Annotated in this window: 40 protein-coding genes, 1 tRNA gene and 1 pseudogene; 34 read left to right on the top strand and 8 right to left on the bottom strand. The window is 41.1% G+C overall.

From position 1 onward, the window contains the following. The first annotated feature begins 34 nt into the window (after nucleotides 1–34). The 24 genes and pseudogenes from K4Z77_RS08270 to pepC all read left to right on the top strand — a co-directional run bounded on the left by K4Z77_RS08270 (nucleotide 35) and on the right by pepC (nucleotide 22,382). Nucleotides 35–108 (top strand) — tRNA-Pro (locus K4Z77_RS08270). A gap of 202 nt (nucleotides 109–310) precedes the next feature. After that, a pseudogene (locus tag K4Z77_RS08265) lies at nucleotides 311–496 on the top strand (ISL3 family transposase); the annotation flags it as partial. 382 nt (nucleotides 497–878) lie between these two features. Then, nucleotides 879–1,085, top strand: a complete 207-nt coding sequence (locus tag K4Z77_RS08260; RefSeq protein WP_224219016.1) for a hypothetical protein — start codon at nucleotides 879–881, stop codon at nucleotides 1,083–1,085. Further along, entirely contained in the window at nucleotides 1,082–1,276 is a 195-nt protein-coding gene (locus K4Z77_RS08255) for a hypothetical protein (protein ID WP_042900261.1), read from the top strand. Before K4Z77_RS08260 ends, K4Z77_RS08255 begins: the two co-directional genes overlap by 4 nt. Next, the gene (locus tag K4Z77_RS08250) at nucleotides 1,263–2,147 is read left to right on the top strand and encodes an ABC transporter ATP-binding protein (protein ID WP_224219015.1); all 885 of its coding nucleotides are present in this window, start codon (nucleotides 1,263–1,265) and stop codon (nucleotides 2,145–2,147) included. The genes K4Z77_RS08255 and K4Z77_RS08250 overlap by 14 nt, the downstream gene beginning before the upstream one ends. A 1-nt stretch (nucleotide 2,148) precedes the next feature. Further along, nucleotides 2,149–2,886, top strand: a complete 738-nt coding sequence (locus K4Z77_RS08245) for an ABC transporter permease (protein WP_224219014.1) — start codon at nucleotides 2,149–2,151, stop codon at nucleotides 2,884–2,886. Further along, nucleotides 2,886–3,983 (top strand): sensor histidine kinase, encoded by a 1,098-nt coding sequence (locus tag K4Z77_RS08240; protein ID WP_224219013.1) that lies wholly within the window; start codon nucleotides 2,886–2,888, stop codon nucleotides 3,981–3,983. Before K4Z77_RS08245 ends, K4Z77_RS08240 begins: the two co-directional genes overlap by 1 nt. Then, complete coding sequence (locus K4Z77_RS08235; protein WP_224219012.1) at nucleotides 3,984–4,583, top strand: response regulator transcription factor; 600 nt, start codon at nucleotides 3,984–3,986, stop codon at nucleotides 4,581–4,583. A 321-nt stretch (nucleotides 4,584–4,904) separates the two neighbouring features. Continuing rightward, nucleotides 4,905–5,318 (top strand): 30S ribosomal protein S12, encoded by a 414-nt coding sequence (gene rpsL / locus K4Z77_RS08230; RefSeq protein WP_001142332.1) that lies wholly within the window; start codon nucleotides 4,905–4,907, stop codon nucleotides 5,316–5,318. Between the two features lie 19 nt (nucleotides 5,319–5,337). Continuing rightward, entirely contained in the window at nucleotides 5,338–5,808 is a 471-nt protein-coding gene (gene rpsG, locus K4Z77_RS08225) for a 30S ribosomal protein S7 (protein WP_000087873.1), read from the top strand. 393 nt (nucleotides 5,809–6,201) lie between these two features. Beyond that, nucleotides 6,202–8,283 (top strand): elongation factor G, encoded by a 2,082-nt coding sequence (gene fusA / locus K4Z77_RS08220; protein WP_000090357.1) that lies wholly within the window; start codon nucleotides 6,202–6,204, stop codon nucleotides 8,281–8,283. Between the two features lie 103 nt (nucleotides 8,284–8,386). Continuing rightward, entirely contained in the window at nucleotides 8,387–12,778 is a 4,392-nt protein-coding gene (locus tag K4Z77_RS08215) for a PolC-type DNA polymerase III (RefSeq protein WP_224219011.1), read from the top strand. Nucleotides 12,779–12,865: 87 nt separating this feature from the next. Beyond that, complete coding sequence (locus K4Z77_RS08210) at nucleotides 12,866–13,390, top strand: DnaA ATPase domain-containing protein (RefSeq protein ID WP_140833282.1); 525 nt, start codon at nucleotides 12,866–12,868, stop codon at nucleotides 13,388–13,390. Nucleotides 13,391–13,497: 107 nt separating this feature from the next. Continuing rightward, complete coding sequence (locus K4Z77_RS08205) at nucleotides 13,498–14,451, top strand: helix-turn-helix transcriptional regulator (RefSeq protein ID WP_224219010.1); 954 nt, start codon at nucleotides 13,498–13,500, stop codon at nucleotides 14,449–14,451. 7 nt (nucleotides 14,452–14,458) lie between these two features. Next, nucleotides 14,459–15,769 carry a DUF262 domain-containing protein gene (locus tag K4Z77_RS08200; protein ID WP_224219009.1) on the top strand — a complete coding sequence of 437 codons (1,311 nt, stop codon included), beginning with the start codon at nucleotides 14,459–14,461 and terminating at the stop codon, nucleotides 15,767–15,769. Further along, nucleotides 15,763–17,646 (top strand): DUF262 domain-containing protein, encoded by a 1,884-nt coding sequence (locus tag K4Z77_RS08195; protein WP_000230427.1) that lies wholly within the window; start codon nucleotides 15,763–15,765, stop codon nucleotides 17,644–17,646. Before K4Z77_RS08200 ends, K4Z77_RS08195 begins: the two co-directional genes overlap by 7 nt. A gap of 89 nt (nucleotides 17,647–17,735) precedes the next feature. Further along, complete coding sequence (locus K4Z77_RS08190) at nucleotides 17,736–17,999, top strand: type II toxin-antitoxin system RelB/DinJ family antitoxin (protein ID WP_000047863.1); 264 nt, start codon at nucleotides 17,736–17,738, stop codon at nucleotides 17,997–17,999. Beyond that, nucleotides 17,992–18,270, top strand: coding sequence for a type II toxin-antitoxin system RelE/ParE family toxin (locus K4Z77_RS08185; RefSeq protein ID WP_000913063.1), 279 nt, complete (start codon nucleotides 17,992–17,994; stop codon nucleotides 18,268–18,270). Before K4Z77_RS08190 ends, K4Z77_RS08185 begins: the two co-directional genes overlap by 8 nt. Nucleotides 18,271–18,290: 20 nt before the next feature. Then, the gene (locus K4Z77_RS08180; protein ID WP_000776626.1) at nucleotides 18,291–18,443 is read left to right on the top strand and encodes a hypothetical protein; all 153 of its coding nucleotides are present in this window, start codon (nucleotides 18,291–18,293) and stop codon (nucleotides 18,441–18,443) included. 21 nt (nucleotides 18,444–18,464) lie between these two features. Continuing rightward, entirely contained in the window at nucleotides 18,465–19,706 is a 1,242-nt protein-coding gene (locus tag K4Z77_RS08175; RefSeq protein ID WP_000243908.1) for an aminopeptidase, read from the top strand. A gap of 9 nt (nucleotides 19,707–19,715) precedes the next feature. Beyond that, nucleotides 19,716–19,946 (top strand): GlsB/YeaQ/YmgE family stress response membrane protein, encoded by a 231-nt coding sequence (locus K4Z77_RS08170; RefSeq protein ID WP_000901573.1) that lies wholly within the window; start codon nucleotides 19,716–19,718, stop codon nucleotides 19,944–19,946. Nucleotides 19,947–19,966: 20 nt separating this feature from the next. Further along, the gene (locus K4Z77_RS08165; RefSeq protein WP_000704655.1) at nucleotides 19,967–20,197 is read left to right on the top strand and encodes a hypothetical protein; all 231 of its coding nucleotides are present in this window, start codon (nucleotides 19,967–19,969) and stop codon (nucleotides 20,195–20,197) included. Nucleotides 20,198–20,214: 17 nt separating this feature from the next. After that, entirely contained in the window at nucleotides 20,215–20,937 is a 723-nt protein-coding gene (locus K4Z77_RS08160; RefSeq protein WP_001234918.1) for a pseudouridine synthase, read from the top strand. Nucleotides 20,938–21,047: 110 nt separating this feature from the next. Continuing rightward, complete coding sequence (gene pepC / locus K4Z77_RS08155) at nucleotides 21,048–22,382, top strand: aminopeptidase C (protein WP_224219008.1); 1,335 nt, start codon at nucleotides 21,048–21,050, stop codon at nucleotides 22,380–22,382. A gap of 55 nt (nucleotides 22,383–22,437) precedes the next feature. On the opposite strand, the gene K4Z77_RS08150 is transcribed toward pepC, so the two are convergent. From K4Z77_RS08150 to K4Z77_RS08130, 5 genes are all read right to left on the bottom strand, one after another. After that, complete coding sequence (locus K4Z77_RS08150) at nucleotides 22,438–23,349, bottom strand: PTS system mannose/fructose/sorbose family transporter subunit IID (protein ID WP_033676082.1); 912 nt, start codon at nucleotides 23,347–23,349, stop codon at nucleotides 22,438–22,440. A 23-nt stretch (nucleotides 23,350–23,372) separates the two neighbouring features. Continuing rightward, nucleotides 23,373–24,176 carry a PTS mannose/fructose/sorbose transporter subunit IIC gene (locus K4Z77_RS08145; protein WP_049512103.1) on the bottom strand — a complete coding sequence of 268 codons (804 nt, stop codon included), beginning with the start codon at nucleotides 24,174–24,176 and terminating at the stop codon, nucleotides 23,373–23,375. Nucleotides 24,177–24,201: 25 nt separating this feature from the next. Beyond that, nucleotides 24,202–25,191 (bottom strand): PTS sugar transporter subunit IIB, encoded by a 990-nt coding sequence (locus K4Z77_RS08140; protein ID WP_224219007.1) that lies wholly within the window; start codon nucleotides 25,189–25,191, stop codon nucleotides 24,202–24,204. 234 nt (nucleotides 25,192–25,425) lie between these two features. Beyond that, nucleotides 25,426–26,445, bottom strand: a complete 1,020-nt coding sequence (gene adhP, locus K4Z77_RS08135) for an alcohol dehydrogenase AdhP (RefSeq protein WP_000649185.1) — start codon at nucleotides 26,443–26,445, stop codon at nucleotides 25,426–25,428. A 224-nt stretch (nucleotides 26,446–26,669) separates the two neighbouring features. Further along, the gene (locus K4Z77_RS08130) at nucleotides 26,670–27,482 is read right to left on the bottom strand and encodes a Cof-type HAD-IIB family hydrolase (RefSeq protein ID WP_224219006.1); all 813 of its coding nucleotides are present in this window, start codon (nucleotides 27,480–27,482) and stop codon (nucleotides 26,670–26,672) included. 189 nt (nucleotides 27,483–27,671) lie between these two features. On the opposite strand from K4Z77_RS08130, the gene K4Z77_RS08125 reads away from it, so the two are divergent. The 6 genes from K4Z77_RS08125 to folK all read left to right on the top strand — a co-directional run bounded on the left by K4Z77_RS08125 (nucleotide 27,672) and on the right by folK (nucleotide 33,750). Continuing rightward, a complete protein-coding gene (locus K4Z77_RS08125) occupies nucleotides 27,672–29,090 on the top strand; it encodes an NCS2 family permease (RefSeq protein WP_224219005.1) in 1,419 nt (472 codons plus the stop codon). A 52-nt stretch (nucleotides 29,091–29,142) separates the two neighbouring features. Then, entirely contained in the window at nucleotides 29,143–29,850 is a 708-nt protein-coding gene (locus K4Z77_RS08120) for a CPBP family glutamic-type intramembrane protease (RefSeq protein ID WP_049541076.1), read from the top strand. Between the two features lie 95 nt (nucleotides 29,851–29,945). Next, entirely contained in the window at nucleotides 29,946–30,920 is a 975-nt protein-coding gene (folP, locus tag K4Z77_RS08115) for a dihydropteroate synthase (RefSeq protein ID WP_049541074.1), read from the top strand. Between the two features lies 1 nt (nucleotide 30,921). Next, entirely contained in the window at nucleotides 30,922–32,244 is a 1,323-nt protein-coding gene (locus tag K4Z77_RS08110; RefSeq protein WP_224219004.1) for a bifunctional folylpolyglutamate synthase/dihydrofolate synthase, read from the top strand. Beyond that, nucleotides 32,225–32,779 (top strand): GTP cyclohydrolase I FolE, encoded by a 555-nt coding sequence (gene folE, locus K4Z77_RS08105; RefSeq protein ID WP_000380916.1) that lies wholly within the window; start codon nucleotides 32,225–32,227, stop codon nucleotides 32,777–32,779. Before K4Z77_RS08110 ends, folE begins: the two co-directional genes overlap by 20 nt. 158 nt (nucleotides 32,780–32,937) lie before the next feature. Beyond that, entirely contained in the window at nucleotides 32,938–33,750 is an 813-nt protein-coding gene (gene folK / locus K4Z77_RS08100; protein ID WP_224219003.1) for a 2-amino-4-hydroxy-6-hydroxymethyldihydropteridine diphosphokinase, read from the top strand. 44 nt (nucleotides 33,751–33,794) lie between these two features. On the opposite strand, the gene K4Z77_RS08095 is transcribed toward folK, so the two are convergent. Then, a complete protein-coding gene (locus tag K4Z77_RS08095) occupies nucleotides 33,795–34,112 on the bottom strand; it encodes a DUF960 domain-containing protein (RefSeq protein WP_070480154.1) in 318 nt (105 codons plus the stop codon). Between the two features lie 237 nt (nucleotides 34,113–34,349). Here K4Z77_RS08095 and ccpA point away from each other — a divergent pair, with 237 nt between their 5' ends. After that, on the top strand, nucleotides 34,350–35,360 hold the full coding sequence (ccpA, locus tag K4Z77_RS08090; protein WP_001090627.1) for a catabolite control protein A: 1,011 nt from the start codon (nucleotides 34,350–34,352) through the stop codon (nucleotides 35,358–35,360). A 53-nt stretch (nucleotides 35,361–35,413) separates the two neighbouring features. On the opposite strand, the gene K4Z77_RS08085 is transcribed toward ccpA, so the two are convergent. After that, a complete protein-coding gene (locus K4Z77_RS08085) occupies nucleotides 35,414–36,376 on the bottom strand; it encodes an asparaginase (RefSeq protein WP_224219002.1) in 963 nt (320 codons plus the stop codon). Nucleotides 36,377–36,441: 65 nt separating this feature from the next. Between K4Z77_RS08085 and K4Z77_RS08080 the strand changes: the two genes are divergently transcribed. Further along, nucleotides 36,442–37,833 carry a Cof-type HAD-IIB family hydrolase gene (locus tag K4Z77_RS08080; protein ID WP_224219001.1) on the top strand — a complete coding sequence of 464 codons (1,392 nt, stop codon included), beginning with the start codon at nucleotides 36,442–36,444 and terminating at the stop codon, nucleotides 37,831–37,833. Between the two features lie 173 nt (nucleotides 37,834–38,006). Here the strand turns inward: K4Z77_RS08080 and K4Z77_RS08075 are convergent, their stop codons facing one another. Beyond that, complete coding sequence (locus K4Z77_RS08075) at nucleotides 38,007–38,459, bottom strand: universal stress protein (RefSeq protein WP_000079148.1); 453 nt, start codon at nucleotides 38,457–38,459, stop codon at nucleotides 38,007–38,009. Nucleotides 38,460–38,620: 161 nt separating this feature from the next. Here K4Z77_RS08075 and K4Z77_RS08070 point away from each other — a divergent pair, with 161 nt between their 5' ends. Beyond that, the gene (locus K4Z77_RS08070) at nucleotides 38,621–38,914 is read left to right on the top strand and encodes a hypothetical protein (RefSeq protein ID WP_224219000.1); all 294 of its coding nucleotides are present in this window, start codon (nucleotides 38,621–38,623) and stop codon (nucleotides 38,912–38,914) included. Between the two features lie 157 nt (nucleotides 38,915–39,071). Then, nucleotides 39,072–40,286 (top strand): pyridoxal phosphate-dependent aminotransferase, encoded by a 1,215-nt coding sequence (locus tag K4Z77_RS08065; protein WP_000666457.1) that lies wholly within the window; start codon nucleotides 39,072–39,074, stop codon nucleotides 40,284–40,286. Nucleotides 40,287–40,554 lie beyond the last annotated feature (268 nt).

Genomic DNA, 40,554 nt, shown 5'->3' with positions numbered 1-40,554 from the left:
TCGACTCCTCTAGGGTGCATTTTTCTATTTAACTCGGGAAGTAGCTCAGCTTGGTAGAGTACTTGGTTTGGGACCAAGGTGTCGCAGGTTCGAATCCTGTCTTCCCGATTTATTACAGAGATACGTAAACGTATCTTTTTTTATTTTAACTAGATATTATATACATTAAGAGAGAATCAGTTTGCTTCTCTCTTTTTTTGGCTCTATAATATTTGTAGTGGGGATATTATGGAGCCTATTTTTGTGTAGAAAAAAAGTCCCATATGACCTATAATGAAAAGTGACAAAACAACTCATTAGAAAGATTCATATGGAACAATTACGTTTTATCACAAAACAACTCGATATCAAAGACTCAAACATCAAAATTCTAGACATCATCAATAAGGATACACACAAGGAAATCATTGCCAAACTGGATTATGAGCCTCCATTGTGTCCTAACTGTGGAAGTCAAATGAAGAAATATGACTTTCAAGAATCGTCTAAAATTCCTTTAAAATCAGCGTATACTTTTTGTTTCCTACCTTGTTTAATAATACGGTAGTTAATTATACACATTGAAATTTTATAGATTTTATAACTCTTATTAATTCTTAATAAAGCAATAGAAGAGTTTTTGTTGAACCTATAATATATGTTTCAATGTTATAAAAATTGCTTCTATTACGAGTTTAGGTAAGTATTAGTTTACATTATAGTGTGAATTGGGTTTGATATTTCTTTTGAGGAAGCTGCTTTAGATTCTTCTACTTGTGTTTTATTGTATAGTGTATCTTGCTTGTTTTGAACAGAATCTTTTATGACATTTGTCATATTTCCTAGTGACAGAAGCATCTAGCTCCGCTAACTTCAAAGGGCTATAATTGAAGTATGAAATGGAGGAAGAAGAGATGAGAAATAAAATGATTATCGCAGTGAGTTTAGTAGCAGCAGGAGTTATGACCTATCTCATGTTTTCGGGATTGGATGAGGATTTCTACCATTTTCCTTGGGAGCTTTTTGCTGGCTTTGGAATGATGTCTTGGCTTATCATAGAAGGTTTGAAATTAGTCTCAGATGTGAAAAAGGAGTTTGAAAAATGAAAAAAGCGTTTCTCTATCTTTTTATTGGACTATCACTAGTGGTATGGTTGGTAGAAATGTTTACAGGTTGGTTTGATCAAGCCTTCCTTCACCAATTCATCCGTGGTGTCTGGGGACTAGGATTTATGATTTTTATCGCCTTTCCTATGGGAGAGGAGTGGCTAAAAGGAGAATATCATGAACATGATTAAGGTAGAAAGCCTAAATAAAAACATCAAGGGCAAGGCTATTTTGAAGGATATTTCCTTTGAGGTAGCTGAAGGTGAATGCGTCGCCTTGATTGGGCCCAATGGTGCTGGGAAGACCACACTCTTGGACTGTCTGCTTGGAGATAAACTGGTCACAAGCGGTCAAGTATCCATCCAAGGCTTGCCAGTGACGAGCTCTAAGTTAGACTACACTAGATCCTATCTCCCTCAAGAGAATGTAATCGTTCAGAAACTAAAGGTAAAAGAGTTGATTGCTTTCTTTCAAAGTATTTATCCAAACCCTTTGAGCAGACAAGAAATTGATCAACTATTGCAGTTTGACCAGCAACAGAAAGAGCAATTTGCAGAAAAATTGTCAGGCGGACAAAAGCGTCTCTTCTCTTTTGTCTTGACCTTGATTGGGCGACCAAAGCTTGTCTTTTTAGATGAACCAACTGCTGCCATGGATACTTCAACTCGGCAACGCTTTTGGGAAATTGTTCAGGAGTTAAAAGCTCAGGGAGTAACCATCCTCTATTCGTCCCATTATATCGAAGAGGTAGAGCATACAGCGGATCGAATCTTGGTCTTGAATAAGGGAGAGTTGATTCGCGATACAACACCTCTAGCCATGCGCAGTGAGGAGATTGAAAAGCACTTTATCCTTCCTCTAGCATATAAGGAAGTTGTCGAACAATCAGACTTGGTTGAAAACTGGTCACAAAAACAGGATGCTCTACAAGTAGTCACACGCGAAGCAGATGCTTTTTGGGAACTGTTAGTGCAAGCAGGATGTAGGATTCAAGAAATTGAAGTCAATAATCGTAGCTTACTGGATACAATCTTTGAAGAAACACAAAAGGGAGATGACTAAGATGAAACGATGGACCGCACTAAACAAGATAGAATTTCTATTGACCAAACGACAATTAGTCTATTATCTATTATCCGTAGGGATGCCGACAGCATTCTATTTATTCTTTTCAGGCATGTACCAGGACACACCTGGTGGACCAGCTAATTTTATGCGTGATTACCTCATCTCCATGACAGCCTTTTCCATGATGTCGACAGCTATGTTTTCATTCCCAGCTGTTTTACATACCGATAAAATCAACAACTGGCAGAAAACATTACGCCATACTCCAGTAAATATGGTAGAATATTATCTATCAAAGATAACTAGTATGATGGTTGATTATTTGGTCTCAATCCTGGTTGTTTTCTCAGTTGGGCACTTGGTCAGAGGTGTGGATATGCCTCTAGGAAGCTGGATTGGGGCTGCGTTCTTTCTGATAGTAGGAAGTGTAGCTTTTGTAGCGCTTGGCTTGACCTTGACACTCTTGCCTTCTAGTCAGCTGATGTCTGTCGTGGGTAATCTTCTCTATCTAGGCTTGGCTGTTTTAGGTGGACTCTGGATGCCCATCTCTTTATTTCCAGACTGGATGCAAGTAGTAGGTAAGTGTCTTCCAACATATCAGTTGATGGAGTTGCTCAAGACCTTCTTAAACGAGGGTAGCATCAATCTATCAGCCACAGTTTATCTACTTGTTTTTTCAGCAGTTTTGTTTGGTTTGACCATTTACCTTCAAGGTCATAAGGAGAATGCTTAATGCTTGAAAGACTGAAAAGCATACATTATATGTTTTGGGCCAGTTTGATTTTTATGCTTTTCCCCATCCTACCTGTAGTGATTGGGGAGCTTGCTGTCTGGCATTTATTGGTTGATATTCTATTTGTAGTGACGTATTTGGGTGTTTTAATAACTAAGAACCAGCGCCTATCTTGGCTTTTCTGGGGGATCATGCTGGTCTATGTAGCTGGGAATACCGCCTTTGTTGCTGTGAATTATATCTGGTTTTTCTTTTTTCTTTCCAATCTCTTAATTTATCATTTTGGCGTACGTAGTTTAAAGTCTTTACATGTCTGGACATTTCTCCTTGCTCAAGTCCTTGTTGTGGGGAGACTTTTGATTTTTCAGAGAATCGAAGTTGAGTTTCTAGTCTATCTGCTTGGAATTCTTGCTTTTGTCGATTTAATGACTTTTGGCTTGGTTCGGATTCGGATTGTGGAGGATTTGAAAGAAGCTCAGGCTAAGCAAAATGCCCAGATAAATCTATTGCTTGCTGAAAATGAACGCAGTCGTATCGGTCAAGATTTGCATGATAGTCTGGGGCATACCTTTGCTATGATTAGTGTTAAAACTGATCTAGCCTTGCAGTTATTTCAAATACAGGCTTATCCACAGGTGGAAAAGGAATTAAGAGAAATACAGCAAATTAGCAAAGAATCAATGCGTGAAGTGCGAACCATTGTGGAAAATCTTAAGTCTAGAACTTTGACATCCGAACTAGAGACTGTGAAAAAGATGTTAGAAATTGCTGGAATTGAGGTGGAAATAGCTAATCAACTAGATACAGCTAGCTTAACTCAGGAATTGGAGTCAACGGCTTCCATGATTTTGCTTGAGTTAGTAACCAATATCATCAAACATGCTAAAGCGTCTAAAGTCTACTTGAAATTAGAACGGACAGAGAAAGAACTCATTCTAACAGTGAGAGATGATGGCTGTGGCTTTACTTCTATAAAGGGGGACGACCTACATACAGTTCGAGATCGTGTTCTTCCATTTTCGGGAGAAGTAAAGGTAATTAGTCAGAAACAACCGACAGAAGTGCAGGTTCGACTACCTTATAAGGAGAGAAAGTAGATGAAAGTGTTAGTCGCAGAAGATCAAAGTATGTTGCGAGATGCTATGTGTCAATTGCTCATGCTTCAACCGGATGTGGAGTCTGTCCTTCAAGCCAAGAATGGGCAAGAAGCAATCCAACTATTAGAAAAGGAGTCTGTAGATATAGCCATCCTTGACGTAGAAATGCCTGTTAAGACAGGTCTTGAAGTTTTGGAGTGGATACGAGCAGAAAAGCTTGAAACAAAGGTGGTTGTGGTGACGACCTTCAAACGTCCTGGGTATTTTGAACGTGCGGTTAAGGCTGGAGTGGATGCTTATGTATTAAAAGAACGAAGCATTGCAGACCTCATGCAAACCTTGCACACCGTCCTTGAGGGACGCAAGGAGTATTCGCCTGAATTGATGGAAGTGGTGATGACGCATCCCAATCCATTAACAGAACAAGAAATCGCAGTTTTAAAGGGAATTGCTCAGGGCTTCTCTAACCAAGAAATTGCAGACAAACTTTATCTATCCAACGGAACAGTCCGAAACTATGTCACCAATATTCTTTCAAAACTAGATGCAGGTAATCGAACAGAGGCAGCTAATATCGCGAAAGAATCTGGTTGGTTGTGATACTATCATATCTAGAAAACCATTATGTGCTAAAATTGAAATTATTCAATCAAACCAAATAATTTTGTAACTAGAGGAGGGCTTGGTTTCCTCCTTTTTCTTTTTTAGGAGGCACTACAAAAGAGCTAAAATTAACAATAAAAAAGAAAAATATCTTGACAACCAATAGAAAATTTTGTTACAATAATAGACGGTACTTTTTACTTTTGGTCTCTCAAGAGTGTACAGGGACGTGCTGACAAATGTTGCAAAAGTACACACAGATGATAGCTGTCACCAAGTGTATCATCACCAAAAATAAAAAAACACAGGAGAATGTAGATGCCTACAATTAACCAATTGGTTCGCAAACCGCGTAAATCAAAAGTAGAAAAATCTAAATCACCAGCTTTGAACGTTGGTTACAACAGTCATAAAAAAGTTCAAACAAACGTTTCTTCACCACAAAAACGTGGTGTTGCAACTCGTGTTGGAACAATGACACCTAAAAAACCTAACTCAGCCCTTCGTAAATTCGCTCGTGTACGTTTGAGCAACCTTATCGAAGTTACTGCCTACATCCCAGGTATCGGACACAACTTGCAAGAGCACAGCGTGGTGCTTCTTCGTGGTGGACGTGTAAAAGACCTTCCAGGGGTACGTTACCATATCGTCCGTGGTGCACTTGATACTGCAGGTGTTAACGATCGTAAACAAGGTCGTTCTAAATACGGTACTAAACGTCCAAAAGCATAAGGAAAGGGGATAAAGAGAAATGAGTCGTAAAAATAGAGCTCCAAAACGTGACGTATTGCCAGATCCGCTTTACAATTCACAACTAGTTACTCGTCTTATCAACCGCGTTATGCTTGATGGTAAACGTGGTACAGCTGCTTCAATCGTTTACGGTGCCTTTGAGCAAATCAAAGAAGCTACTGGTAACGATGCACTTGAAGTATTTGAAACAGCTATGGAAAACATCATGCCTGTACTTGAAGTACGTGCACGTCGTGTTGGTGGTTCTAACTACCAAGTCCCAGTTGAAGTTCGTCCAGAACGTCGTACAACACTTGGACTTCGTTGGTTGGTAACAATTGCTCGTCTTCGTGGTGAACACACAATGCAAGACCGTCTTGCAAAAGAAATCTTGGATGCTGCTAACAACACTGGTGCAGCTGTTAAGAAACGTGAAGACACTCACCGTATGGCTGAAGCTAACCGTGCATTCGCACACTTCCGTTGGTAAGATAGGATGCGAAAGCGTTAAGAAAGTCCCAGAGAAAATAGGGAATCGAAGCAGGTTGCGATTGCAACCAATGAGATTCATCTTTTTCTCCAGACTTTTAGCTTGAGCTCAACTAAATCATGATGCTAGGAACGGTAAGGTTGCAAGGTGAAAATAGGAAACTGACGCAGTATTCGACGAATACAAGGAAGTTTATCTTTTTCACACAGCATCCCGTTCCGGCTCAAATCGGCTAGCTAACTCTGGCCCGAGTTCAATTCAACTTGTAAATCTACAAGTTGAAACCAACAATAGCATGAAAACATTGAGAACGGGTAGGTCCTGCCTATCCGTTTTTATTAAAATCGTGTTATAATAGAATAGAAATCAAAATAAATAGGAGAAACAAACCTCATGGCACGCGAATTTTCACTTGAAAAAACTCGTAATATCGGTATCATGGCTCACGTCGATGCTGGTAAAACAACAACTACTGAGCGTATTCTTTACTACACTGGTAAAATCCACAAAATCGGTGAAACTCACGAAGGTGCGTCACAAATGGACTGGATGGAGCAAGAGCAAGAACGTGGTATCACTATCACATCTGCTGCGACAACAGCTCAATGGAACAACCACCGCGTAAACATCATCGACACACCAGGACACGTGGACTTCACAATCGAAGTACAACGTTCTCTTCGTGTATTGGATGGTGCGGTTACCGTTCTTGACTCACAATCAGGTGTTGAACCTCAAACTGAAACAGTTTGGCGTCAAGCAACTGAGTACGGAGTTCCACGTATCGTATTTGCCAACAAAATGGACAAAATCGGTGCTGACTTCCTTTACTCTGTAAGCACACTTCACGATCGTCTTCAAGCAAATGCACACCCAATCCAATTGCCGATCGGTTCTGAAGATGACTTCCGTGGTATCATTGACTTGATCAAGATGAAAGCTGAAATCTATACTAACGACCTTGGTACAGATATCCTTGAAGAAGATATTCCAGCTGAATACCTTGACCAAGCACAAGAATACCGTGAAAAATTGGTTGAAGCAGTTGCTGAAACTGACGAAGAATTGATGATGAAATACCTCGAAGGTGAAGAAATCACTAATGAAGAATTGAAAGCTGGTATCCGTAAAGCGACTATCAACGTTGAATTCTTCCCAGTATTGTGTGGTTCTGCCTTCAAAAACAAAGGTGTTCAATTGATGCTTGATGCGGTTATCGACTACCTTCCAAGCCCACTTGACATCCCAGCGATCAAAGGTATCAACCCAGATACAGATGAAGAAGAAACTCGTCCTGCATCTGACGAAGAGCCATTTGCAGCTCTTGCCTTCAAGATTATGACAGACCCATTCGTAGGTCGTTTGACATTCTTCCGTGTTTACTCAGGTGTGCTTCAATCAGGTTCATACGTATTGAACACTTCTAAAGGTAAACGTGAACGTATCGGACGTATCCTTCAAATGCACGCTAACAGCCGTCAAGAAATCGACACTGTTTACTCAGGTGATATCGCTGCTGCCGTTGGTTTGAAAGATACTACTACTGGTGACTCATTGACAGATGAAAAAGCTAAAATCATCCTTGAGTCAATCAACGTTCCAGAACCAGTTATCCAATTGATGGTTGAGCCTAAATCTAAAGCAGACCAAGATAAGATGGGTATCGCCCTTCAAAAATTGGCTGAAGAAGATCCAACATTCCGTGTTGAAACAAACGTTGAAACTGGTGAAACAGTTATCTCTGGTATGGGTGAGCTTCACCTTGACGTCCTTGTTGACCGTATGCGTCGTGAGTTCAAAGTTGAAGCGAACGTAGGTGCCCCTCAAGTATCTTACCGTGAAACATTCCGCGCTTCTACTCAAGCACGTGGATTCTTCAAACGTCAGTCTGGTGGTAAAGGTCAATTCGGTGATGTATGGATTGAATTTACTCCAAACGAAGAAGGTAAAGGATTTGAATTCGAAAACGCAATCGTCGGTGGTGTGGTTCCTCGTGAATTTATCCCAGCGGTTGAAAAAGGTTTGGTAGAATCTATGGCTAACGGTGTTCTTGCAGGTTACCCAATGGTTGACGTTAAAGCTAAGCTTTACGATGGTTCATACCACGATGTCGACTCATCTGAAACTGCCTTCAAGATTGCGGCTTCACTTGCCCTTAAAGAAGCTGCTAAATCAGCACAACCAGCTATCCTTGAACCAATGATGCTTGTAACAATCACTGTTCCAGAAGAAAACCTTGGTGATGTTATGGGTCACGTAACTGCTCGTCGTGGACGTGTAGATGGTATGGAAGCACATGGTAACAGCCAAATCGTTCGTGCTTACGTTCCACTTGCTGAAATGTTCGGTTACGCAACAGTTCTTCGTTCTGCATCTCAAGGACGTGGTACATTCATGATGGTATTTGACCACTACGAAGATGTACCTAAGTCAGTACAAGAAGAAATCATTAAGAAAAACAAAGGTGAAGACTAATCAGTCCTCACTCTAGAAGGAAGTCACTTAGTGGCTTCCTTTTGTCTTTAGAAAACACCTCTAAGTATGGTAAAATAGTAAGAGAATAATGTGAGGAAAATGAATGTCAAATAGTTTTGAAATTTTGATGAATCAATTGGGGATACCTGCTGAAATGAGACAGGCTCCTGCTTTAGCACAGGCCGATATTGAGCGAGTTGTGGTTCATAAAATTAGTAAGGTATGGGAGTTTCATTTCGTATTTTCTAATATTTTACCGATTGAAATTTTTTTAGAAATAAAGAAAGGTTTGAGGGAAGAATTTTCTAAGACAGGGAATAAAGCTATTTTCGAAATCAAGGTTCTGTCTCAAGAATTTTCAAACCAGCTCTTGCAGTCCTACTATAGGGAGGCTTTCTCTGAGGGGCCATGTGCTAGTCAAGGTTTTAAGTCCCTTTATCAGAATTTGCGAGTTCGTGCGGAGGGCAATCAACTCTTTATTGAAGGCTCTGAGGCGATTGATAAGGAACATTTTAAGAAGAATCATCTTCCTAATTTAGCGAAACAACTTGAAAAATTTGGTTTTCCTACTTTTAACTGTCAAGTAGAGAAAAATGATGTACTGACCCAAGAGCAGGAAGAAGCCTTTCATGCTGAAAATGAGCAGATTGTTCAAGCGGCTAATGAGGAAGCGCTCCGTGCTATGGAGCAACTGGAACAGATGGCACCACCTCCAGCTGAAGAGAAACCAGCCTTTGATTTTCAAGCGAAAAAAGCTGTAGCTAAACCGAAGCTGGATAAGGCAGAGATTACTCCTATGATTGAAGTGACGACGGAGGAAAATCGTTTGGTCTTTGAAGGGGTTGTTTTTGATGTGGAGCAAAAAGTGACCAGAACAGGGCGTGTTTTGATCAACTTTAAAATGACGGACTACACTTCAAGTTTTTCTATGCAAAAGTGGGTTAAGAATGAAGAAGAGGCTCAGAAATTTGATCTAATTAAGAAAAATTCTTGGCTCCGAGTTCGTGGGAATGTGGAGATGAACAACTTCACACGCGATTTGACGATGAACGTGCAAGACGTGCAGGAAGTTGTTCACTATGAGCGGAAGGATTTAATGCCAGAAGGAGAACGCCGGGTTGAGTTTCATGCTCATACTAACATGTCGACCATGGATGCTCTACCAGAGGTTGAAGAAATCGTTGCGACAGCTGCTAAGTGGGGACACAAGGCAGTTGCTATCACCGACCACGGGAATGTTCAATCCTTCCCACACGGCTATAAGGCAGCTAAGAAAGCGGGAATCCAGCTGATCTATGGAATGGAAGCCAATATCGTGGAGGACCGTGTCCCTATCGTCTATAACGAAGTGGAGATGGACTTATCGGAAGCGACCTATGTGGTCTTTGACGTGGAAACGACAGGGCTATCAGCCATCTATAATGACTTGATTCAGGTTGCAGCCTCTAAGATGTACAAGGGGAATGTCATTGCTGAATTTGATGAATTTATTAATCCCGGGCATCCCTTGTCAGCCTTTACTACTGAGTTGACTGGAATTACAGATGATCATGTCAAAAATGCCAAACCACTAGAACAAGTTTTACAAGAATTCCAAGAATTTTGTAAGGATACGGTTCTAGTTGCTCACAATGCGACCTTTGACGTTGGATTTATGAATGCCAACTATGAGCGTCATGGTCTGCCAAAGATTAGTCAGCCAGTTATTGATACGCTGGAGTTTGCTAGAAATCTCTATCCTGAGTATAAACGTCATGGTTTGGGGCCTTTGACCAAGCGTTTTGGTGTGGCCTTAGAACATCACCACATGGCCAATTACGATGCGGAAGCTACTGGTCGTCTGCTCTTTATTTTTATCAAAGAAGTAGCAGAAAAACATGGTGTGACCGATCTAGCTAGACTTAATATTGATTTGATTAGTCCAGATTCTTATAAAAAAGCTCGGATCAAGCATGCGACCATTTATGTCAAGAATCAAGTAGGGCTAAAAAATATCTTTAAACTGGTTTCTTTATCCAATACCAAGTACTTTGAAGGGGTGCCACGGATTCCAAGAACGGTTCTAGATGCCCATCGGGAGGGCTTGATTTTAGGTTCAGCTTGCTCTGAAGGTGAAGTTTTTGATACAGTCGTTTCCCAAGGTGTGGATGCGGCGGTTGAGGTGGCCAAGTATTATGACTTTATCGAGGTCATGCCACCAGCTATCTATGCTCCCTTGATTGCCAAGGAGCAGGTCAAGGATATGGAAGAACTCCAGACCATTATCAAAAGTTTGATAGAAGTGGGAGACCGTCTTGGTAAGCCTGTTCTGGCTACCGGAAATGTTCACTATATCGAACCGGAGGAAGAGATTTACCGTGAAATTATCGTCCGTAGTTTGGGACAGGGGGCTATGATTAACCGAACCATAGGTCACGGCGAACATGCTCAACCTGCTCCTCTTCCAAAAGTTCATTTTAGAACGACTAATGAAATGTTGGATGAATTTGCCTTCTTGGGAGAGGCACTGGCACGCAAATTAGTCATTGAAAATCCAAATGCCTTGGCAGATATCTTTGAACCTGTTGAGGTTGTTAAGGGTGACTTGTATACGCCTTTCATCGACAAGGCTGAAGAAACAGTTGCCGAGCTGACCTATAAGAAAGCTTTTGAGATTTATGGAAATCCGCTGCCAGATATCGTTGATTTGCGGATTGAAAAAGAACTAACCTCTATTCTGGGGAATGGATTTGCTGTGATTTATCTGGCATCGCAGATGCTGGTTCAACGTTCCAATGAACGGGGTTACTTGGTTGGTTCTCGTGGGTCTGTAGGATCTAGTTTCGTTGCGACCATGATTGGGATTACAGAGGTCAATCCTCTCTCTCCTCACTATGTCTGTGGTCAGTGTCAGTACAGTGAGTTTATCACAGATGGTTCTTATGGTTCAGGTTTTGATATGCCCAATAAGGACTGTCCTAAATGTGGTCACAAACTCAGCAAAAACGGACAGGATATTCCTTTCGAGACTTTCCTTGGTTTTGATGGGGATAAGGTACCCGATATTGACTTGAACTTTTCGGGTGAAGATCAGCCTAGTGCCCACTTGGATGTGCGTGATATCTTTGGTGAGGAATATGCCTTCCGTGCAGGAACGGTAGGTGCGGTGAAAGCTAAGATAGCCTATGGCTTTGTCAAGGGTTACGAGAGAGATTATGGGAAATTTTATCGTGCTGCAGAGGTGGAGCGTTTAGCCCAGGGAGCTACTGGGGTTAAACGAACAACTGGACAACACCCAGGGGGAATCGTTGTTATTCCGAACTACATGGATGTCTACGATTTTACGCCTGTCCAGTATCCAGCGGATGATGTGACGGCTGAATGGCAGACCACTCACTTTAACTTCCACGATATCGATGAAAATGTCCTTAAACTAGATGTACTGGGACATGATGATCCGACCATGATTCGGAAACTTCAGGATTTGTCTGGGATTGATCCTAATGAAATCCCTATGGATGACGAAGGTGTGATGGCTCTCTTTTCTGGTACTGATGTACTTGGGGTAACACCTGAGCAAATCGGAACGCCTACGGGTATGTTGGGGATTCCAGAGTTTGGAACCAACTTTGTGCGTGGGATGGTCGATGAAACCCATCCGACGACCTTTGCTGAGTTGCTACAGTTGTCTGGATTGTCCCACGGTACCGACGTTTGGCTGGGCAATGCCCAAGATTTGATTAAACAGGGAATTGCGGACCTATCAACCGTTATCGGTTGTCGGGACGACATCATGGTTTACCTCATGCATGCTGGTCTCGAACCTAAGATGGCCTTTACCATCATGGAACGGGTACGTAAGGGATTGTGGCTCAAGATTTCCGAAGAGGAGCGAAATGGCTATATCGAAGCAATGAAGGCCAATAAGGTGCCAGAGTGGTATATCGAGTCCTGTGGGAAAATTAAGTACATGTTCCCTAAAGCCCACGCGGCAGCCTACGTTATGATGGCCTTGCGTGTGGCCTACTTCAAGGTTCACCATCCTATTTATTACTACTGTGCTTACTTCTCAATCCGTGCTAAGGCTTTTGATATCAAGACCATGGGTGCGGGCTTGGAGGCCATCAAACGCAGAATGGAAGAAATCGCTGAAAAACGGAAGAACAATGAGGCCTCTAATGTGGAAATTGACCTCTATACAACTCTTGAAATCGTCAATGAAATGTGGGAACGTGGTTTCAAGTTTGGCAAATTAGACCTCTACCGTAGTCAGGCGACAGAGTTCCTCATCGATGGGGATACCCTCATTCCGCCATTTGTTGCTATGGATGGTCTGGGAGAGAACGTTGCCAAGCAGTTGGTACGAGCACGTGAAGAAGGAGAATTTCTTTCTAAAACAGAATTGCGTAAGCGTGGAGGGCTTTCATCAACCTTGGTTGAAAAGATGGACGAAATGGGCATCCTCGGCAATATGCCAGAGGATAACCAGTTGAGTTTGTTTGATGAATTGTTTTAAAAAATTGCTTATTTTGATCAAGTGGACAAAATATGTCCACTTGATTTGTTATAATTCTCTTAAAAATAATAGAAAAGAGAGTATAATATGGTGAATCAAGAAATTTTAAATTCTAATGTGTCAATTGAAGAGGAAATTTATAATTTTGAAAAAGGCTTGAAAGATGATGGGAATGATTGGACCGGATTCCCACAAATAGACTTAAAAGAAGATTCTCAATGTATTTACATTTGCGGTATTTCAGAGACTGATAGATGGCATTTGTTTTATTATACGTTAACTAAAATAAAACCTGCTACTCCAATAGCATCACTTGCATATTATCGAGTGAGAGATAATTTGATTTCTTCTAAAGATAGTCAATGGATAAAACTGCAAATGGAGTATACAGAGTATGATTGGCTTTTTCTGAATGGAGTTCAATTTTTGGGAGAGGCTGATCAAAGGGTACAGGAATACTGGATGCAGCGATTCAAAGAGAGTAAGAAAAGAAACAAACTCTTCATTGTATATTCAGACTGCTTACCCGAAGACTTAAAAAATATGCCTGAATCCGTAGTTGAGTTCTTCGAATCTGGCATAGTGGTACAGTTGAAATCATCTAAGGGCTAGTTTATTTTGCTTTAATCGTTTTGAATATAAAGTGCTAGTTAGACTATAGAAGTGATAATAATGTACTGGAAATAGTATTGTTTGAATAATATGTAGAAGGACTGGAAATGAATGATCAAGAGAGACTGCTAACGATTTTTTTACGTTTACAGTTTGGGACTCCGTTAGGAAAAAAGCAACTGGCTCAGGAATTTGAGGTTAGTGAAAAGACGATACAGAGAGATTTTTCGCTACTCCGTGATATTTTATCTAGTCACACCAGTTATAGTGGAGATTTGCTTTATAACCGTAAAACGAATAAGTATTGTTTAGCAAGTAAGTCAGTTTTTAATAAAAAGGATATTCTCGTTATTTCAAAGATTTTATTGGAAAATCGAGCACTGAATAGACCAGAAATTGCTAGTTTACTACATAATTTACTGGTCTTAGTTCCCCGTGATGATCGGAAAGAAATCGAGCAGATTATTGGAAGTGAAAAGCTGAACTATGCTCCCTTAACGGATCAACAAAATAGAATAGAGAAAATTTGGAATTTATCAGAAGCTATTTTGCATGAACAGGTTCTAGATATTATCTATCAAAAACCTTATTCTGAATCTTCTAAGAGGCAGACTGTTTTGCCAGTCTCTCTTTATTATGATAGTCATTATTTCTATCTAGTTGTCTACCAGTTGAAACATGCTACTTATATTACTTTAAGAGTAGACCGTATCGAGTCATGGTCTCTTAGTGATATAGAGAAACCCTCTATTTCTTATCGAGATAAATTTAGAGATGGCGACATTCGTAACGAGAGAGTAGATGCTTTTATCGGGAAGAAAATCAGTATTGAAATCGAGTATTTGTACGATCCGACGATTGTGATGGATCAATTTCCAAATGCAAAAACAGTTGGGAAAAATGGCGACTGGACTCATTTTAAGTTTGAGAGTCAGCATACACCGGGGCTTAAACGCTGGTTGTTGGGGCAAGGGGAAGCAGTTACTATTTTGTCTCCTCGGATTTTAGTGGAGGATATGAAGCAAACAGTTCAAGAAATGCTAGATAAATATAATAGATGAGGATAAAATGACTATTCAATTTACTTCTAAAAAGGTTGGAGAACTATTGAAAGAAGGGAATTTGCGGATTCCTTCTTATCAAAGACCTTATAAATGGAACAGAAAACATATCCGTAATCTTTTTTATGATTTACGAGATGCTATGGGGAAAAAGGAATATCAGATTGGTTCCGTTATCTTACATGAAAATGATGGATATGATATTGTCGATGGACAGCAACGGCTAATTTCAATTTCCTTGTTTCTTCATTTATTAGATAGATTAGAGAATTATAAGGGTGCTAAGCAACTGCTGAGTGCTGCTGTATTTGGAGAGCTATCTTGCTATCATGCGAGTGAAAATTATAATGAGTGGGAAAATTTGACTCAATTGGTTGGCGAAAATCAGGCAAAAGATATTTGCAATTTTTTATTGGAAAATTGTTCTGTCTCCGTGATTACTATGCCAAAGAAACGATTATCTGAAGCCTTTCAGTTATTTGATTCTCAGAATAATCGTGGAAAATCTTTAGAACCTCATGATTTGCTCAAAGCCTATCATCTTCGCAAGCAAGATTCCGAAGATGAAAGAATTGTGGAAAAGTGGGAGCAATTTGTAGAAGATAAAGATTTAAGTCTCAAAGAGTTATTTGATAAACATCTTTTTCGTATGAGACGTTGGTCGCGAGGAGAGACAGGATTGACAAACAAGCGTTATGGATCTTATCTCCGTTTTACAGAGGATTTTATTGACGATTTTAAAGGCGTTGATTTGAATCAGAACTTTCCATACTTAGAATTGTATCGTCATATTGAAAAGCTCCCTATGTCCATTACTATGCCAATCATTGATGGAAGTAAATTTTTTGAGTATATTGAATCTGCTCATGAAACTATTAGAGTTCATAAAAAATTTTTAAATAAAAAGTTAGGATTCTCTAATGAGTCAGAGAAGGAAGAACAAAATTTGGCTTACCCAGAAGGTATGTTAAACATTTACAATAGCTCAAAAGGACGCTACCTCAAGTGTCACAATATATTCCTAAATATTTGCTCGCTTTTCGCAGATAGATTTGGAAAAGAGGAGCTATCAAAGGAGATAGTAGAGACCTTGTTTATTTGGTCTTATTACCCTCGAGTTAAGTCTAAAGCTATATATGATGCAACGGTAGGGAAATACGCCGCTGGTGGAAGTTTTAGACAAAAAGAGGCTCAAAAGCTATTTCAACTTTTATCCCATGCTGTTACTCCGAATGATTTCATGATCAAGATAGATAGAGAATTATTTGAAAATTATACTGTGGACAAGATTATAGAAGAGGAAAAAGATAAATGGTAGAAACACATATAAGCTTATCAGTTAATCGTTTGTTAAATGAAGATACCTATGCTATTCCTCTTTATCAGAGAAATTTTGCTTGGACTTATGATGAAATTGAACAGTTATTGAACGACGTAGCAGATGCTTTTCAAGAAAATAGAGATAATTACAATTACTATATTGGAACATTAGTCGTTAATAAAGAGAATGACATTTTCAAAATCATAGATGGGCAACAACGAACAACAGCCCTTAATTTGATTGCCTTAGCTTTGAAGCATGAGTTTGGTTTTGATAGATTGAAGGCTGTCAATCTTACCTTCCCAGCTCGGAAGAAATCAAATAAGAATATTCAAGATCTATTTGCCAAGAAAAAAATTTTAGAGGGCGATGAAAATGAGCTGACTAGAGGTTACGGACATGCTAGAGACGCATTGAAAAAAGTGCTAGAGGAGCGCCGTCTTGATCCTCAGTCTTTCGTTGATTATCTTTTTGAGAATGTTATCATTTTTCGGAGTATACTTCCTGAAGATTTAGATTTGAATCTTTATTTCGAACGTTTCAACTCTCGAGGAGAACAACTAGAGGCTCATGAGATTCTCAAGGCACAAATGATGGCTAAGTTCGGTGAAGATCAAGAAATGGCACAAAGATTTGCGAGAATTTGGGATGCCTGTGCAGAATTTGATAAGCCGGTAATAAAAACTTTTCAAATTCGAAGTAGACCAAACAATACTGATGAAGAGGGGGAGAAAATTTTTGGTAAAGAATTTACTAACTTCAAATTGGAAAGTGTATTTGAGAAAATAAGAGTAAAAAAAATTGAGCAACGAAGTTTACTAGATGCAATTACTCAGACAAAATATGAAAGTAGTAGCTTAGTAAATAATGGAGCAGATATTTCAAATTATACGACTGTAATTGATTTTCCAACATTTTTGCTTCAAGTTTTTTTTATCATGGAAGGAAATGACGAAACTACATTTGATGATAAAAAATTATTGACAATATTTCAAATTGAACGTCGAGATAGAAAATGGGTCCAACAATTTGGGCAACTACTTCTGACTATGAAGCATATATTTGATACGCTAATCGTAAAAAATGTTCAATTAGAAAATGAAACCGAATGGCAAATCAAGCGAGGTAAGTATGAGACATATCAACGAAATGAAAATGGAGGATGGAGATATGTTCGAATTAATTATCAAAACAATACTTTTGACAATTTAAACAAAAACATTATCCTCCTTCAATCCATGTTTGCTGTGACCTTTACTGCTAATCGTGATAGTCGTTGGTTATATGAAATCTTGCAATTCCTCTTTAACCATATTGAAGAGTTAAATCAAACAGAATTTGCTAGTCTTTTTAAGGATTTTCTTGAAAAAATGGCAGTGAGATATGCTGAGGAAAGATTGTTTACCGAAGATAAAAGTATCAAAAAATATGGGGTAATTCCTGTTTACGCTTTTAACTTTGTGGATTATGTTTTGTGGAAAAATCGTGAAGAATTGAAGAAAGATTACGATATTGAGTTTAAAGATTTTAAATTTGCATATCGTCGCTCCATAGAGCATTGGTATCCTCAGAATCCAAATGGACATGATGGAGAGAGCCAATTACCTGCTGAGTTTTTACATTCCTTTGGCAATCTTTGTATCATTACCGATAGTCAGAACTCCCGGTTTGGCAACTCCTATCCAGAGGCTAAATTAGAACAATGGGAAAGAGAAGGGATATTCCATCGTCAGAGTTTAAAATTACAGATGATGGCAAAGATAACTTCTAAAAAAGATTCTGGTTGGGGTCCGGAACAAATAACAGAACTGGAAAAAGAGATCTTGACTAGGGTAAATCATTTTATAGAAAATAAGTCATCAGAGCAACGATAATCATCTATCCAAAGAGGCTAATGTATATCCAATAGATTTACATTAGCCTTCTTTTTTGTTAAAATAGTCTATAGAAAGAGGGTGAGAGTATGTCAAAGACGAGTATGAGCATCCGTTTGGATAGTGAGGTGAAGGAGCAGGCTCAACAGGTGTTTAGTAATCTGGGAATGGATATGACAACAGCTATCAATATTTTTCTTCGTCAGGCTATTCAATATCAGGGATTACCTTTTGATGTTAGACTAGACGAGAATCGGAAGTTGCTTGAGGTATTAACGGATTTAGACCAAAATCGTAATATGAGCCAATCCTTTGAATCAGTCTCTGACTTGATGGAGGATTTGCGTGCTTAAGATTCGTTATCATAAACAGTTTAAAAAAGATTTTAAGTTGGCTATGAAGCGTGGTTTGAGGGCAGAATTATTAGAAGAAGTTTTAAATTTTCTGGTTCAAGAAAAAGAACTTCCTGCTAGATATCGTGATCATCAACTGACAGCATCCAAGCATTTTCAAGGAGTTCGTGAATGCCATATCCAGCCAGATTGGCTTTTGGTTTATAAAGTAGACAAGGAAGAATTACTTTTAAACTTGCTTAGGACAGGTAGTCATAGTGATTTATTTTAATAAATTTTAAGGGGGGTCTCATGAAACTAAGAATTTTTGCGGAAGATAAGCCGGCTGAGAAGGTATTTGAATATCAATTAGAACTTGCTGATCAGACAATTCTTCTATCAACAGCACTCTTGTCAGGTGCTATTGCTTTAGCAGGATTATTCTCTGCTTTGAAAGAAAAATAAAAATAGAAAAGAGAAAACAACATGGTTTTACCAAATTTTAAAGAAAATCTAGAAAAATATGCGAAATTATTGGTTGCAAATGGAATCAATGTGCAACCTGGTCACACTTTGGCTCTCTCTATCGATGTGGAGCAACGTGAGTTGGCTCACTTAATCGTCAAAGAAGCTTATGCTTTGGGTGCGCATGAGGTTATCGTTCAGTGGACAGATGATGTGATTAACCGTGAGAAATTTCTCCATGCACCGATAGAACGTTTGGACAATGTGCCAGAATACAAGATTGCTGAGATGAACTATCTTTTGGAGAACAAAGCTAGCCGTCTTGGGGTTCGTTCATCTGATCCAGGTGCTTTGAACGGTGTGGACGCTGACAAGCTTTCAGCTTCTGCTAAAGCTATGGGACTTGCTATGAAGCCAATGCGCATCGCAACGCAATCCAACAAGGTTAGCTGGACTGTAGCAGCTGCTGCTGGACTTGAGTGGGCTAAGAAAGTCTTTCCAAATGCTGCGAGCGACGAAGAAGCAGTCGATCTTCTTTGGGACCAAATCTTTAAAACTTGCCGTGTCTACGAAGAAGATCCTGTTAAGGCTTGGGAAAATCATGCAGCTATCCTTAAGAGCATGGCTGATATGCTTAATAAAGAACAATTTTCAGCCCTTCACTACACAGCGCCAGGAACCGATTTGACACTTGGTTTGCCAAAGAACCACGTTTGGGAATCAGCTGGCGCTATCAATGCGCAGGGCGAAGGATTCTTGCCAAATATGCCGACAGAGGAAGTCTTCACAGCGCCTGACTTCCGTCGCGCAGATGGTTATGTCACTTCTACAAAACCGCTTAGCTATAATGGAAATATCATCGAAGGTATTAAGGTAACCTTTAAGGATGGACAAATCGTAGATATCAATGCTGATAAGGGTGATCAGGTCATGAAAGACCTTGTCTTTGAAAATGCGGGTGCGCGTGCCTTGGGTGAATGTGCCTTGGTACCAGATCCAAGCCCAATTTCTCAGTCAGGCATTACCTTCTTTAACACCCTTTTCGATGAGAATGCGTCAAATCACTTGGCTATCGGTGCAGCCTATGCAACTAGCGTTGTTGGTGGAGCGGAGATGAGTGAAGAGGAGCTTGATGCTGCGGGGCTTAACCGTTCAGATGTTCACGTAGACTTTATGATTGGTTCTAACCAAATGGATATCGATGGTATCCGTGAGGATGGAACACGTGTACCACTCTTCCGTAACGGAGATTGGGCAAATTAAGGAGATAATATGTTAGGAAGTATGTTCGTTGGTCTCCTAGTGGGATTTTTAGCAGGTACTCTGACCAACCGTGGAGAGCGAATGGGATGTTTTGGGAAAATGTTTCTCGGATGGATTGGTGCCTTTATAGGCCACTTGCTTTTTGGGACTTGGGGTCCAATTATATCAGGAACAGCCATTATCCCTGCAGTATTAGGAGCCATGATTGTCTTAGCGATTTTTTGGAGACGAGGAAGTTAATTTCTTAAATCTGATACTCAATGAAAATCACAGAGCAAACTAGGAAACTAGCCGCAGGCTGCTCAAAGCACTGCTTTGAGGTTGTAGATGAAACTGACGAAGCCAGCTCAAAACACTGTTTTGAGGTTGCAGATAGAACTGACGAAGTCAGTAACCATACATACGGCAAGGCGACGTTGACGTGGTTTGAAGAGATTTTTGAAGAGTATGAAATGAAAAGGAGGTTGGTCATTGAGACAGCCTCCTTTTGATATGATATAATAGTTCTATGAGATTGGATAAATTTTTAGTTGCCTGCGCTGTGGGGAGCCGGACTGAGGTCAAAAACATGCTCAAGGCTGGGCGAGTGACGGTAAATGGTAAAAAAGAGAAATCAGCTAAATTGCAGATTGATGAAGAAAGAGATGAGATTATCTTTGATGGGCAAGTGTTGGAGTATGAAGAGTTTGTCTACTACATGATGAACAAGCCCAAAGGAGTCATCTCAGCGACTGAGGATCCTAAGCACAGAACCGTTCTGGACTTGTTGGATGACTTGGCTCGGAGCAAGGAAGTTTTCCCAGTAGGACGCTTGGATATTGACACGCATGGTCTTTTGCTCTTGACCAATGATGGTCAGCTGGCCCATGCTCTTCTTTCACCTAAGCGTCATGTTGACAAGACGTATCAGGCACAAGTCAAGGGAATCATGACCCAAGAAGATGTGGAGATATTTGCTAAGGGTATTCCTCTCAAAGACTTTACTTGTCAGCCCGCTAAACTGGAGATTGTGTCCATAGATACAGAAAAAATTCAAAGCCAAATTCGTGTGACCATTGCAGAAGGGAAGTTCCATCAGGTCAAGCGTATGGTGGCTTACTGTGGCAAGGAAGTAGTGGACCTACAGCGTTTGACTATGGGAACTTTAGTTTTAGATGAGAACTTGCAGCGAGGAGAATGGCGTCGCTTGACCAAGGAAGAGTTAGAAGCTCTCCTTGCGAATATTGCTTAATTTGATTTATATTCGAAAAGGTGAGGAAGAATGTCCTTGCCTTTTATGTTTTTCAGTTGCTTCCTTTGTGAAAAGAGTTATAATAGACTGTAGAATAAAAGGAGGAATCTATGAACGCGATTCAAGAATCATTTACTGATAAATTATTTGCCAACTATGAAGCAAATGTCAAATACCAAGCGATTGAAAATGCTGCCAGCCACAACGGAATTTTTGCAGCCCTAGAACGTCGCCAAAGCCATGTAGACAACACACCTGTTTTCTCATTGGATTTGACTAAGGACAAGGTAACCAACCAGAAAGCGTCTGGTCGTTGCTGGATGTTTGCAGCCCTTAACACTTTCCGCCACAAGCTCATCTCACAATACAAACTGGAAAATTTTGAGTTATCACAGGCCCACACCTTCTTCTGGGACAAGTATGAGAAATCCAACTGGTTCTTGGAGCAAGTCATTGCGACTGCAGACCAAGATTTGACGAGCCGTAAGTTTAAATTCCTACTCCAAACACCACAACAAGACGGAGGTCAGTGGGATATGGTGGTGTCTCTCTTTGAGAAATACGGTGTCGTTCCTAAGTCGGTTTACCCTGAATCTGTTTCATCTAGCAGTAGTCGTGAGCTAAATGCCATTCTCAACAAATTGCTTCGTCAAGATGCTCAAATCTTGCGTGACTTGCTCGCTTCTGGTGCAGACCAAGCGACTGTTCAAGCTAAGAAAGAAGACCTCTTGCAAGAAATCTTTAATTTTCTTGCTATGTCCCTAGGCCTTCCACCACGTAAATTTGACTTTGCTTATCGCGATAAGGATAACAACTACCAAAGCGAAAAGGGCATCACACCACAAGAGTTTTACAAGAAATATGTCAATCTTCCTCTAGAGGACTATGTTTCTGTTATCAATGCCCCAACTGCTGACAAGCCTTACGGCAAATCTTACACAGTTGAGATGTTGGGGAATGTGGTTGGTAGCCGTGCGGTTCGTTACATCAATGTACCGATGGAACGCTTGAAAGAATTAGCGATTGCCCAAATGCAAGCAGGTGAGACTGTTTGGTTTGGATCAGATGTCGGTCAACTCAGCAATCGTAAAGCTGGGATCCTTGCGACAGATGTTTATGACTTTGAATCAAGCATGGACATTAAACTCACTCAAGACAAGGCTGGACGTTTGGATTACAGTGAGAGCTTGATGACCCACGCCATGGTCTTGACAGGTGTGGATTTGGATGAAAATGGCAAGTCAACCAAGTGGAAGGTTGAAAACTCATGGGGAGACAAGGTTGGTACAGATGGTTACTTTGTTGCTTCAGATGCTTGGATGGACGAATACACTTATCAAATTGTTGTTCGTAAGGAATTACTAACAGCAGAAGAACTAGCTGCCTATGAAGCAGAACCAATCGTACTCGCACCATGGGATCCAATGGGTGCCTTGGCCGAATAAAAGTATAGAAAAAAGGAATCAGATTTTAGAACCTGATTCCTTTTAAGTTGCTTGATTACATGATGTGAAGAACATGTGCCACAATACCCACTGCGAATAGTGCAAGGATAATAGTGATTGGAGATACTTTTTTCTTAAGCAAGTACATGCAAAGGAAAGTAAGGAGTAGTCCTGATAGTCCAGGGATCAACATATCCAAGTTTTGTTGGAAAGTAGTAACTTTTTCAGGTGTTTGAGATAATCCTTGTCCTACTTGTGCGAATGCTTCTTGGATACCTTTAGATCCTTCTGGCAATTTATCCCAATGGATATAAGCTTTTTCATCTAGTTGAACTTTGGCAACATCGAAAGCAAATTTAATATTTACCCAACGTTGAACAAGGACAGCAAGAATGAACATCCCAAGGATAGAAGCTCCTTTAGTGATATCTTGAAGGATACCGCCAGACATATCTTTAGTGATTTCTGATCCAGCCTTGTATCCAATCTCTTGTGTATACCACAAGAATGACATACGAATCAAGTTCCAAAGAACGAAGAAGAGGATTGGACCTAAGATATTACCAGTAAGGGCAAGTGAAGCACCGAGTGATCCAAGGATTGGGCGTACTGTAAACCAGAATACTGGGTCACCGATACCAGCAAGAGGTCCCATCATACCGATTTTAACCCCTTGGATAGCAGCATCATCGATCTCAACACCGTTAGCACGTTCTTCTTCAAGTGCAAGAGTAACCCCCATGATTGGAGCGGCTACGTATGGGTGAGTGTTGAAGAACTCAAGATGGCGTTCAAGAGCAGCGATTTGATCTTCTTTTTTAGTGTAGAGTTTTTTAAGAGCTGGAATTAATGAGTAAGCCCAACCCAAGTTTTGCATACGTTCATAGTTCCAAGAACCTTGTAAGAAAGTTGAACGCCACCAAACTTTTTTACGATCTGATTTAGTTAATTGAAGTTTTTCAGTCATGATGTTTTCAGTCCTTTCTTATCTTAGTAGTCTTCTAGGATATCGCCGATTGGGTCGTTAGAAGTTGCGGCTCCTCCGCCACCATTTCCACCAGTTTTAGAAAGGTGAAGGTAGATAAGAGCGATAGCAACACCGATAGCACCAAATCCGATTAGAGTAATATCTGACACGGCAGCAAGCACGAAACCGATAGCGAAGAATGGCCATACTTCACGAGTTGCCATCATGTTGATAACCATAGCGTAACCAACGGCAACAACCATACCACCACCGATAGCCATACCATCTTTGAGCCAATCAGGCATAGCATTTAGAATGCTTTGTACTGTTTCAGTTGGTACCATTAGAAGGAGTGCTGCAGGGATTGCAATACGAAGACCTTGAAGAAGAAGTGCGACAAAGTGAGCACGTTCAACTGCTTTGAAGTCACCTTTTTTAGCAGAAGCATCAGCAGTGTGAACCAATCCGACAGAGAGTGTACGGACAATCATAGTCAAGAATAGACCAGCAACTGCAAGAGGGATAGCAACCGCTTGGGCAACACCGATACCTGTCTTAGTAAAGTCGCCACCAAGAACCATAATAATGGCAGCAGCAACAGAAGCAAGAGCAGCGTCAGGAGCTACGGCAGCTCCGATGTTAGCCCAACCAAGGGCGATCATTTGAAGAGAACCACCAAGGATAATCCCTGCTTCAAGGTTACCAGTAACAAGACCGATAAGGGTACAAGCTACGATTGGTTGATGGAATTGGAACTGGTCGAGGATACCTTCAAGACCTGCTAGGAAGGCTACAACGACTACTAAAACCATAGAAATAATAGACATCTTTAAAATCCTTTCATAAAATCGATTATTGCACGTTTGCTTTGTTGATCAAGTCAAACAAATCTTTTTTCGTGTCGTTTGGTACTTTACGTACGTCAAATTCAACACCAAGGTCACGCATTTTTTCAAATGTAGCAACGTCATCTTTATCCATGGACAAAACGTTGTTGACCATTGTTTTACCAGTTGAGTGAGCCATTGATCCAACATTAAGAGTTTTGATTGGCACGCCACCTTCGATAGCACGAAGGGCATCTTGAGGTGTTTCAAACAAGATAAGGGCATGTGTTCCTCCGAAGCGAGGATCTTTTGCAACGTCGATTAGTTTTTGGATAGGAACAACATTTGCTTTCACTTTACCTGGAGCTGCTTGTTTAATCAATTCTTTACGTAATTCGTCTTTAGCTACGTTATCTGAAGCAACGATGATACGGTCTGCTTTTGAATCTGGAGTCCAAGCAGTTGCAACTTGACCGTGAAGTAAACGAGTGTCTAGACGGGCAAGGTTGATTTTGAGTTTACCGTCTCCGATGACAGTTCCTTCTGGAATAGCAGCTTGGGCAACTGGAGCAGCTGCAGCGCTTGCTACTTCCTCAACTGGGTTTAGCTCTTCTGGAAGAGCTTTGATGCCATCTTTGGCTTCTTTAATGATATTAGCAGCGACTTTTTCTACACCTGCAGCAGCGTCCATGAGGCGCTCTGTGTAGGCTTGAATTAACATCGGTAAGTTAAGTCCTGTGATGATGGCAAACTTACGCTCAGGATTTTCTCCCATCACGCGGCTAGCTTGGTTAAATGGAGATCCACTCCAAAGGTCAGCCAAAACTAGAACCTCATCTTCTGCGTCAAATGCAGCAACAGCGTTATTAAACTTAGCGTATAGATCATCAGGACCTTCATTTGGCATAAAGGTTACAACTTGAACCTTTTCTTGTTCACCAAAGATCATAGATCCTGACTGATGAATACCCGCAGCAAATTCGCCGTGGCTCGCAATAATGATTCCGATACTCATTATTGTCATTCCTCCTTTTTTGTTTTAGTTTTCGTTTAAGAAAACTTTAAGACTTTTTAAGTATAAACCGTTTTCATCTAAAAATCAACTATTTATCATAAAATAATTAAAAAGATTACATCTGAAAATATTGATATATTGAGTTTTAGAGAAGTTTTTTTGAATCCTTATTTAAAAATTTAATATAAAAAAGTTGGAAGCGTATTCCAACTTTTAAAATAGGTTTTTATTAGATTAGTGGGTGAAGTCGAGTACCATACGTCCTTGAATTTGACCTTTTTCCATTTCGTCGAAAATGGCTACAGCATCTTCTATTGGACGTTTTTGAACAACTGGAACTACCAAACCTTCTGCACCGAATTGGAAGGCTTCTTCCAAGTCTTTACGAGTTCCAACAAGAGAACCGATGACTTGGATTCCATCTAGAACGGTTTTGACGATGCTGAGTTCCATCATTTCAGAAGGAAGACCAACAGCGACTACGCGACCACCGGCACGAACTGAGTCAACAGCCTGGTTGAAGGCAACTTTAGACACAGCAGTTACGACAGCTGAATGAGCTCCACCATCAGTTTTTTCCTTGATGAGTCCAGGTACATCTTCAACTTCGAGTCCGTTAATAACAATGTCAGCGCCTACTTCTTTTGCAAGGGCAAGTTTGTCGTTATTGATATCAACTGCGATGACATGAGCATTGAATACTTTTTTAGCATATTGAACAGCTAGGTTACCAAGGCCACCAGCGCCGTATAGAACAACCCATTGACCTGGTTCAACTTTTGCTTCTTTTATAGCTTTATAGGTTGTTACACCAGCACATGTGATAGAAGAGGCTTGGGCTGGATCAAGTCCGTCAGGAACTTTGACAGCATAGTCTGCAGTTACGATACATTGTTCAGCCATACCACCATCTACTGAGTAGCCGGCATTTTTCACTGTACGGCAAAGGGTTTCGCGACCAGTTGTACAGTATTCGCAAGTACCACATCCTTCAAAGAACCAAGCAACGCTGACGCGGTCGCCGACTTTAAGGCTTTTTACATCTGGGGCAATTTCCTTAACGATACCAACACCTTCATGTCCTAGAACACGGCCTGGTACTTGGCCAAAGTCACCATGGGCAACGTGGAGGTCAGTGTGGCAAACACCACAATATTCAATTTCTACAAGTGCTTCCCCAGTTTCAAGTGGACGGAGTACTTTTTCTTCAACAGCAACACCAGTGCTTTCTGGATTTACAACAACAGCTTTCATAGCTATCCTCCTTGATATTAACTGAGAGCAGGAGAAACGGGACTGGATTGATTTTGTGTCAACAGAGTCGAGTATGACGAGCTCTCTTGTATTTATATGTGAATTGTATCACAAAAGAAAGCCTTTTCCAAGGTTTTGGAGGCAAAAAGTAGAACAATCGATTAACTGGTTGATGAGACTGTGAAAAGAGCACAAAGACCAGCTTGCAAGCTGGTCAGAATGGACTATAAGAATAAGTCTTGCAGGGTTTTGGCAACCCCGTCTTGGTCGTTTGTCAAGGAAATTTGCTCATCTGCATAGGGGAGTAGCTCAGGATTGGCATTTTTCATGGCATAACCTTTCCCAGCAAAAGCTAGCATTTCGGTATCATTGTGTTCGTCTCCAAAGGCAATCAAATCCTTTTTGTCGCGGTTCATTACCTTGAGCAAGTAGTCCAAAGCAAAGGCCTTGTTGACACCTTTTGGGGTACATTCAAGGATATTGAGCGGACCTCCCCAGGTATTGATAGACAGTTGATGCTGGTAGAAGGCGTTCATTTCTTGTGCCAGAGCATACTTGTCACTGGCTCTGGTCTGCAACAGGATACAGTTAGGATCCTTGGTTACTAACTCAGGCTGGAATTGATCTTCAGGCTGGAAAGCTTCTACACCAAATAGTTTGGGATTAGCAATTTCTTCATTAGGATTTGTAATGTAGAATTTTTTACGATATTCTCCAGCGATAAAATCGGCTTGAATGTCCTCTGAACGTCGAACCATATCTAAAAGATATTTTTTGTCTACAGTTAAACACTTTTCAAAGTCCCAAACCTGGTCTGGCAAATGAGTGAGGGAGCCGTTGAAGTTAATCATAGGAGTATCTAAGCCTAGTTCACGGTAAAAATCTTTTGACATACGGTAAGGGCGACCTGTCGTAATAATAACCTGATGGCCTTTGTCAGCAACTTTTTTAATGGTTTCTTTGGTAAAGTCAGAAATTTGACTGTCTGAGTTGAGCAGGGTTCCATCCAGGTCAACTGCAATAATTTTCTTCGTCATAGGGACCTTTCTAGTGTCTTTTCAGATAAGATGTCTACTATTATAACAGAAAGCAGGCAGAAAAGCAGATTCGAAACCAAAAAAGAAATTTTATCAAATTCTTAAATAAATCAAACAAAGATATTGAAAAAGTGAATGATAAATGATATAATTCTATTATTGTTCGTAAAAATTAAAAGGAGATTGATAATGGACAAATTATTTAAACTAAAAGAGAACGGTACAGACGTTCGTACAGAGGTTCTCGCTGGTTTAACAACTTTCTTTGCAATGAGCTATATTCTCTTTGTAAACCCACAAATTCTTTCGCAAACAGGGATGCCTGCTCAAGGTGTCTTCCTAGCGACGATCATTGGTGCAGTAGCGGGTACCTTGATGATGGCCTTCTATGCTAACTTACCTTATGCCCAAGCGCCAGGTATGGGACTCAATGCCTTCTTTACCTTTACAGTTGTATTTGGACTCGGTTATTCATGGCAAGAAGCCCTAGCTATGGTCTTCATCTGTGGAATTATCTCATTGATTATTACCTTGACAAATGTTCGTAGAATGATCATTGAATCGATTCCAAATGCCCTTCGCTCAGCTATCTCAGCTGGTATCGGTGTCTTTCTTGCCTACGTGGGAATTAAGAATGCTGGACTTTTGAAATTCTCTATTGATCCAGGGAACTACACGGTTGCAGGAGAAGGGGCTGATAAAGCTCAAGCAGCGATTACAGCAAATGCTTCAGCAGTTCCAGGCTTGGTCAGCTTTAATAATCCAGCTGTTTTGGTGGCTCTTGCAGGACTTGCCATTACGATCTTCTTTGTCATCAAAGGGATTAAAGGGGGAATTATCCTCTCTATCTTGACAACAACTGTTCTTGCTATCGCAGTTGGTTTGGTAGATTTGTCTAGTATCGATTTTGCTAATAATCATGTTGGTGCAGCTTTTGAAGATTTGAAGACAGTATTTGGTGCAGCTCTTGGTTCAGAAGGTTTAGGAGCTTTGATTTCAGATACAGCTCGCTTGCCTGAAACTCTGATGGCCATTCTTGCCTTCTCATTGACAGATATTTTTGACACGATTGGTACCTTGATCGGTACAGGTGAAAAAGTTGGTATTGTAGCGACAAATGGTGAAAATCATCAATCAGCTAAGTTAGACAAGGCTCTTTACTCCGACTTGATTGGTACTTCAATTGGTGCCATCGCAGGTACTTCAAACGTAACGACTTATGTTGAGTCTGCTGCTGGTATCGGTGCAGGTGGACGTACTGGTTTGACAGCCTTGGTTGTGGCAATCTGTTTTGCAATTTCAAGCTTTTTTAGCCCACTTCTAGCGATTGTACCAACAGCCGCTACAGCTCCAATCTTGATTATCGTTGGGATTATGATGTTGGCTAGCTTGAAAAATATCCATTGGGATGATATGTCTGAAGCAGTTCCTGCCTTCTTCACATCTATCTTTATGGGCTTCAGCTACTCTATCACTCAAGGGATTGCAGTTGGTTTCTTGACTTACACTTTGACTAAGCTTGTCAAAGGTCAAGCTAAAGATGTTCATGTCATGATTTGGATTTTGGATGCCTTGTTTATCCTTAACTACATCAGCATGGCCCTATAATAGAATTACCCAGGGGGATTTTCCCCCTTTTTTAATACAAAGGAGATAGGTGATGAAAGGGAAAAGTATGTGGAAAGAATTGTTGAATCGTGCAGGTTGGCTTTTGGTCTTTTTGTTAGCGACAATTTTATATCAAATTCCTTTAGCAGTTACTGCAATTTTAGCTTTACATCAAGTACCACTGTTACAGTCAGGGCTGATAGTTGCTGGTATTTCAATTGTGGTTTTAGCGCTATTTATCATTGGAGCTCGTAAAACGCAGTTAGCAAGTTTTAATTTTTCTTTTTTTAGAGCTAAGGATTTGGCACGTTTGGGCTTGAGTTATTTAGTCATTATCGGTTCAAATATACTTGGTTCCATTTTATTGCAACTGTCAAATGAGACGACAACAAGTAATCAGTCTCAGATTAACGATATGGTTCAGCATAGTTCTCTGATTTCCAGTTTCTTCTTGCTAGCCTTGCTTGCTCCGATTTGTGAGGAAATCTTGTGCCGTGGGATTATTCCTAAAAAGATTTTCCGAGGCAAGGAGAACTTGGGATTTGTAGTTGGTACGATTGTGTTTGCTTTATTGCATCAACCAAGTAATTTACCTTCTTTATTGATTTATGGAGGTATGTCGATCGTTCTATCTTGGACGGCTTACAAGACCCAACGTTTGGAAATGTCTATCTTGCTTCACATGATTGTGAATGGGGTGGCTTTCTGTTTGTTGGCTCTTGTGGTGATTATGAGTCGGACATTAGGGATTTCTGTTTAGAAAGTTTTCATGTAGGAACCAATCTCTTTCTACTAGGGAAAGATGAATGCAATCGTGTCCATCTTTTTCTTTTTATGGTAAAATAGAGAAATAATATGGTGAAAAGCCTTGAGGGAGTGACCGATATGTCAAGTACAGCCAATCATGCAAAGACAGCTATTTGCGGAATTATTAATGTAACCCCAGACTCCTTTTCGGATGGTGGTCAATTTTTTGCTCTTGAGCAGGCACTCCAGCAGGCTCGTAAATTGATAGCAGAAGGGGCGAGCATGCTAGATATCGGTGGAGAATCGACTCGACCGGGCAGTAGCTATGTTGAGATAGAAGAGGAAATCCAGCGTGTTGTTCCAGTGATCAAAGCTATTCGCAAGGAAAGTGATGTCCTCATCTCTATTGATACTTGGAAGAGTCAGGTAGCAGAGGCTGCTTTGGCTGCTGGTGCCAATCTGGTTAACGATATCACTGGTCTCATGGGTGATGAAAAAATGGCTCATGTGGTAGCTGAAGCGAGAGCGCAAGTGGTTATCATGTTTAATCCAGTTATGGCTCGACCTCAGCACCCTAGCTCGCTCATCTTTCCTCATTTTGGCTTTGGTCAAACCTTTACAGAGGAAGAGTTAGCTGACTTTGAAACATTGCCAATCGAAGACTTGATGGAGGCTTTCTTTGACAGAGCATTAGCGAGAGCGGACGAAGCTGGTATTGCTTCAGAAAATATCATGTTGGATCCGGGAATTGGTTTTGGTCTGACCAAGAAAGAAAATCTGCTTCTTTTACGGGACTTGGATAAACTCCATCAGAAAGGCTATCCAATCTTTCTTGGAGTTTCGCGTAAGCGGTTTGTTATCAATATCCTAGAAGAGAATGGTTTTGAAGTCAATCCTGAGATAGAACTTGGTTTCCGCAATCGGGACACGGCTTCGGCTCATGTAACCAGTATCGCTGCGAGACAAGGTGTGGAAGCGGTGCGCGTGCATGATGTAGCTAGTCACAAGATGGCAGTTGAAATTGCCTCCGCTATTCGTCTAGCTGATGATGCGGAAAATCTAGATTTAAAACAATACAAATAAGATGAAAGAAATTGAAAACAACCAGTGGATTGCCAACTACCGGACGGACCAACCACATTTTGGCTTGGAACGCATGGTGGAACTGTTAGCTCTGCGTGGCAATCCCCATCTCAAACTCAAGGTCATCCATATCGGAGGGACCAATGGCAAGGGGTCTACCATTGCTTTTTTGAAAAATCTGCTAGAAAAGATAGGGCTGAGAGTTGGGGTGTTCAGCTCGCCCTATCTCATTCATTACACAGACCAGATTAGCATCAATGGGGAATCTATCCCAGAGGCTAGACTAGAAGCCCTTATGGCAGACTATCAGTCTTTGCTTGAAGGAGAAGTGGCTGCTAATTTACAGGGGACAACTGAGTTTGAGATTATCACAGCCATAGCCTATGACTACTTTGCCTCAGAGCAAGTAGATGTGGCAATAATGGAAGTTGGTATGGGTGGGCTTTTAGATAGTACCAATGTCTGCCAGCCCATTTTGACAGGCATCACCACTATTGGACTGGATCATGTGGCCCTACTTGGTGACACCTTGGAGGCCATAGCAGAGCAGAAAGCTGGTATTATCAAACAAGGTATTCCCTTGGTGACAGGTCGTATCGCTCCAGAAGCTTTGGCTGTGATTGACCGCATTGCGGAAGGGAAAGATGCGCCGAGACTTGCTTATGGGAAAGATTATCAAGTTCGTCATCAAGAAAGTGTGGTGACAGGGGAAGTCTTTGACTATACCAGTTCTATCAGACAAGGGCGCTTCCAGACAGGTTTACTTGGTTTGCACCAGATAGAGAATGCTGGGATGGCCATAGCTTTACTTGATACTTTTTGTCAAGAAGATGGTCGAGAGCTACCAGCTAATATCTTGATTGCTCAAGCTCTGGAAGAAACAAGTTGGCCAGGGCGTTTGGAAATCGTGTCAAGAGAACCCTTGATGATTTTGGATGGGGCCCACAATCCCCATGCTATCAAGGCTTTATTAGCAACTTTGCAAGAACGCTTTGCGGATTATCGTAAGGAAATCCTCTTTACTTGCATCAAAACCAAGGCCTTGGAGGATATGTTGGACTTGCTGGGGGAAATACCAGATACCGAGCTTACTCTGACACATTTTGACGATAGTCGGGCGACTGATGAAAGCGTGCTGGAAGAGGCAGCTAAGTCTAGAAATCTCAGCTACCAAGGTTGGCAGGATTTTCTAGAGCAGAAATTGACAGATAAAAAAGAAGAGAAACAAACAGTTAGGATTGTCACGGGTTCCTTGTATTTCTTGAGCCAAGTGAGGGCCTATCTGATGGAGAGGAAAAACGAAAATGGATACACAAAAGATTGAAGCAGCTGTAAAAATGATTATCGAGGCTGTCGGAGAGGACGCTAACCGTGAGGGCTTGCAGGAAACGCCTGCTCGTGTGGCCCGTATGTACCAAGAGATTTTTTCAGGGCTTGGTCAAACAGCGGAGGAACATTTGTCAAAATCCTTTGAGATTATTGATGATAATATGGTGGTAGAAAAGGATATTTTTTTCCATACCATGTGTGAACACCACTTTCTACCATTTTATGGGAGAGCACATATTGCCTACATTCCAGATGGCCGTGTGGCAGGTTTGTCTAAGCTAGCCCGTACGGTTGAAGTTTATTCGAAAAAGCCGCAAATTCAAGAACGGTTGAATATCGAAGTGGCCGATGCCTTGATGGACTATCTAGGCGCTAAAGGAGCCTTTGTTGTCATTGAGGCGGAGCATATGTGTATGAGCATGCGTGGTGTCAGAAAACCAGGCACTGCAACCTTGACGACAGTAGCTCGTGGTTTGTTCGAAACAGATAAGGACCTCCGAGATCAGGCTTATCGTTTAATGGGACTATAATACTCTTCGAAAATCAAATTCAAACCACGTCAGCTTCCATCTGCAACCTCAAAACAGTGTTTTGAGCAGCCTGCGGCTAGCTTCCTAGTTTGCACTTTGATTTTCATTGAGTATAAAAAGAATCCGCTTTAAGCGGATTTTTCTAGAAAGGAATCATTATGGATCAACTGCAGATTAAAGATTTGGAAATTTTTGCCTACCATGGTCTGTTCCCTAGTGAGAAAGAATTAGGGCAGAAGTTTGTCGTTTCAGCTATCCTATCCTATGATATGACTAAGGCGGCGACGGACTTGGATTTAACGGCCTCTGTCCATTACGGAGAATTGTGTCAGCAGTGGACGTCTTGGTTTCAGGAAACCACTGAGGATTTGATTGAAACGGTAGCTTACAAACTGGTAAAACGTACTTTTGAGACCTATCCTCTTGTCCAAGAGATTGAGTTGGAACTGAAAAAGCCTTGGGCGCCAGTCCATTTGCCGTTGGATACTTGCTCAGTGACCATTCATCGTCGCAAGCAACGGGCCTTTATCGCTCTAGGAAGCAATATGGGGGACAAGCAAGCGAACTTGGAGCAAGCCATTGACAAACTGCGAGCTCGTGGCATCCATATTCTCAAAGAGTCCAGTGTCTTAGCGACGGAGCCTTGGGGTGGAGTGGAGCAGGATAGTTTTGCCAATCAAGTGATCGAGGTGGAAACCTGGCTACCAGCACCAGTCTTGTTAGAAACCTTGTTAACCATCGAGTCAGAGATGGGACGGGTGAGAGAAGTGCATTGGGGACCTCGTTTGATTGATTTGGACTTGCTCTTTGTGGAGGACCAGGTTCTTTATACAGATGACCTTATTTTGCCTCATCCTTACATAGCGGAACGCCTTTTTGTTCTTGAGTCCTTACAGGAAATTGCGCCTCATTTTATCCATCCGACATTAAAGCAACCTATCCGCAACTTGTATGATGCTTTGAGAAAATAAAAAAACTCTAGTTTTCAGTCGCTAGTAACTGAAGGCTAGAGTTTTTAAAATAGGTCATTTTCTTCTGGGAGGAGGATAGTCTCTCTACCATCCATATCTAAAATCAATACTCTCGGAGGATAAAGAGGGTCGAAAGGATGATTAAAGTCAAAATCAATGGCTGTAGGGAGGTGTTGGCTTGAGAAGTGGAAGGTAATTTTTCCTTGGTTATTGAGCAATTGAAACTCAAGTTCTTCTTCCAATTCAAAGACGTTTTTTAAGAAGTGATCAATAATATACCAAAAAGAGTCAATGACATCATCAGGCAAGCTGGTAACAATGCCAAAACTAGCAGACCGCATGTGGGTATTGGTAAAAGCCATATTTCTGCCCCCTTTCTTTTCCCTTATCATACAGCAAATAGGATTAAAAATCAAGAAAAGGTGATTTTTTCTTCATAAACATAGCTTTCTATGAAATTTTTTTCAAACAATCTTCAAAAAATACTTGAAAGTGTTTACAAATAGTGATAAAATGGAATAAGTGGAATCATGAAAACGAAATTTTCATACCGTCTCTTTTTTGGAGTCTCGTGAGGTATGATATAGAAAGGAAATGGAATGAATACAGACGATACAGTAACGATTTATGATGTCGCCCGTGAAGCAGGAGTTTCAATGGCGACGGTTAGCCGTGTAGTCAATGGCAATAAGAATGTAAAAGAGAATACTCGTAAAAAAGTGCTTGAGGTGATTGATCGTTTGGATTACCGTCCAAATGCTGTGGCGCGTGGTCTTGCAAGTAAAAAGACAACCACTGTCGGTGTGGTGATCCCAAATATTACCAATGGCTATTTCTCAACGCTTGCTAAAGGGATTGACGATATCGCTGAAATGTACAAGTACAATATCGTCCTTGCCAATAGTGATGAGGATGATGACAAGGAAGTTTCAGTTGTCAATACCCTGTTTTCTAAGCAAGTGGATGGTATCATCTTTATGGGCTACCACTTGACTGAAAAAATTCGTTCAGAGTTTTCTCGCTCTCGGACACCAGTTGTTCTTGCAGGAACTGTGGATGTAGAACATCAGCTTCCAAGTGTCAATATTGACTACAAACAAGCAACGATTGATGCAGTAACCTACCTTGCTAAAGAAAATGAGCGCATTGCTTTCGTAAGCGGTCCACTAGTGGATGACATCAATGGTAAGGTTCGTTTGGTTGGCTACAAGGAAGCCTTGAAAAAAGCAGGTATTTCTTATAGCGAAGGATTGGTATTTGAATCTAAATACACTTATGAAGATGGCTATGCCTTGGCAGAACGCTTGATTTCATCAAATGCAACTGCAGCAGTTGTAACAGGTGACGAGCTGGCAGCAGGTGTCTTGAACGGCCTTGCTGATAAGGGTGTGTCAGTGCCAGAAGAGTTTGAAATCATTACTAGTGATGATTCACAAATCTCACGCTTTACCCGTCCAAACTTGACAACTATTGCCCAACCTCTTTATGACCTTGGTGCCATTAGTATGCGTATGTTGACTAAGATTATGCACAAGGAAGAGTTGGAAGAACGTGAAGTTCTCTTGCCTCATGGTTTGACAGAACGTCGCTCAACACGAAAACGTAAATAGAAAAAATCAGGGAATCGTGCAGATTTCCTGATTTTGCTTTCTGGAGAAGAGACTTACCCTTCCATATAGTCTTTCAAAGCCTGCCCTGTTAGTCCGGCATTGAGGGCGATGAGGAGTTTCAAGCGGGCTTTTTGGGCGTTGAGTTCTTTGACAAAGAAAACACCGGCCTTTTGCAACTGCACGCCCCCACCTTGGTAGGCATAAACAGGCTCAGCTATACCGTTAAAGCATCGTGATACCAGGGCGACTGGGATTCCTTTTTGTAGAAGGGTTTCTAATTTTTGAGCCGTTTCTTTGGGAATATTACCAGCTCCGAAGGCTTGGATAATCAAGCCGTCCAATTGTTCCAAATCCAGCATATCAATCAGCTCATCTGTCATACCAGCATAAGCAGAGATGATAGGGACTAATCCTTGTATGTGATCAAAGTCAAAGCGGACACGAGGTTCAGCTGTTTTAAAGTAGAGGATTTCGTGTTTCATAATCAGACCAAGTGGCCCGTGTGTTGGAGTCTGGAAGGTGCTGACGTTGGTTGTATGCGTTTTGGTGACATACTTGGCAGCGTGGATTTCATCGTTCATAACGACCAAAACTCCTTTGTCAGCAGCCCTGTCATCGCTAGCCACTCGTAAAGCGCTCAGATAATTATAAACACCGTCACTACCGAGTTCGTTGGAGCTACGCATGGCACCTGTTAGAACGATAGGCATATGGGGAACTTCCATGGTATCAAGGAAATAAGCTGTTTCCTCTAAAGTATCGGTCCCGTGTGTGATCACCACTCCATCGTAATTATCTGCTTCCTCTTTGATTTTTTGGTAGAGGGCCAGCATATGCTTGGGTTTGATATGGGGGCTTGGTAGGTTAAAAAAGTCCAAGGCGTGGACTTGGATTCCTTCAAGGGGATTGGACACATGGTTCATGGGATTATCCGAACTCGTCACAACAGCACCAGAAGCATCGGCCTGCATGGAAATAGTCCCACCCGTATGTAAAACAAGGATTTTCTTAGGCATGATTTACTCACTCTTTCTGAAATGTGGTATAATCATTGTATCACAAAAGGGGAGATTGGGATAGGATGGAAGTCAAAGCTGTTTTTTTTGATATCGATGGAACCTTGGTTAACGATCGCAAGAGTGTTTTGAAATCCACTAAGAACGCGATTAAAATCGTCAAAGAGCAAGGGGTGCTTGTCGGTGTAGCGACAGGGCGAGGACCTTTTTTTGTTAAGGAATTGATGGACGATTTGAACCTGGATTTTGCGGTAACCTATAATGGCCAGTATATCTTTACTAAAGACAGAGTCTTGTTCACGAGCCCTATTTCCAAGTTACATTTGCGCCAACTCATTACTTATGCTAAAAAAGAGGGCAAGGAGATTGCCCTAGGGACCAAGGATGCCATGTTGGGTTCCAAAATCATGTCCTTTGGTTTGGGTTCCTTTTCCCAACGAATCAGTCGCTTCGTTCCCTCTGTTTTAACTCGGACGGTGAGTCATTCCTTTAATCGTATGGTCAGCAAGGTTGTTCCCCAAAAGGAAGAAGACCTACTTGATCTAATGAATCAGCCTATCTACCAAGTCTTGATGCTGATGACACCGGAAGAATCTGAGAAGGCGGCAGCTGATTTTGAAGACTTGAAATTGACACGTAGCAATCCTTTTGCAGCGGATGTCATCAATCAAGGAAACTCTAAATTGGAAGGCATACGCCGAGTTGGGAAAGAATATGGTTTTGATCTCAACCAAGTCATGGCCTTTGGTGACTCAGATAACGACCTAGAAATGCTGGCAGGTGTTGGTATGTCGGTCGCTATGGGAAATGGTAGTAGCAGTGTTAAGGAAGTTGCTAAGCATATTACCACCAGCAATCAGCAAGACGGAATCCATAAGGCCCTAGAACATTTTGGTGTTTTAGCTTCAGAAACAGTCTTTGTCAGCCGTGACTATCATTTCAATAAGGTCAAGACCTTCCACCACATGATGGATGAACGAACCCAAGAAGAACCTCGAGCTTGGGATTTAGAAGGTGCAACCCATAGGGCTGGCTTTAAAATAGAAGAATTGGTGGAGTTTGTTCGAGCTGCCAGCCCTTCTGAAGAGGATTTTGGTCAAGCTCTATCGCAACTTCATCAGGCTCTTGATAAGGCAGCAGATAAAGTAGCTAAGAAGACGCCTGCTCAGCAAGATTTGATAGGGCAGGTGGATGCCTTGATTGACACACTTTACTTCACCTATGGCAGTTTTGTCTTGATGGGGGTGGATCCAGAACGTATTTTTGATATTGTTCATCAGGCCAATATGGGGAAAATTTTCCCAGATGGCAAGGCTCATTTTGATCCAGTGACCCATAAAATCTTAAAACCAGATGATTGGGAAGAAAAATATGCTCCAGAACCTGCTATTAAAAAGGAACTGCAGCGTCAGCTCAAGGCTTATGAACGCCATAAAGAGAGAAATAATACTCAATGAAAATCAAAGAGCAAACTAGGAAACTAGCCGCAGGCTGCTCAAAGCACTGCTTTGAGGTTGTGGATAGAACTGACGAAGTCAGTAACCATACCTACGGCAAGGCGACGTTGACGTGGTTTGAATTTAGTATAAATAGTAAACAAAAAGGAGCGCTGAGCTCCTTTTCTTCGTGATTATAAGGTTTTTTCTTGCTCTCTCACAACCAGCAAATCAACCTTAGCATGGCGGAGGATGTATTCAGATGAAGATCCGACCAAGAGGCGTTCAAAGGCGTTGAGACCAGTTGCGCCAACGAGGATGAGGTCCACTTCCTCAGCATCTGGAATAGTACGTGCCAGTAGGGTCTTTGGATTTCCCATTTCAATGACGATGTGAACATCCGCCACACCAGCATCTTTAGCACGTTTTTCGTACTCTTTCATCAGACTTTCAGCGTCGACTTGGAGTTCTTCGTAAACTTCAGCATCAAAGGTGGATACGCTTTGGAGAGCGCGTGTGTCAATGACATGTGCGATGGTGAGTTTAGCGTCGTTTCGTAGAGCAGAATGAACTCCCTTGACAAAAGCCAAGTCTGCTTCTTTAGAACCATCGATTGCGACCATGATATTTTGGTAACGTTGTGCCATAATGAAACCTCCTGAAATTTTCTTACTATAATTGTAAACCTTTTCACTATAGAAGTAAAGCAAAAAAAGTATTTTTCAAAAGAATCTTAGCGCTTAAAATCTATATAAATATATGATAAAATAAAAGAAAGGATAGCAGGAAAGAAGTGAAGGGAGGGATAATGATGAAAAGCTCTTTTCAAACATCAAATTTCCTTTATTATGGAATTATCCTAGTTTCAGTCTTGCTAGAAGTTATCATGATCTGGCAATTAGAGAACCTAGTACCGTTTCTTTATCCAGGTTTTATCGGATTTTTAGTCTTTCACCTACTCTACCATCTAATCTTATTCCTAGTTGCAAAACGAGGTGGGCGTTGGGATTACTTGATGATATGGGGGCTTTTCCTCATGTTTAATCTTCTCTATGACTCCTTTTTAGGCTTACTTCTTCTAGGTTTATCTTTTGGTATGTGATGTGACTTTTCGCAAAATACCTGCTATCTCCCCTGTCTTGACCTCGCTTTTAGCGAGGTTTTTCTTCTATTCGAACTTAGTAACCCATTTCAGTAAACTTGTCGCATTCTCTTTCTAGTGGTATAATGTTACTATCCTGATGAATTGAGGAAACAAGATGAAAGAATATAACAAGTCTAGTAAGTTAGAGCATGTTGCTTATGATATCCGTGGTCCTGTTTTGGAAGAAGCCATGCGGATGCGAGCAAACGGCGAAAAGATTTTACGTCTGAATACAGGAAATCCAGCAGAATTTGGCTTTACAGCGCCAGACGAGGTCATTCATGACTTGATTATGAATGCGCGTGATAGTGAGGGTTACTCTGATTCCAAAGGGATTTTCTCAGCCCGTAAGGCCATCATGCAGTATTGCCAATTGAAGAAATTTCCAAACGTAGATATTGATGATATTTACCTTGGAAATGGTGTCAGTGAGCTGATTGTCATGTCCATGCAGGGTCTTTTGGACAATGGAGACGAGGTCTTGGTGCCAATGCCAGACTATCCTCTCTGGACAGCCGCTGTCAGCCTAGCTGGGGGAAATGCTGTTCACTATATCTGTGATGAAGCTGCAGAATGGTACCCAGATATTGACGATATCAAGTCAAAAATCACTTCCAATACCAAGGCGATCGTCCTTATCAATCCAAATAACCCAACTGGAGCCCTTTATCCTAAGGAACTCTTGTTGGAGATTATTGAGATTGCCCGTCAAAACGATTTGATTATCTTTGCGGATGAAATCTATGACCGCATGGTTATGGATGGACATGTGCATACGCCTGTGGCTAGTTTGGCACCAGATGTTTTCTGTGTCAGCATGAATGGTCTATCAAAATCTCACCGTATTGCTGGTTTCCGTGTGGGTTGGATGGTTTTGTCTGGACCTAAAACGCACGTCAAGGGCTATATTGAAGGACTCAATATGCTGTCCAATATGCGCCTTTGCTCTAACGTTTTGGCCCAACAAGTTGTACAAACTTCCTTGGGTGGCCACCAATCTGTTGATGAATTGCTCCTTCCTGGTGGACGAATTTACGAGCAAAGAAACTTCATCTACAATGCCATTCAAGATATTCCAGGTTTGTCTGCGGTTAAACCTAAGGCTGGACTCTATATCTTCCCTAAAATCGACCGCAATATGTACCGTATCGATGATGATGAGCAGTTTGTCCTTAATTTCTTGAAACAGGAAAAGGTTCTCTTGGTTCATGGTCGAGGCTTTAACTGGCAGGAACCAGACCACTTCCGTATCGTTTACCTTCCTCGTGTTGATGAACTAGCCCAAATCCAAGAAAAGATGACTCGTTTCTTGAAACAGTATCGCAGATAGGGCTTACATCAGAAAAAGGGTAAATTCCCAAACTAAGTTCCACCGCTAATCCAAGTGGAAGTTAGTCTGATAAAAATCCTAAAAACCAGTGGAAATCCGTGTCAGGGTAAGTTCCACTGGTTTTACTAATGCTTGATTTCATCGCTTTTGTAGCTAAAATGAATCGAAAAAAAGAGCGCACAAAATCCCCTCATCTGAAAGCGTTTCAGATTAAGTTCCGCTATGGTGGAAGTTAGTATGAGACGTTTGAATGCGGTTAAAGGTTAGT

The organism is Streptococcus mitis subsp. hohhotensis (genome assembly GCF_020089495.2).
Classification (GTDB): Bacteria; Bacillota; Bacilli; order Lactobacillales; family Streptococcaceae; genus Streptococcus; species Streptococcus hohhotensis.
This window is presented reverse-complemented; position numbering and strand designations above follow the sequence as displayed.

Coding starts and splice junctions, on each gene's coding strand:
- K4Z77_RS08110 (WP_224219004.1), top strand. CDS start 30,922: ATGAAAGAAATTGAAAACAACCAGTGGATTGCCAACTACCGGACGGAC.
- K4Z77_RS08250 (WP_224219015.1), top strand. CDS start 1,263: ATGAACATGATTAAGGTAGAAAGCCTAAATAAAAACATCAAGGGCAAG.
- K4Z77_RS08140 (WP_224219007.1), bottom strand. CDS start 25,191: ATGAGTATCGGAATCATTATTGCGAGCCACGGCGAATTTGCTGCGGGT.
- K4Z77_RS08175 (WP_000243908.1), top strand. CDS start 18,465: ATGGTTTTACCAAATTTTAAAGAAAATCTAGAAAAATATGCGAAATTA.
- K4Z77_RS08215 (WP_224219011.1), top strand. CDS start 8,387: ATGTCAAATAGTTTTGAAATTTTGATGAATCAATTGGGGATACCTGCT.
- K4Z77_RS08095 (WP_070480154.1), bottom strand. CDS start 34,112: ATGGCTTTTACCAATACCCACATGCGGTCTGCTAGTTTTGGCATTGTT.
- K4Z77_RS08125 (WP_224219005.1), top strand. CDS start 27,672: ATGGACAAATTATTTAAACTAAAAGAGAACGGTACAGACGTTCGTACA.
- K4Z77_RS08260 (WP_224219016.1), top strand. CDS start 879: ATGGAGGAAGAAGAGATGAGAAATAAAATGATTATCGCAGTGAGTTTA.
- K4Z77_RS08145 (WP_049512103.1), bottom strand. CDS start 24,176: ATGTCTATTATTTCTATGGTTTTAGTAGTCGTTGTAGCCTTCCTAGCA.
- K4Z77_RS08165 (WP_000704655.1), top strand. CDS start 19,967: ATGAAAATCACAGAGCAAACTAGGAAACTAGCCGCAGGCTGCTCAAAG.
- rpsG (WP_000087873.1), top strand. CDS start 5,338: ATGAGTCGTAAAAATAGAGCTCCAAAACGTGACGTATTGCCAGATCCG.
- K4Z77_RS08080 (WP_224219001.1), top strand. CDS start 36,442: ATGGAAGTCAAAGCTGTTTTTTTTGATATCGATGGAACCTTGGTTAAC.
- K4Z77_RS08160 (WP_001234918.1), top strand. CDS start 20,215: ATGAGATTGGATAAATTTTTAGTTGCCTGCGCTGTGGGGAGCCGGACT.
- K4Z77_RS08255 (WP_042900261.1), top strand. CDS start 1,082: ATGAAAAAAGCGTTTCTCTATCTTTTTATTGGACTATCACTAGTGGTA.
- K4Z77_RS08075 (WP_000079148.1), bottom strand. CDS start 38,459: ATGGCACAACGTTACCAAAATATCATGGTCGCAATCGATGGTTCTAAA.
- K4Z77_RS08065 (WP_000666457.1), top strand. CDS start 39,072: ATGAAAGAATATAACAAGTCTAGTAAGTTAGAGCATGTTGCTTATGAT.
- K4Z77_RS08240 (WP_224219013.1), top strand. CDS start 2,886: ATGCTTGAAAGACTGAAAAGCATACATTATATGTTTTGGGCCAGTTTG.
- folE (WP_000380916.1), top strand. CDS start 32,225: ATGGATACACAAAAGATTGAAGCAGCTGTAAAAATGATTATCGAGGCT.
- K4Z77_RS08070 (WP_224219000.1), top strand. CDS start 38,621: ATGATGAAAAGCTCTTTTCAAACATCAAATTTCCTTTATTATGGAATT.
- K4Z77_RS08235 (WP_224219012.1), top strand. CDS start 3,984: ATGAAAGTGTTAGTCGCAGAAGATCAAAGTATGTTGCGAGATGCTATG.
- K4Z77_RS08205 (WP_224219010.1), top strand. CDS start 13,498: ATGAATGATCAAGAGAGACTGCTAACGATTTTTTTACGTTTACAGTTT.
- folP (WP_049541074.1), top strand. CDS start 29,946: ATGGTGAAAAGCCTTGAGGGAGTGACCGATATGTCAAGTACAGCCAAT.
- K4Z77_RS08170 (WP_000901573.1), top strand. CDS start 19,716: ATGTTAGGAAGTATGTTCGTTGGTCTCCTAGTGGGATTTTTAGCAGGT.
- rpsL (WP_001142332.1), top strand. CDS start 4,905: ATGCCTACAATTAACCAATTGGTTCGCAAACCGCGTAAATCAAAAGTA.
- K4Z77_RS08085 (WP_224219002.1), bottom strand. CDS start 36,376: ATGCCTAAGAAAATCCTTGTTTTACATACGGGTGGGACTATTTCCATG.
- K4Z77_RS08210 (WP_140833282.1), top strand. CDS start 12,866: ATGGTGAATCAAGAAATTTTAAATTCTAATGTGTCAATTGAAGAGGAA.
- K4Z77_RS08190 (WP_000047863.1), top strand. CDS start 17,736: ATGTCAAAGACGAGTATGAGCATCCGTTTGGATAGTGAGGTGAAGGAG.
- K4Z77_RS08180 (WP_000776626.1), top strand. CDS start 18,291: ATGAAACTAAGAATTTTTGCGGAAGATAAGCCGGCTGAGAAGGTATTT.
- fusA (WP_000090357.1), top strand. CDS start 6,202: ATGGCACGCGAATTTTCACTTGAAAAAACTCGTAATATCGGTATCATG.
- pepC (WP_224219008.1), top strand. CDS start 21,048: ATGAACGCGATTCAAGAATCATTTACTGATAAATTATTTGCCAACTAT.
- K4Z77_RS08120 (WP_049541076.1), top strand. CDS start 29,143: ATGAAAGGGAAAAGTATGTGGAAAGAATTGTTGAATCGTGCAGGTTGG.
- K4Z77_RS08150 (WP_033676082.1), bottom strand. CDS start 23,349: ATGACTGAAAAACTTCAATTAACTAAATCAGATCGTAAAAAAGTTTGG.
- K4Z77_RS08195 (WP_000230427.1), top strand. CDS start 15,763: ATGGTAGAAACACATATAAGCTTATCAGTTAATCGTTTGTTAAATGAA.
- K4Z77_RS08245 (WP_224219014.1), top strand. CDS start 2,149: ATGAAACGATGGACCGCACTAAACAAGATAGAATTTCTATTGACCAAA.
- K4Z77_RS08200 (WP_224219009.1), top strand. CDS start 14,459: ATGACTATTCAATTTACTTCTAAAAAGGTTGGAGAACTATTGAAAGAA.
- folK (WP_224219003.1), top strand. CDS start 32,938: ATGGATCAACTGCAGATTAAAGATTTGGAAATTTTTGCCTACCATGGT.
- K4Z77_RS08130 (WP_224219006.1), bottom strand. CDS start 27,482: ATGACGAAGAAAATTATTGCAGTTGACCTGGATGGAACCCTGCTCAAC.
- adhP (WP_000649185.1), bottom strand. CDS start 26,445: ATGAAAGCTGTTGTTGTAAATCCAGAAAGCACTGGTGTTGCTGTTGAA.
- ccpA (WP_001090627.1), top strand. CDS start 34,350: ATGAATACAGACGATACAGTAACGATTTATGATGTCGCCCGTGAAGCA.